The sequence below is a fragment of the Salinivibrio sp. MA351 genome (assembly GCF_001996065.1).
In the GTDB taxonomy this organism is placed as follows: Bacteria; Pseudomonadota; Gammaproteobacteria; order Enterobacterales; family Vibrionaceae; genus Salinivibrio; species Salinivibrio costicola.
On the sequence record NZ_MUFG01000002.1, the window covers coordinates 1 to 57671 of the forward strand.

The window sequence follows — 57671 nt, forward strand, 5'->3', positions numbered from 1 at the left end:
TACATTTATAATGCATTGATTATATTGTATTTATAGTTTCTTGTACTGAGAAAGCGTGAATGCATGATGACAAAACGTGCATGCCATTGCGGTGCTCGAGGCGATAAGCTGGTTATCTATCCAGTATTTCTCCACGCTACCGCCCGCCGGTTTGCGGCATCCAACAGGCCTTAAAAATGTCGATTGTGGCAGTAGCCTATCAAATACCTTGTTAGCTTTTCATGTCCTAATGTCCAAAATGTTAGCGAGCGCTTATTCTGTGGGTCTGGTAAGGGGACGTTGGCTTGAGTCTAGGGGCTTGTATAGGGGCGCCTTAAAAATCAGTCGATGGGGCTTTTTGTTGTTTACGTTGAAAAAATCAGCCAAGCGGTCTTTTTTTACCCAACTTTTCTGTGTATTTCACTAAATTTGTCCAACAAAATGTGATTAAGGTTGGTATAATTTTCACCACATTAACCCTCTGCACGCGCTGTCGGACATTTGTGCTGTGAATATAGACGTCAATAACCTCCTGCTTCAAAACGATATTTTACTCCTTTTTGTGGTGCTCGCGCTCGGCCTGGCCGTCGGAAAGATCAAAATTGGTAGTGTGCAACTCGGTGGATCCATCGGCGTGTTGTTCACCGCAATCATTTTTGGTAATGCCGGGTTTACCTTTTCGCCCGACGCACTCAGCATCGGCTTTATGTTGTTTATCTACTGTGTCGGTATCGAGGCAGGGCCGAACTTTTTTGGCGTGTTTTTCCGTGACGGAAAATCTTACCTATTGCTCGCGCTCACCGTGTTGTTAAGCGCCATTGGGTTGACGTTGTTTTTTCAAGATCAGTTGGGGCTGGATACCAGCATTGCCACTGGCATGATGGCAGGCGCACTCACCGCTACTCCGGTGCTCGTGGGCGCGAAAGATGCGCTTAACTCTGGCTTAACCGGCACCGATGGCGAGCAGCTGGGGATGATGATCGATAACCTCAGTGTCGGCTATGCCATGGCCTACCTTACCGGTTTGGTGAGTTTGATTGTGCTTGCCAAGTTAATGCCTAAGCTGCAACGCCATAACCTGGAGCACTCTGCTCAGCAAATTGCGATTGAGCGCGGGTTAGGCAGTGAGTCACAGCGTAAAGTGTATTTGCCTATTATTCGCGCCTATCGGGTTGGCCCAGAGCTGATTGATTGGATTGATGGCCGCAATCTGCGTGAGCTGGGTATTTATCGCCAAACGGGCTGTTATATCGAGCGGATTCGCCGTAATGGCATTTTGGCTAACCCCGATGGTGATGCCATTTTGCAGCAAGGGGACGAGATTGCCTTAGTAGGCTACCCAGACAGCCATGCGCGCCTCGACCCCAGTTTTAGAAACGGCAAAGAAGTGTTTGATCGTGACTTGCTTGATTTGCGCATCGTCGAAGAAGAAATCGTGGTGAAAAACGACAGTGTGGCGCAAAAGAAGCTGTCCGATCTTAGCTTGTCGGAATATGGCTGCTTTTTAAACCGCGTGGTACGCGCGCAAGTCGAGATGCCGATGGACCAAGGCATTATTCTGAATAAAGGCGATGTGTTGCAAATCAGTGGCGAGAAAAGCCGCGTCAAAGGGCTGGCGGATCGGATTGGTTTTATCTCGATTCATAGCCAGATGTCGGATTTGCTCGCGTTTTGTTGCTTCTTTATTCTGGGGCTTGGGTTGGGGATGATCACCCTCACCTTTGGCCAAGTGACCTTTGGGCTGGGTAATGCCGCCGGCTTGCTGCTGGCAGGGATTAGTCTTGGCTTTTTACGCGCCAACCACCCTACCTTCGGCTATGTGCCACAAGGGGCGCTGAATATGGTCAAAGATTTGGGCTTGATGACCTTTATGGCCGGGATTGGTCTGAGTGCCGGTAGCCGACTATTTGACTACATCGCGGATATGGGCTTTTCGGTGATTTTGGCCAGCATTGTGATTAGCGTGATCCCCGTGATTATTGCTTATCTGGTAGGGGCCTATGTGCTTAAAATGAACCGCGCCTTATTGTTTGGTGCGATTATTGGCGCACGCACCTGTGCCCCGGCGATGGATATGATCAATGAGCACGCGCGCAGTACCATTCCAGCACTGGGCTACGCGGGCACCYATGCGATTGCCAATGTGATCCTGACACTCGCCGGCACCTTAATGATTATTTTGGTGTAAGCCGTCGAAGAGAACGACGTCACGTCAGGCACAATTCAGCCAACAAAACTTATAATCAATGCGTCCAACCATGGGCGCTTTTTTGTTTTAAAGAGGCTTTTATGCAGGTATTGATTATTGAAGATGATTCGATTTTAAGTCATCACCTAAACACTGAGCTCACCGAGCTTGGGCACCATGTTCGCTGTGCCAAGACGGCGAGCGAAGGGCTGTATTTTGCCGATCAATACCCTAACGATATTGCCGTTGTTGATTTGGGCCTACCCGATCAAGATGGGATCAGCTTGATTCGGGATATTCGCGCCAAAGGCTTGCGCCTGCCTATTTTGGTGTTGACCGCACGGGCGAACTGGCAAGACAAAGTCACGGGTCTAGATGCTGGCGCTGATGATTACTTGGTTAAGCCGTTTCAAAAGCCGGAGCTGGTTGCCCGCCTCAATGCCTTGGTGCRCCGAAGTGCTGGCTTTGTCAAACCCACGATTACCGCCGGTGATATTGAGCTCGATTTGTTAGCCAAAGCGGTGACGGTGAACGGCCAGCCACTTGAGTTAACCGCGTTTGAGTATGATTTGTTTGAGTATTTGATGCGTCATAGCCGTGAGGTGATTTCCAAGCAGCGCTTGCTCGATGTGCTTTATCACGATCAAGATGGCGATCCGAACACCATTGAGGTGATGATCAGTCGCCTGCGCAAAAAGCTGCTCCAAAGCGGCCATAGCAACCCGATCTCGACCGTGCGAGGTCAAGGGTATCTTTTTGAAATTCAAGCTGAGTGAATCATGAAACTAGGCCAATTTACCTTGTGTCGTTGTCGACCAAGATTACGCACCCGAGTGCTTGCGACGTCTATCGGTATCATACTGGTTTTTTCTATCGCCCTAGCCGCTTTAATTAATAAGCTCTATCAACAAAGCTCGATGGCCGCTTATTCTCGCGATCTGGCCTCACAAGTTCCCATGGTCATGGCGCAACTGAGTAAAGATGGATTGATTCGCGCCGATGAGCTCACGGCGTGGATCCAATCGCTGGATCCCTCTAGCAGCGACTATATGTCCGTTCTTTGTACGCGAGATAAACATACGCTTTGGACCTCCCGCGATGTTCGCGCCTTTGATATCGACGATATTTGCGCGCTGTTGCCTGATCTGACCAAAAAACCGCAGTACCTGTCTATTGCGGGCTTTAACGTGGTTGCTCAACGGCTGTCTTCCGATAAGCAACCTGGCGACAGTGATAACCGGCTGTTTGTGCTGCGCAACGTGGATATGCAAAAACAACAGTTAGCTGATTTAGAGACAGAGACCTGGTTTTATATCAGTTTGCTGTTTCTTTCGGCCTCTGCCATGGTAATCGCCGCCTGCCATTGGAGTTTTTCTCCGCTACGCCGATTGGCACGAGAGCTGATTGCGATTACCGAATCACGGCAAAAAACCTTGGACGATGATTATCCTGATGAGCTGCAAGATGTTACCCAAGCGCTTAACCGGATGATCACCCAACGCGAGAAGCAAAAAACGCGCTATCGTCACGCGATGGATGATTTGGCTCACAGTTTAAAAACGCGCTTGTCGGCCACCAACGCCTTGTTAGACGACAATCGCTTATCGCGTGAAGCACTGAACAAACGGATCCTAGAGCAAGTCAGCCAAATGGATGACATGGTGCAGTATCAACTAAAACGCGCGTTGGTGGGGCAATGTGGGTTAAAACGCGAAGATAGCCCACTGTCTGCGCCTATCGATAGCTTGGCCGGGATGTTAGATAAAGCGTATCGCGATAAACCGGTTAAAGTGATCCGCGCATTTGATCAACACGCGTCTTTGCCGATACACCACAGTGATTTGATGGAGTTACTCGGTAACTTGTTAGAAAACGCCTATCGATTCAGCCTTGAGCAAGTGAAAGTGCGCGTAGAGGATCAAGGTGAGGTGTTTCAGCTTATCATTGAAGATGACGGCCCTGGGGTGCCGGAGTGCTATCGAGAGAGCATATTTCAACGCGGCGTGCGCGCCGATCAACTGAACCCGGGCACGGGAATTGGCTTGGCCGTGTGCGATGAAATTATCGCTAGTTACGATGGTAATATCCACGTCACGGACTCGGTATTACAAGGCGCGGCATTTGTGTTGACTATTCCTAAGCGCTAAACGACAAAACGCAGCCTTAACGGGGCTGCGTTTTTTGTTGCGCGCTATCGCGCGTTTTTGTCGCTGGTGCGTTGGCGATATGGGTCGTTAGGGCTTAGTCGCCATCAGGATCGGCCAGCAAATCGTCTTTGGCTGCCATCATATATTGATACATCGACCAGTACGTTAGGCCTGCTGCGACATACAAAGCAATATACCCTAACCACTCAATCCAAGGGGCGCCATGCCACAACAGCATGGTCAGTGCGAACATTTGCGAGCCGGTTTTAAATTTACCTACCCAAGACACCGCGACACTGGCACGTTTGCCGATTTCGGCCATCCATTCTCGCAATGCAGAAATAATCACTTCGCGCGCAATCATGGTGGCAGCGGGAATCGTGACCCAAATAGACGCATAGTGCTCGACAATCAACACCATGGCAATCGCCACCATCACTTTATCGGCAACGGGATCGAGAAATGCGCCAAATCGAGTCGATTGTTTTAAACGGCGTGCTAAATAGCCATCTAACCAATCCGTCGCCCCCGCAATGATAAAAATCAGTGCCGCCACAAACGGCGCCCACGCGTAGGGAAGATAATAAGCAACAACAAAGACCGGGATCAGCGCAATGCGCAAAAAGGTCAGAATGGTAGGTATATTTAGACGCATGCTCAGCTTTTTATTTTAGGAGTAACTAGGTTATGGTGCCCCATTGCCGCTAACCTTGCAATGAGGAATGAATTTTCTCTGCCAATGTTGCACTGATGCCTGGCACTTTGGCGATTTCTTCGACACTGGCGTTTTTCAGCTCTTGGAGCCCGCCGAGGTATTTGAGTAGTGCTTGGCGGCGTTTCGGGCCAATCCCGTCGATTTGTGTAAGTACACTCTGTTTGCGTGCTTTGCCTCGCGCGGCGCGGTGTCCGGCAATCGCATGGTCGTGGCTTTCGTCACGAATATGTTGAATCAGGTGCAAGGCTGGCGAGTCGGACGGCAGCGAAAATTCTTCGCCTGAGATCTTAATTAAGGTTTCTAGCCCAGGTCGACGGCTGGTGCCTTTTGCCACACCTAATATCAGCGGGTTAATCGGCCAGTCAGCGATTAGGGGTTCAAGCACTTCCCAGGCGCGGTTAAGCTGCCCTTTGCCGCCGTCAATCACGATAATGTCGGGGATTTTTTCCGGCTCAACTTGCTTACTATACCGACGCGTCAGCACTTGCGCCATCGCCGCATAATCATCACCGCCGGTGATCCCTTCAATATTATAACGGCGGTACTCTTTTTTCAGCGGGCCATCTTGATTGAACACCACACAAGAGGCGACCGTTTTTTCTCCCATGGTGTGGCTAATATCAAAACACTCCATCCGTTTAACCGGCTCCAAGCCCAAGGTTTGTTGTAGCGCCTGATAACGGTGTTGGATGGTCATCCGATGATTGATTTTACTGGTCAAGGCGGTGCGCGCATTGGTGTTGGCCAACTTTAAGAATCGCGCTCTAGCGCCCCTTGGTCGACTTTGTAGCTGGACGTTGCGCCCGGCGATTTCACTCAGGGTCGTCGATAGCCAGCCAAGATCATCGCCAATATCGTCTGAAATCAGAATATGGCTTGGAATGGTGCGCCCTTCTGCTTGCGCCAAATAAAACTGGCTGACAAAGCTTGAAACCACTTCACCTGGCTCGGTCTCGGCAGGCATCTTGGGGAAATGGCTGCGGCTGCCCAGCACTTTGCCTTGGCGCAAAAAGAGCACATGGATACAGGCGACACCATTTTCGACCGCAAAGCCAATTACATCCAGATCATCGTCACTGTCTTGCGAGACAAATTGCTGCTCTTGCACGCGCCGCAACGCTTGAATTTGATCGCGGTACTCGGCGGCCTTTTCAAACTGCAGCTGTTGGCTGGCAGTTTCCATCTTGGCGACCAAGCTGTCGATCACTTCGCGATCTTTGCCTTGTAAAAACATGCGGGCAAAATTAACTTGCTCGGCATACTCTTCATCACTGATCAGCCCAGACACACACGGCCCGGCACAGCGGCCAATTTGATACATTAAACACGGACGGCTGCGGTTGGCATACACCGAGTCTTCACACTGGCGAACAGGAAAGATTTTCTGCAATAAGTGCAGGCTTTTACGCACCGCGTTGGCATCGGGAAACGGGCCAAAATATTCGCCCTTTTTCTTTTTCGCGCCACGATGGATCGCCAGCCGTGGGTGCTCATGGCCACTGAGGTAAATGTACGGGTAGGTTTTATCATCACGCAGCAAGACGTTGTATTTTGGACGATGCTGCTTGATCAGGTTGTGCTCAAGAATTAACGCTTCGGTTTCAGTGTGGGTGACGGTGACTTCCACATCAGCAATGTGACGGACGAGTGCTTTAGTTTTCTCACTCGACACCTGAAGCCGGAAGTAACTGGCTAATCGCTTGCTGAGATCTTTCGCTTTACCCACATAAATGATCTCACCGGTGGCGTTCATCATTCGATAAACGCCTGGCTGGTGAGGCACGGTTTTAAGAAAACTCTTGGCATCAAAGGTGTTTGGCACTGCGCGATCTCGTACTGCTTAACTTCGCTTTAAAGGCTTTCGGTATCTAACATGCCGTGACGAATAGCAAGGTGGGTTAGCTCCACATCACCATTGATATCTAGCTTGCTAAATAAGCGATAGCGATAACTGTTCACCGTCTTTGGGCTGAGGTTTAACTGCTCTGAAATATCGGTCACTTTTTGCCCTTTGGTGATCATTAACATGATCTGCAGTTCGCGCTCTGACAGCTCTTTGAAAGGATTATCAGAAGAGGTAGAAAACTGACTCAGCGCCATTTGCTGGGCAATATCAGGTGAAATGTAGCGTTGGCCACTGTTCACCATGCGGATCGCATTCACTACTTCATCAGCCCCTGCGCCCTTGGTGAGATACCCTGCCGCACCGGCTTGCATCACCTTGGTTGGGAACGGATTTTCAGTGTGAATTGTGAGCACAATAATTTTGGCGTCTGGCGAGTAGCGAAGCAACTTACGTGTGGCCTCTAACCCGCCGATACCTGGCATATTCATGTCCATCAGGACAATATCGGCGTGATTTTGCCGGCACCACTTGAGTGCGGCTTCACCGCTGTCGGCTTCCCCTACCACTTTTATGCCACGAACGTCTTCTAAAAGACGTCGAATCCCTGTGCGAACCAGCTCGTGATCATCTACAAGAAAAACATTGATCAAACTTGTATCTCCACTTGGTTTGGTTCGCCAACATGCTGCGTGAACGCAACGGTTGGACTTGTCTTACGCATCTCTTAAGTTTTACCACGGATGAAAAGGCAACAACAGAGCAGATGTGCCGAATCACAAATATTCATACATTAAGCTGATAAAAAACAACCCAAGTGACGAGATCGTCGCCAATACGGCGACAATCTCACCAGTCTCGCGGCTATAACCCAGGTAGCGTGTTGATGATGTGTCAGTAATTTTCCACACCAGATTGACACGCTTTCCGTGTATCGTTATGCCAGCACATGGTTACAGCGCCAAACATAGGTACTTCATTTCGAGGTATTCATCCAAGCCCCATTGCGATCCTTCGCGTCCTAACCCAGATTGTTTGACCCCTCCGAACGGTGCTACCGCCGTTGAGATCAAACCGGTATTAATCCCCACCATGCCATATTCCAGCGCTTCGGCAACGCGGTGTACACGGCTGATGTCACGGGCATAAAAATACGACGCTAAGCCAAATTCCGTGTCGTTGGCCATGGCGATGGCTTCCGCTTCATCGTCGAAAGCGAACAGCGGTGCGACAGGACCAAAGGTCTCTTCTTTCGCAATCCGCATCGCCGAGGTCGCGTGTTTAATCACCGCCGGTTGGATGAAATTGTCGCCTAAATCGGGGCAGTCACCCCCCAATAAAATCTCACCACCGTGTTGCTGGGCATCGTCCAAGTGCGCTTTCACTTTGTCGATGGCGCCACGATTAATCAACGGACCAATGTCAACGTTGCTGTCAGTACCCTGCCCAACGCGTAATTGGCTCACTGCCTGGGTGAATTTTTCAGCAAATGTGTCATAAATACGCGATTGCACGTAAATACGATTCACGCACACGCATGTTTGTCCCGCGTTACGGAATTTAGCGGCAATCGCCCCTTCTACGGCGGCATTAATATCGGCGTCATCAAAGACGATGAATGGAGCGTTACCGCCAAGCTCCAACGACAGCTTTTTAATGCTTGGTGCACATTTTTCCATTAGCTGCGCGCCAATGTCGGTCGAGCCGGTAAAGGAGAGTTTACGCACACGTTCATCGGCACATAAGGTATCTGCAATCGGACCCGCCGTCCCGGTGATAATGCTTAGCACGCCAGCAGGTACGCCGGCACGCTGCGCTAATTCACCCAACGCCAACGCTGATAAAGGGGTGTCGCTGGCCGGTTTGACCACCATGGTACAACCGGCAGCAAGCGCGGCCGCTGCTTTACGGGTGATCATGGCGGCGGGGAAATTCCAAGGCGTGATGGCTGCTGTCACACCTATGGGCTGCTTGATCACGGAGATGCGTTTATCGGCCTGCTCAGCAGGAATAGTTGCGCCATTCACACGTTTGGCTTCTTCAGCAAACCATTGCAAAAACGACGCGGCGTATTGGATCTCACCGGCAGATTCTTTCAGCGGTTTGCCCTGCTCGGCGGTCATGATCGCGGCTAAGTCCTCGGTATGCTCGAGCATGAGCTCATACCAGCGATAGAGGATCTCAGCTCGAGCTTTGGCGGTAAGTGCTCGCCACTCGGGCAAGGCGGCGTCGGCAGCATCAATCGCGCGACGTGTTTCCTCCGCCCCCATATTGGGCACCATTGCCAAGCACTCACCGTTAGCAGGGTTCGTGACTGAACGTGTGGTTTGATGATTGGCATCAACCCATTGGCCATTGATTAAGGCTTGAGATTTGAGTAGTGCCTGATCGTGAAGCTGCATAATGGCTCCTTTTTTGTGTCAAAAGGCTGGAGAGTTCGCTTGAATCTTGATAGCACCTTGCCAGCTCACCTTTGGCACGGCAAGATAATCACTGAGATTAATCAGCATAAGCCTGTAAACGCCCAATGTCTGCTCAAATAGGCAACAGACGAAGCGAAAATAATAATAAGGCTTATCCTTCCGGCGCAAACACAGCTGGCCCTTCAACAGAAAAAGGATGCTCTATGCGTATTTTTAGTCAGTTCGATAGCGGGAATATTCGCGTTCTGAATGATAGCGACATCAATAATATCCAGCTTGCCATTCATCATGACAATCAATCTGAATATTATCAGTGGTTCCATTTTCGCTTAGAAGCGGACGTGGATCAGGCTCATACACTCCACATTCAACAGCTCGCTGGGTCGGCCTATCCTGAAGGCTGGAAAGATTACCAAGCCGTTGCCTCATATGACCGCGATACCTGGTTCCGCGTGCCAACCGAGTTTGATGGCGACACCTTGACGATTAAGGTCACGCCGCAACATGGTTCGATGTACTTTGCCTACTTCGCGCCTTATAGCTATGAACGCCATTTGGATCTCATTCACCAGGCGCAGACCTATCCACAGTGCCAGCTCGAAACGCTAGGACAAACCTTGGATGGTCGTGATATTAGTTTGTTGAAAATCCGCGCGGATTTAAGCGAGTCTACTCAACCGAAAACGCCCATTTGGCTAATTGCGCGCCAGCATCCCGGCGAAAGCATGGCCGAGTGGTTTATGGAAGGTTTACTCGACCGATTGCTTGACGACACCGATACCACTTCACAGGCATTACTAGAAAAAGCTGATTTTTATGTGGTGCCGAATATGAATCCCGACGGCAGTGTGCGCGGCCACCTACGCACTAATGCGGTGGGCGCAAACTTGAACCGCGAGTGGCAGTCGCCCACCCTTGAACGCAGTCCCGAGGTGTATCATGTTCGTGCCCGTATGGAGCAAACTGGGGTAAAAATGTGTTTGGATATCCACGGTGACGAGGCGATTCCTTATAACTTTTTCGCCGGCTGTGAGGGCATCCCCTCTTATGATGCGCGCATGGCAGACTTGGAAGACAGATTTAAGCGTACGCTGCTTACCGTGACGCCGGAGTTTCAAGACGAGCACGGCTATGAAAAAGATGCACCAGGCAAAGCGAACTTAACCGTTGGCTCAAATTGGATTGGTGAGCGCTTTAAGTGTTTGTCGTACACGGTCGAAATGCCGTTTAAAGATCATAACAATCATCCCGATCCTGACTTTGGCTGGTCACCCGCGCGCAGCCAAGCATTTGGCCGAGACATGCTCAGCGCAATCCTTGGCGTGGTTGATGGCCTTTAACAAGGCTAGCTAGCAAGCGGTAAGGCAAAAGAAAACGAGCCGGTGACACTGTCATCGGCTTTTTCTATTTAAGTGATTGATTATTTCGACTTGGGCTATCACACAAAGGCGCTTACATTAGGGGTAAATCATTCAACGAGGACGCACAATGACAACTCTTACCTCGCGCTGCCCCCACTGCCAAGCAACCAACCGTATTCCTGAAGCGCGCATTAATGACGCACCTAACTGTGGTAAGTGTCAATCGGCACTGCTCGATGGCAAGCCTATCGAAGGCACTACAGATAACTTTGCCGCTTTATTAAATAGCGACAAGCCGGTTGTCGTCGATTTCTGGGCTACCTGGTGCGGCCCCTGTCAAAGCTTTGCACCCGCTTTTGAAGCAGTGGCAGAGCAGGAATCAGGTCGTGCCCGTTTTGTGAAAATTGATACCGAGGCCCAACAAGCCCTCGCGGCGCAATATCGCATTCGTAGCATTCCGACCCTGATGGTGTTTAAAAACGGCGAACGGGTTGATGTCTTAAATGGTGCTTTGCCACAAAATGCGTTCAGCGACTGGGTCAACCAGCACCTTAGCTAATCACGCGCTATCGGTTTATCGCCGTTTTTCCATCGTGTGATTCTGGCGCAGCGCTAGACTTTAAGCGCTGCGCTATACCTTGAGTGCTGCGCCTTGTTTTACCGCGCGGATCGCCACATTGGTATTGATGTCTTTCACCATGGCGAGCGTTTGCAGCTGACGCATAAAGGCTTCGTAGTGCGGCAGATCGCGACTGACTACTTCCAGTAAATAATCATACGTGCCCGATATCACATGGCCGTTAATCACTTCATCCATTCCCACTAGCGCATGCTCAAAGGTAACAATTGCCTCTTCTCGGTGGTTACTCAGGCTAACATTGACAAAAAATGTCATGTTTAGCCCAATCCGCTGACGGTTGAGTGTGACCTGGTATGAGGCAATGATCCCATCAGCCTCAAGCTTTTTAATCCGTCTTGCGCACGGCGAAAACGAGAGCCCAACCGCATCGGCTATCTCGGCAACAGTACGGCGCGCATCATCCTGCAATAACGCAAGAATCGCTTTGTCTTTATTGTCCAAACCGCCTCCTTGATGGTTTTTATTAATTTATAGCCATAAAAAGATGATAATCGCTAATCCTGGCTCAAATCATCCTTTATTTTGCCACCAATCTCTTCTTTGACGCTGTCACACTTAAATAACGAATCGACAAGGAAGTGATTAATGATGCCTGCACCTTCACAACGTTTATTGGGCATGCTTGCCATGGGCTTGACCGTGACCATCTGGGCAAGCTTATTTATTTCATTACGTCAGGCCAGCCAATCGGTATTGACCAGTGGCGATATTGCCTTATTGCGCTTCTTACCCGCCGCGTTGTTATTTGGTTGGTTGAGTCGTCATCGAGTACGCCATATTGTCACTACCCCCAAACGTTATCTGTTTGCGATTGCATTTGGCGCAGGGTTACCGTTTTATCTGCTGGCTGCCACGGGGATGCAGTTTGCGCCTGTGGCTGACGGAGCCTCATTAATACCTGGGATCTTACCGCTGTTTGTTTCCACCATTGCTTGGACTGTTTATGGCGAATCGCTCTCCATGGGACGACGATTAGGCATTAGTCTGATTGTGCTCGGTATTGGCGCATTTTTATGGCACTCCTTGTTCTTTTCACCTTGGCATGTCACCCAAGGCCATCTGATTTTGCTCGCAGCCAGTATCAGTTGGGCCTGGTTTACCATTGGCGTACGCGTGACAGGATTAAGTGCTGCGGAAGCCGGTGCGGTATTAGCGATATCGGCTGTATTATTGCTGCCGGTGGGCGCATTGAGTGGGCTTATTTCGTTTAACCTACTCCAAGCGCCATTCGATGAACTTGGTTATCACATTCTTGCTCAAGGCTTGGGCGTGGGGATTATTGCCAACTACAGCTACGCCTTTGCCATTCGCCGGTTAGGAGCTGAAATGAGTGCCGCGATGGGGGCATTTACGCCTGTGGTGGCCGCGTTAATGGCCATACCGGTTTTCGGTGAAACGGTTAGCATACTCACGCTGGCGGCGATGGCGTTGATCGTGCTTGGCGCTGTGTTAGCCAGTGATGTGATCAAATGGCGTCGTGCACAAACAAAAAGCGACCCGCAGGCCGCTTAAACATGTTATCTATCATTCGCCAGCATGATTTGATGCTGGCTGTGGTCGAGCATGAAAAAGCGCCCGTTATAAGTGATCACCACGACGCAAGGCATCAATGCGTTTTTCTAGCGGCGGGTGCGTCATAAACAACTCGCTCAGTGTTTTCTTGCCGTTGATACCGAACGCCATCATCGATCCTTCTAGCTTTGGCTCTTGGCTCACTTTTAAGCGCTCAAGTGCTGCAATCATTTTCTGCTTGCCCACCAGCTGCGCAGATCCGGCATCGGCACGGAATTCACGATGACGGCTAAACCACATGGTGAGGATGCTGGCCAGAATACCAAAGACGATTTCCAACACGGAAGAGATCAGGAAATACATCATCCAGTTGCCGCCGCCTTCGCCTTCTTCGTCACTATTCATGCCACTGACTGCCCCTGCGATCACACGTGAAATAAAGATCACGAAGGTGTTCACGACGCCTTGCATTAAGGTCATGGTGATCATGTCACCATTAGCGATGTGACTGATTTCATGGGCCAGTACCGCTTCGGCTTCATCGCGGGTCATGTTTTGCATTAACCCGGTCGAGACCGCCACGACAGAATCGTTACGCTTAGCACCGGTGGCAAAGGCGTTGATGTCGGGTGAGTTATAAATCGCGACCGTTGGCATGCCAATCCCAGCACGTTGTGCTTGTTGGCTCACGGTGTTCATTAGCCAGTGCTCGGTTTCGTTACGTGGATGCTCAATCACTTGCGCGCCGACAGAACGAAGCGCCATCGATTTAGACATCAGTAGCGAAATGATCGAACCACCAAAACCGAAGACGGCCGCCAGCACTAGCAGTCCGGACAAGCTCCCCGGCTGCATGCCAGTCACGGCATAAATAATATTTAGCACAATGCTAAATACAATCAGTACCGCAAAGTTGGTAGCAAGAAATAATCCTATGCGTTTCATTATGTCTCTCCGTCGCTTAAACCCAGTGTTCAGCGCTTGCTTGTTGTATTGGTAAAAATTGTATTGGTGAAAGCTGTATTGATGAAAATAGTATGGGCATTCAAGATAAAAACAATCCTTTGATGCATTTTGTTACCAATAAAGTGATGTCGTCATCAAGCTCCGACCAGTTAGTGTGGCACGTTATTCCCATCTAATCTAAACAAAATGTGACCTCTCGCCAAGCTATATATTTGTCTTATTTTTCATTGTTTTAAAAGTAAACAATACAGAAAAAGCCAATAAAAAAGACAAAAAGCCACGACTATAGACTTTGGTCGAGTTGTCTTCGCGCTCGAGTCAGGCTAATTTATACCCAGCTGTTTAAAACTACGACACTCACGAGGCTGTTTCGCAACGCGCAGACACCCTCATCAGACAGTATAAATCACAAACTGTTGCATACGTTATCCTTGCAACGCGTTATCAATGGAGTGAGACCATGGCAGAGCAAGAAAATTACCGCGTCGCGATCGACATCTTAACCTGTCATCTTGGCATGAGCTTCGATGAAGCCTGTTCAGAGCTTGGATTAGCGTCAGATGACGCGTCGGCGGCACGTCAAATGGCAGAGATACAGCAAAGCTTAATGGGCGTGCGAGGCGACCAAAAGTAACGGTCTATCTGCATCAGCTACTGAATAGACAAAGCCAGCATAGCGCTGGCTTTTTTGATCGCTACATTTCCATAAATTGTTTACAACCGCGAAACATCTAAGTGACTCGCGCATTGTGTTGGCGAAGCATCGGCAGCAAACGGCAAGTGCCCGAGACAAGGCGCATCTAAATGGGCGTTTAAATAGCGCACCATCTCGTCACTGTGCTGGGCCTTGGGATCAACCGTGTTTGCGACCCATCCGGCTAATTCAAGCCCGCGGGCACGAATGGCCTCTGCAGTGAGCAAAGCATGGTTTAAACAGCCAAGTTTAATCCCCACCACCATGATCACTGGCAGCTGATGGGTAACTACCCAATCGGCCAGCGTTTCCGTCTCACTCAGTGGCACTTGCCAGCCGCCGGCGCCTTCTACCAATACCGGGCGTGCCTGCTGTTTTAAATGTGCTAACCCATCGCTTAGCATCTGGGTATCAATGGGCGTATTGGCTAACGCGGCCGCCCAATGCGGCGAACATGGCGTTTCTAACAACACTGGGTTGATCGCGGCATACGGCAATGCGATCGCACTGGCGCGCTGCAAAGTGACAGCGTCACTATTTAGTTGGTGATCAGGCGCTAAATCAGCACCAGCGGCGACAGGCTTGTAGCCCACCGCTTGATAGCCTTGCGCGATAAAAGCGTGCAACAGCGCCGCCGTGGTATAGGTTTTCCCTACTTCGGTGTCGGTGCCGGTAATAAAGTAACTGTCATGCATGGTGGTTAATCACTATGTAGCCAATTTGATAGGTCGCCGGTAAGGTGTTGGCGGCGAGCGCAAAACGCTGATACGCCTTCTCCACCGCGCTAAACTGCGCTCTTGTCGCCAGCCCTTGCTGCCCCGCACCTTGCGGGCGATAGGTGGCACCAATACCTTTTAAGCTTTTCATCACCGCATGGGCATTGGCAAAGGTCAGCTGTTCGCTTTCTTGCAACACGGTTGCGTGCATCAGCCCGGCACGTTGGGTCGCCTGTTGTAACTCTGAGAAGGAGATAAAGCGGTTCACTCGTGACGTGCCGCATGCTTGTTGCCACGCGCTGTCGAGTTCACACAAGGATCCGGTAAGCAGTGTCGAAACAAGAATTTTCCCGCCGGGTTTGACGACCCGACTCAGCTCCGCCAACGGCACATGCAAATCGTCACACCATTGCAGCGCTAACGAGCTAAATGCTAGATCGACACTGTTATCAGCCAGCGGCAAATGCTCCGCATCTGCTTGTACGGCTAGCATGGCATCGCCGCAGCGCGCTTTTGCCGTCGCAAGCATGGCGGCGCTGAGATCCAGTCCAATCACTGTCTTGGCATGAGTCATCCACTGCTGAGTGAAATAACCGGTGCCACAGCCGACATCTAAGACGGTACCGAGACGGACAGCCTTTTGCTTTTGCTCTGACTCAGCCAATGCTATTAACCGATGACCGACACGGCGCTGCAGCGTCGCACTGTCGTCATAATGGGGCGCGGCTCGGCCAAACGCTTGAGCAATCGCTTGTTTATCGACGACGGTCATGCTGTCACCCCACACGCTTTGTCGCTCGCTAATACCGGCTTAAGCGACTCAATCAATGCGGTGATATCTGTTTTTTGATGCTGCGCAGACAGGCTGATCCGCAGACGTGCGGTGTTAGCAGGCACAGTCGGTGGCCGAATCGCTGCTACTCGGATATGGGCCTTCATCAGAGCGTGATTCACCTGCTGTAATGCTGCCAAATCGCCGATAATCAGCGGCTTGATCGGGCTAGACGTTGCAAGCAGTTGCGGGAAGGGCTGCTTATCTAAAGAATGAGTACTGAAGGAATGCGGTTCGAAAGCAGAGTCGGTTTCTAACCAGTCCTGGAGGCCTTGCGCTAGCTGTTCAGCATGGGCGCTGAGTATTTCTCGCCGCCAGTGCTCTGTTCGTGCCAGCCTAATCGCATCTTCAATGAGTGCCGCTTGCGTGGGTGGCATAGCCGTCGAGTACACATAATGGCGAGCGAACTGGCGTAAATAGTCAATGATGGTGGAAGAAGCCAGCACTGCCGCCCCCGCCACGCCCAGGGCTTTTCCAAACGTCACGATTAAAATATCCGGCCGCGCGCCACGACTGATGCTGCCCTCGCCTTCTTGCCCTAACACGCCAATCCCATGCGCATCATCCAGCGCCCAGAGCGCCCCCGATTGGTTGGCAATCGCGGCAAGACTCTCGGCTGGCGACACATCACCATCCATGCTAAATACCCCTTCCGAGACAATCAGCGATGCGGAAGGCTGGATTTGCTTTGCGAGCAGTTGGCGAAGATGTGCCATGTCGTTATGACGAAAACGCCGCTGCGTGGCAGGGCTCAATAAACCCGCCTCAATCAAGGAGGCATGGTTGAGCTTGTCTTGAAACAAGGCATCGTCTTTGCCTAACAGCGTAAACAGCAACGCCTGATTGGCGGCAAAACCACTATTAAACAGTATCGCTTGCGGGTAACCCAGCCAGTCACACAGCTGATCACAAAGGGATTGATGCGCTGCGGTAAAACCAGATACTACCGGCGAAGCCGTCGCGCCCACGCCCCAGCGTTCAAAGTGCTGCTGCGCCTTTTTGACCAATCGCGGATCTTGCGCGAGGCCTAAGTAATCATTACCGGCAAAGTTGCGCCATGACTCGGCGACGGCATTGTCACCACTTTGCCGCCACAGGCCTTGTTGCTGGCGTACGGTCAGCTCGTCCTGATAACGACGGGTCAGCGCTGATCTTGTATCAGTCATCGTGCTTAGACACTGGCATCGTAGAACAAATCGCCCTCTTGCGGGCGCGATGCCACTCGCTCGGCCACTTGCTCAAGTAAGTCGTGCTCAGTGACTTGATCGGGCTTTTGGCTGACCGCTTCACGATTAATACCCAGCTTTTTAAATAGCTGCATATCCGCGTCTTCGTCAGGGTTTGGTGTGGTCAACAGCTTGCAGCCATAGAATATCGAGTTGGCGCCAGCCATAAAGCACAAGGTTTGCATTTGCTCGTTCATGTCTTCGCGTCCGGCAGACAGCCGTACCGCCGATTTGGGCATCATGATCCGCGCCACCGCGATAATGCGGACAAAATCGAACGGGTCGACGTCATCGACGTTCTCAAGCGGTGTGCCTTTTACTTTGACCAGCATGTTGATTGGCACGCTTTCTGGGTGAGCAGGCATATTGGCCAACTCCATCAGCAAGCCGGCGCGATCGCGGGTACTTTCGCCCAGTCCGATAATCCCGCCTGAGCAGACTTTCATCCCCGCCTCTCGCACGTTGGATAAGGTATCAAGGCGCTCTTGATAGGTCCGCGTGGTAATGACGTTGCCGTAAAACTCAGGCGACGTATCTAAATTATGGTTGTAGTAATCTAAGCCCGCTTCAGAGAGCGTTTGGGCCTGCTCGTTATCCAACATGCCCAGTGTCATACAGGTTTCTAATCCTAGGCTTTTCACTCCTTGGATCATATCGAGCAGGTATGGCATGTCGCGTTGCTTGGGGTTTTTCCAGGCCGCCCCCATGCAAAAACGCGTCGCACCCGAGGCTTTGGCTTTGTGTGCCGCTTCTAGCACCTGTTCGACTTCCATCAGGCGTTCTTTTTCAACATCGGTGCGATACCGCGCACTTTGCGGACAATATTTGCAATCTTCTGGACACGCGCCAGTTTTGATCGATAACAGCGTGCTGACTTGCACTTGATTGGCAGGATGATATTCACGATGCACTTGCTGCGCGTCAAACAGCAAATCCATAAAGGGTTTATCGAACAATGCTTGCACGTCCTGTGCGGTCCAGTTGTGTCTTATTTCCACGCGGTTTTCCCCGTTGTTGTCGTTTTAATGCTTGGCTAGTCTACCCACAGACGCTAACCTGTCAACACAACGATATCACACTAGTTTACATCTGATTTATTTATGAGCATTAACACCCATTTTGACCGTGAACATATCTGGCATCCCTACACCTCAACGCTCGATCCTTTGCCTTGCTTGCCCGTCTCACACGCAAGCGGCGCGGAACTGCATCTTGAAGATGGCACCGTTCTGATTGATGGCATGTCATCATGGTGGGCAGCCATTCACGGCTATAACCACCCTGCTTTAAACGCCGCAGCGCATCAGCAAATCGATAACATGTCGCATGTGATGTTTGGCGGTCTCACCCACCAGCCCGCGGTATCGCTTTGCGAGCGCTTGGTCGCACATTCACCCGCCCCGCTCACGCAAGTGTTTTTGGCCGATTCTGGCTCTGTGTCAGTAGAAGTGGCACTTAAAATGGCGATGCAATATTGGCAGGGGCGCGGCGAGTCACGCGCACAGTTTTTGACCTTGCGTCATGGCTATCATGGCGACACGTTCGCCGCCATGTCGGTGACGGATCCTGATAATTCGATGCACAAACTCTACAAAGGGTTTCTGCCTCAGCATCATTTTGTGCCCTCCCCACAAAGCCGCTTTGACGGTGAATGGAACCCTAACGACATGCAGCCTATGCGCGACGCACTCGCCACCCATCACGGTCAACTAGCCGCGGTGATCTTAGAGCCCATCGTGCAAGGCGCAGGTGGTATGCGCTTTTATCACCCCGAATACCTGCGTCAAGTGCGCGCCTTGTGCGACGAATTTGATGTGCTGCTGATTGTGGATGAAATTGCCACCGGATTTGGCCGAACAGGGAAACTATTTGCCTGCGACCATGCGGGGATCAGCCCAGATATACTCTGCGTCGGTAAAGCACTGACCGGCGGCTACATGACCTTGGCCGCCACGCTAACCACCCGCCATGTGGCCGATACTGTCTGTGGCGGTGATGCAGGCTGTTTTATGCACGGTCCTACCTTTATGGGTAATCCACTCGCCTGTGCCGTGGCCTGCGCCAGCATTGATACCTTGCTAGAAAGTAACTGGCCGCAGACGGTTGCGCACATCGAGCAACAGCTGAAAACTGGCTTAGCCCCCGCTCGCGCATTGGAATGTGTGGCAGACGTGCGTGTGCTTGGCGCAATTGGCGTGATAGAGCTGACCGACCCGGTAAATCTGGCCGATATCCAGCCCTTAATGACCGCCCAAGGCATTTGGGTTCGCCCGTTCGGCAAACTGGTGTATATGATGCCACCCTATTGCATCCGCGACGACCAACTCCACCAACTCACCCAAGGGATGATCACCGCAATTACGCAGTTTTTTGGTGAGTAGATAGGGCGTCAGTCACGATCGGTGCCAAATTTAACCCCGATGTCGGAGGCGCCGTGCAACGGGCGCGCCACTTACATCGAGTCACGAGGGTCACATCGCACTGGCGCTTTTCCGACCTACGCGTACTTTAACGCCGATGGTGACATTGGCGTCGGTGACACAAGCCCCAAGCACAGTGTTGGGTATGTAAATTGCCAACGGGCGCCTGTCAAGATCTAGTTTAATCTTTGCTCTCGATATCAGATATCGTTGAAAGGGGTTCTTCCTGTTATCCGTTCTTGTACGCACTTCACACTTTAGCCAGTGCTAACCTAACGATGACAACAAATCTATCCAAAAATCTGGTCTGTTCAGTAAAATACATCGCCATGGTTCTTGGCTGGCGGACAATGCGGTGGGATATAAACTCGTTAGACTGACCGAGCTCATGGCGTATGAGTTTGGGCAAGTAGAGGGCGATATTGAGGCGCTGAATGAGCGAGACCTTGGTAATGTAATGCCTGATGGGGTGAGCTTTTCACAATTTAAAGAAAAGCTTGATAGCGGTGAATTTGCACTGTTGACTGATATCCCAGTGCGGCCCGCGATGGTACATGACAGCGTGAATAAGCTCTGGTCCCTCTCGTTAGATACTGAAACGACTCTCTCACCACAAACCCGTTCAGCACTTATGGCCAGAGCTAATCAATCTGGCAGTGTGGCCGGCGGCGCTGGTGGTAGCAGTCACAGTGCGCATGCCGTAACCAATATCGAAGAAACATATGTGCCTGAGCCGGTAAAACCTGACCGCTCAAATGAGCCGCCGCCACTTAAATACGAGTACTGTTTTGAGATTGCTAGCTCGGATAAGGTATTTAGCAAAACGGTGGGGTGCAAGTTTCAATTAGCCAAAACACAACAAGAAGGCAACATAGGTGATTGGCAAACCGCACCCACTGAGCATGGTACCAAGTACACCACATATAGTGCATTTGATGAGCCCAAAAAGCTCGTTGCCAAAATAGCATCAGCGTCAATGGGCATCAGCGTGCCTGAGCCCGTACAAGTCAAGCCGATTGGTTCAGGTATCATCCGAGAAGCCTTTATTCCTGTGACACCTTCTGTTCAACTCGGCGAGCGACTCGGTTTACCGACCGAGGGATATTATTACCACTTCAACCAAAAGCGCCTTGTTCAAGAATATAAGCTGTTAGGCAATGGCAAGTGGCAGTTTTATGCCACGCGTTCTACCCATGAAAAACTCAATCATGACCAAGGCCTTAACAAGCACCAGAGTGCTATTTTGGTTTACTGGAAGTTAGGAGGTAAAGACGTCGAGGACCAACACCTCGTCTATCTTAAAGAAGCGATTACCCGTGACGAGCTCGATAATTTAGATGATGAATGGCTAGCAGAAAACGGCGTAAAGCTATCTATCAGCGATTTACTCGCCGCCCCTAAGCAAGCCGTTGCGAATCGAGACGACTCACCGGCAGATACGAATAGCGATAAAACTCGGGACTCAGCGCAACCATTAACCCATACCGTTAAGTTTGATCCGACTACCCGCCAACGTGAATCATGGCCTGCTATTGCCGAACAATACGGCCTGTCCGCTAAGCAGCTGTTGGACTTGAACCCGCAGTATGACGCTGAACCAATGGCATTGGCGGTAGGTGATTTGCTAACTGTGAAGGAGTCGCAACCACAAAACATTGAAAAGAAATCTATTTATGAGCTACCACCTGAGAGCCCTAAGCCATTTAATCACCCTCTGAACACTTACTATGACTATACAGAGCGCTGTTTAGTTGATACTTCAACAGTTGCTATTAATCATAAAAGATTAGTCCAAAAAGAGGTGACCGTTGTTAATATCAAAAAGGTGTCTGATGTTGCAACTGAATTTGAGCTTGGCTTCACTCAAGTAGAAAAAACGCAGCCTCTCGACGACTATTGGCAAAAGCTTTTTTCCTCAGATACAAGTGACGACACCCAAAAGCTTTTGACGAAATACAATACACATTTGAACAATCCTGTCCGTCAAGGGGAAATTGTAGTTGTACTAACCAAAGAGCCATCCACTGAAGCACAGAGAAGTAAGCTGTCGGCTCTTATTGAAGAAGCAACAGCAGCAAGTACAGAGTTAGCAAAATTAACTGAAGAGCAAGTTTCCACCGTTAATCGTCACTTTGAATTGCTAGATTTTCACGCTGACGAAGCCATGAAAAAAGTAGGCAAAGATGGCTTACCAAGTGATTTATATGCTTATGCTTCTATGGGAGTTGGTGCTGTAGCTGTAGGAGTTGAGCAACATTTAAAAAATATCAATAACATACTTTTGGAAATTAACCACCTATACGTCTCTCAGGTGGCGATGGCGAGCCGTGTTGGTGGTATTAACTATGGTTCTTTTGTCGCTGAGCGATCCTCACTATTTCAAAAACTAGATGGAAGCTTTGCTGCATTATCTCGACGTAGCGTTAAAATCCCTGTCTATACACAAATTAAGCGCAATCTCAAACTATCCACGCGCTCTGTCGTTCATCATGCCGATGAAATTATCGCAAAAGGCTTCGTACCTAATTTAGGTAAACGTATAGCAAATGTCGCAATCGGTATTGGAGCTTCCCGTGGCGTCGGCTATGTCGGGCTGTTGCTTGGAGGCGCAAGTGGCGTGAAGAATATTTATGAAGCCTGTTCCGTCGATGGATCAGGGGAATGTGGCAAAGTCACTACTCGTGAAGTAGCCGGGTTTGTAGGTAGTGTCGGTGGAGGAACTGTTGGTGGCAGTATAGCAGGTGCAGGCACTATGTTGGTACTGGGTATTGTTGGAGTAACGTCTGCACCTATATTAGCAATTGCATCTATCGGTTCTTTTATTGTAGGTGGCTCTGTGGGTGGAATCGCTGGTGCGACTTTAGGCAAGGCTATCGGTGATGGAGTATATTTCTTATATGAGAAAACTATTGAGCTTTCTGAGTATATTGAAGGGGATATAACATGAGTTGGTATGAGATAATTACGATTGTTATAGGAATGGCTTTCGGTGGTTATTTGGTTTTGTGGTCTATCCCTGGAGTAATTATGAGTGCGATGGTTTCATTGGGTAGTATTGAAAGAATTTTATTTATTGACAAGCAATTGGCAAAGAATTTAAGTAAGTATTATGATGATAGAGGGTATATGCGTTGGAAATATCAAATGTCATATGCAATTGGCACTCGACTTTTTGGATACTGGCTTCTTTACCCATTTATAAAGCATAGAGCAACCACCACCTCGAAGAAGTTCAAATTGTTCATGTGGGTTAATTGTATTGGTGTCTGGAGTTTTTTTATCTCACCATGCTTTTCTTTATTAGTAAAATGGCTAGGAGTTATTAGTTGATTCTTAGAGCAATGAAAGGCCATTTATACAATTCACTTTAGACTAGATAATAAATATTAAAGCATCTAATTGATGTTCCATAGAAGATTGGCTTTGATTAACATTTTTGAGGACGCTTATACTACTATTACAGGCATATTTGCTGCATATGTGATCATATGGTCTGTTCCTGCAGTAATTATGAGCGCAATGGTCTCGCTAGGAAGCATTGAAAGAATTGTTTTCATCGATAAGCAGTTAGCCAAGAATCTAGATAAATACTATGATGAAAAAGGCTATATGAGATGGAACTATCAAATGTCCTATTCTATTGGGACTAGATTATTTGGCTACTGGCTAGCCTACCCGTTCATAAGACATCGAGTGACAACTAAATCTAAAAAGTTTAGGTTGTTTATTTGGGTCAACTGCATCGGAATCTGGGGATGGTTTCTTGTTCCTAGCCTATCTCTTATAGAAAAAGCTATGATGTAATAAAGCTAGGATAAACACACACCACCCCGTTGTATATGGGGCGGTATGTTTCTATCTGGGAAAGCGAGCAGTGCGACTTTGTGCGTTACTCGTAGAGGTATCTTTCTTCGGTTTTGTCGAATGAGTAAGCGACCAATTCCCACTCAAAACCGGCTTTGTCATAGAAATACATCCGCTTGCGGTGGGTTTCGTGCGCCATAGAACCATTGGGCTGATACCCTTTTTCAAGTAAGCGTTCGCGGATGGTATCGATGTCATCAATGATCAGGCCAATATGGTTCACGCCTTGAGATTTATAGGTGCTACGTGGCTGTATGCTGGGCTCTGAGCTTGGGTTGGGCTCTTGCAGTGCAAAGTAGCAGTGTTCATTGCCCACATGTACCCAACGATATCCTTTTGGAGACTGGAGTAGTCTGGGGAAACACTTAAATCATGCTGCGGCATAGGTATAGATCCAGTCGTCGTAACAAACACCGCCAATTGCAAAAGCATCAGGATCAATACGGCTAAGTTGAAACCCTACCTTTTCTAGCACGCGCGCCGAAGCAAGGTTACCCGCGGTCACTGTCGCATTGATGGTTCGCGCACCACCACGGTGTATAGCAAAATCGGTGACAGCCTGCAAAGACTCAGTCCCATAACCACGTCCATGATAAGGCGGCAACAGTAAATAGCCGACTTCCGCGACATCCTGCTCAAGCAAAAAGCCGGTGACGCCGATTGGCGTTTGTGTCTCCGTCTCTACGATTACCAAACACAACCAGTGCTTAGCGTCAGGGGACCACGGCGTGAGCCGTTGCTCAAAACGAGTTTCAATCTCATCCAATGGCATAGGGTCAAAACATTGTGCAATGACGGCGTTGTCGGTGTGTAGGCGGTGGAACAACGGCCAGTCCGCTTTGATCATTGGCCGCATGCCCAGGCGTGGAGTTGTCAGCGGAAACAGGCCTTTTTCGAATTGTGACTTTGTCATGATGCCTCACTCGGGGTACTGGCGACGTTAACTTTCGGGGCCGCAAACCCGCGAAAGATATTATGAACGGAGAGCAGCGCAAAGACGCCAACCACCACACCAAGGTGCCATGCTTCGCTAACCCCAAAGCTCAATAGCGCCATACTCATCAACGCGGAAATAATCATCTGTCCACCACCGGAGAGCGCAGCGACGGTGCCGGCTTGGTTAGAGTAAGGCTGCATCACCTGCGACTGGGAGCACGGCAACGCAATCCCGTTGCCAAACACCATAAAAAACTGCCCTATCATCAGCAGCAAGGGATCCATGGGGGTAAACCATAGCCATATCGCTGAGATGAGCTGCATCACCGGAGCCATTAGCAGCATGCGTTTGGTACCTAAACGTGGACGAATACGCGACACCAGCGTGCTGCCCAGTAGTAACCCGCAAGTAGGAATGAGCGCCCACAAGGCATATTGATCCGATGTCATACCGATGCGCTCTTGCATCAAAAATGGCATCAGTGACACCGTGGTGATCACCAAGGTGAAGTTCAACCAGCTGATACTGGCGAAATAAAGAAAATACGGTGTTTTTAGCAGTGCCCCATAACGGCCGAGGATCACTTTTATCTTAGGTAATGGCGATCGCGTATGCATACTCTCTTTAAATAAGAAAAAGAGCACGCACCACACCAAGCTGGTATAAACCATCAATAAAATAAAGATCGCCAACCAGCCTAAGTTATGGTTAACAAAGCCACCAATCACAGGAGCCACAATGGGCGTAAATGAGGCGACCATGATCAGGTATGACATGGCTTGAGGAAGCTGATCCCCCGAATACGAGTCACGGGTAAAGGCTCGCGAGAGGACGGCACAACACCCCGTGCCCATCCCCTGAATACAACGGCCAATCACTAACCCGGTAAAACTGGCGCTAAAGGTAACCATCACGGTTAACCCAACCAGTGAAAGCAAGACACCGGCTAATAGCACGCGACGGCGTCCGAGTGCATCCGAAATGGGGCCATAGATAAATTGTGACGGGCCAAACCCGAGCAGGTAAGCGGAAATAAGCAGTTGGACATCGTCCATGCTGAGATTGAAGTCACGAGCGATCCAAGGTAATGATGGAAAAACCAATCCCATGCTGAATTGCCCGATACTGACCGTTAAGCATGCCAGCAATACGGGCGACCAATTAAATGGACGAGTAGCCGATTGCATCTCAATTCCTATGCGTTCTGTGTGTTAGGCGAGCGAGGAAACTGTGACTCTAGCGAATGCTAAAACCACAAGCTGAGAGGCATGTTAACGCAATAACTCCCTGAATGGTAAACAATGATTGAGAATGTATATCAATGGCCAGCTATCGCTGGCCGGTTTTAAAAACTAGAAAGCCGGTTCGATCGTGCCATCAAAGGTTTTTTGTAGAAACGCACGTGTTGCCTCTGATTGAAATAGCGCCAACAAACGCTGATAGGTCGGATTATCTTTATCCTCTGCCCGCGCTGCCACAACCATCACTGCGAGCGGTGCGTCTTTCGATTCTAAGAAAATACCTTGATCACTTGGATTAAGCCCTGATGACATCACATAGTTCATGGTAATTGCAGCGGCATCGACATCTTGTAGGCTGCGAGGCAGTTGTGCCGCTTCTACTTCGACAAAATCGAACTGCTTGGGGTTAGCGGTAACATCTTGTAGTGTCGCTTGAAAGCCAACGTTATCGGCCAAGGTGATCAGCCCTGCGTCTTGCAGTAATAGCAAGGCGCGCCCGGCGTTGGTCGGATCGTTAGGGATCGCAATTTGTGCGCCTTGGGGTAAATCGTCCACGCGCTGTACTTTGTCTGAGTAAATCCCCATCCGCATAAGGATGGAACGCCCAATCGAGACCAATTCACTATCATGGTTTTGATTAAAGTTATCGAGAAACGGCTGATGTTGGTAACTATTTAAATCAAGACTGCCATCTGCCAGACCGGCATTCGGAGAGATGTAATCCGAAAATTCCACCACTTCGACATGAATTCCTTCTGTTTTAGCCTGTTTCGCAACCGCTTCTACGACTTGCGCATGGGGACCGACAGTCGCACCAATCTTTATCGTTTCTGGCTGATCTGAGCAGCCGCTGATAACCAACGCCAGTAACACTGACGCAATCCAAAATCCTGGTCGCTTTAACGTCATTCCGATTCCCTTAGAAAAGCAGATGTTTAGACGTCCAGAATGCCACAGCTTATAATGATGTCAACCTGATTGTGGTAATGCAGTCTCTGTCTTGATCGTATCCAACCCTGGTCGCGTAGTGGCAGGCATGTTGAATCAATAAGGAGACGTAGATATGACAAAGCTGTTTCCTCTACCCTTGTTCTTACTACCCGGGGGCAGAGCTAAGCTGCGCATTTTTGAACCTCGCTATTTGCGCTTGGTCCGCGAATGCTCGGCGAATCAACAGGGATTCGTACTGGCGATGATGCAAGGTAAACGTTTATATCGATATGGCACACTGGTGGACATTGTCGATTTTGAAACACTACCCGATGGTTTATTAGGCATTACCATTGCAGGTCGTCAACGGGTAAAAATTCAATCGACAGAGCAAGAGGCCGACAAGCTCTGGGTGGGCGAGATACAGGCACTGAATGACTGGCCACATGACGAGTTTATTGACCAGGAAGAAAATGAAGAAAAAATGCGTATCGCCGCAGGACTTAAAAATGTCTTCGCCGCCCACCCGGATCATGCTGAGCAATATGAGGCGCCGTATTTCGAAGACTTAACCTGGAGTTGCCAACGCTGGTTAGAAATTTTGCCGCTTTCTAACGCGCAAAAACAATGGTTTATCGCGCAAGAATCGGCAGAAGAGGCGAAGCAATTTATCAGTCAGCTTCTCGAGCAAGAAGTCGAGTGATCCAATTGTTTTAAGCCTCGTATTGGAAGCGAGATGGACGGCTACGACAGATAGGACTCAACTATGACTGCGCCACAAACCATGTATACTGAGACCACCATTTCCAGACGGGACACGCGTGCCAACATGACTGACGTGACGAAGGAAGAGTTGTCTGAATTATTAGCAAAAGTTGCAGAAGACCGCGACCGCATAGCGTTCGAACGTTTGTTCCGATTTTTTGGCCCTAAGATACGCGCTTATGGTTCAAAGCACTTAAGAGCCGACGGCCAAGCAATGGAGTTAGTACAAGAAACCATGCTAGTGGTATGGCGCAAAGCCCACTTGTATAATTCTGACAAAGGCGCGGCGACGACATGGGTATTCACTATCATGCGTAACTTAAGCTTCGATATGCTCCGTAAGGTGCAATCGAATCGCGAAGACAATTTTAGCGATGATATCTGGCCCATTCTCGAGTCAGGGCAACAGGACAACGAAACAGATTCCGGTGCTCAGTACATGATGGACCAAGAGCTTCTCAGTTTTATTGACGAGTTACCCGCGGTCCAGCAGCAGGTGGTTAGAGGGGTTTATCTCAAGCAATTGACTCATCAAGAGTTGTCAGAACAATTAAATGTGCCATTGGGCACCGTCAAGTCCCGATTGCGTTTAGGTCTAGAAAAGCTTCGCAATCACCTGGAGGTAAAACAATGATTAAGTATCACCCATCGACCGATTTACTGGATGCTTTTGCTGCTGGCAAATTGCCGACTTCGATGGCGATTGCGTTGTCTGCTCATGTTGAACTTTGCCAGGAGTGCCAAGCTTACGTGGCTACTGCAGAAGAAAAGCTTGCATCAGTGGCGTTTGATCAAGAAACAGTCGGCGACGAAGCGTTGATGGTAAATGAGTGGGATCACAATGCTGAAGATGAAATGCTATCCGCCATTTTTGAACAAGCGGCTGCCAACGATGCCGATGCGCTGACGCAATCTGGCGCGGAACAACCTGAAGCGCGCGCAACACAAATTACTGTCGGTGAAAAAACATATGCCTTACCTCGAGCGCTGCAACGATTCGGCGATTCAAATTGGGCATCCTTTGGTAAAGTTCAACGTGCGCGACTTAATCTCGACGAAGGGGCAACGCGAGCCAGTTTTCTTCATATCGATGAAGGCGGTTCAGTGCCTGCGCACACTCATAAGGGCTATGAGTTAACCCTTTTGTTGGACGGTACCTTTGAAGATGAAAGTGGTCAGTATGTGCCAGGTGACTTTATTTTACTCGATAGCCGTCACCATCATACGCCATACACAAAAGAAGGTTGCCTTTGCTATACCATTGCAGATGCCCCTCTCTACTTCACAAAAGGTGTGAGTAAGTTGCTCAATACCGTGGGACATGCGATTTACTAAAAATTTCTGTGCTAGTTGTTATCCTTCGGCGACCGCTATGGTCGCCTTTTTTTATGCTAGATGGCCGCCTAAATCCACGTATTTGCTCGGCTAGACCTAGAATTATCACCATTTATTCTGCAGTGATAACAGAATAATTACACTAAATAAACCTCTCATTAATCATAACTCGCCACTTCAGTCCTACCTAACTAGTTCAAAGTAACAATTTTCCCTTTACATAGGGTGAATTTAACTGGTTTAATTCGTCACTTCTAACGATTCATTAACAGCCATTGATAATAAACACAGTGAAGTGAGAGTCACATGAGTCAAACACAACTCGCCAGTGTCAGTCGAGGTAACTCGCTGGTACTTCAAATACTCATCGGTATTCTTGCCGGTGGTGTTTTAGCCTATCTATCCCCCGAGCTTGCTGGCACAGCCGGATTGCTCGGACAACTTTTTGTCAGCGCATTGAAGGCCGTCGCACCCATTTTGGTTTTCGTTTTAGTGGCAGCGTCCATTGCTAACCAGAAACAAGGCCAACGGGCCAACATGCGCCCCATTATTGGGCTTTATCTTATCGGCACCCTTGCGGCTTCATTGACCGCGGTGACCATGAGTTTTTTGTTCCCGACTACCCTCGAGTTTGCCGCAACGGATGCTAGCATTACGCCGCCAGAGGGCATTAGCCAGGTATTAAGTACGCTACTTTTCAATATCGTTGACAACCCTGTTAACGCGTTGATGAGTGGTAACTATATTGGTATTTTGGCTTGGGCGATTGGCTTAGGTATTGCTCTTCATCATGCGTCGAACGAAACCAAACGTGTCTTCTCGGATGTATCCGAGGGGGTATCGATGATCGTCCGCTTTGTGATCCGGTTTGCGCCTTTGGGTATTTTTGGCTTAGTGGCAAGCACGTTAGCGAAAAGTGGCTTTGATGCTTTGATGGGGTATTTACACCTTTTGGGGGTGCTACTCGGCAGTATGGCAACCATCGCCTTGGTGGTAAATCCGCTGATTGTGTATATCAAAACGCGTCAAAACCCCTATCCCCTTGTTTTTCGCTGCCTGCGTGAGAGCGGTCTCACCGCTTTCTTCACCCGTAGCTCTGCAGCCAACATTCCAGTGAATATGCAGCTATGCCGCCGCCTTGATTTGGATGAAGATACTTATTCTGTCTCTATCCCACTCGGTGCCACCATCAATATGGGAGGCGCGGCGATCACCATTACCGTATTAACCCTGGCTGCTGTTCATACACTCGGTATCCAAGTGGATATCGCCACGGCTGTGCTGTTGAGTGTGGTGGCCGCGGTATCCGCGTGCGGCGCGTCGGGGGTTGCTGGCGGCTCCCTATTGTTGATCCCACTCGCGTGTAATTTGTTTGGTATTCCACAAGAGATTGCCATGCAAGTGGTTGGGATTGGCTTTACTATCGGTGTTTTACAAGACTCTGCCGAAACGGGCCTGAATAGCTCAACCGACGTAGTATTTACCGCGGCGGCATGCTTGGGTGAAGAGCGTAAAAACAGCTAACCAACGCCCTTAGCCAAGATCAAAAAAAAGCAGGTGCATCAACACCTGCTTTTTCTTTAACCGCTTTTTAATTGTCAACCAAGGCAACGATTAGCCCTCCAGCACTTTCATCAGCAAATTGCCATCATACATCGCCTGCTTTACCATCGCCGCCCCAGGCATCGTCGCTTGGGTATAAAAATAGCTTTCTTCCAAGACTAGGTACTTGCTATACAGCGGAATCGTCTGCGTTTTTAAACATTCCATGATCGCAGGATACAACACCGATTTAGCGCGATTGAATTCGCCACCAAATAATATTTTTTCTGGGTTAAATAAATTCACCACAATCGCTATGGCGGTTCCCAAGTGATGCCCCAGCTCGGTGATCACTTGGTGGGCCAAACCATCGCCTGACACCGCTGCATCGCATATAGCCTCTATCGTGAGGGGTTGGTCGCGCAAGCAACTCGGATGCCCTTCATTGAGCAATGTCTCCACCTGCTCATAGATCGCGGACAGGCTTGCGACCGTTTCCAAACAGCCATAATTACCGCAAAAACACCGCTTACCAAAGGGCTTAATTTGAATATGACCTAACTCGCCAACGTTACCGATCCGCCCTTGAAGCACTTTGCCCTCGAGCACAATACCGGCCCCAACGCCGCTGTGAACCGCGACCAGAACGGCGCTGTCTGCTTCTTTCGCGTTACCAAACAACTTTTCCGCTAGTGCCCAAGAACGGGTGTCGTTCCCCACAAATACCGGCAAACCGGTCTCTCGATGTAATACAGGCCCTAGAGGCATATGGTCGACCTCGAAGTGCGGCATTTGAATCACGGTGCCTTGGGCACTATTTACCAAGCCCGGTAGCGAAATCGCAATACTGGTGACACGATCCACCGTTTGTTGGTGACGAGAGAAAAACGCGTTGACATGATCGACCACGGTGGTGAGTAATGCACTTTGCGCCACCACCGTTAATTCATGCCGTTCTTGAATCAAAATTTCACTGCTTAGCGAATGCAGCGCAAGAGTGAGATAACCTCTTCCTAGACGCATGGACAAAAATTGCCAGCCTTCGTTATCCAGCATCAGCCCTACAGCTGGACGCCCGCGCATGCTCGTTTCTTGGATCGGCGCTTCTTTTACAAGGTGAGCGTCCATCAGTTCGCGCACAATTTTGGTGATACTGGCAGGCGCCAGTTGGCTGCGTTTCGAGAGTTCGATCCGCGAAATAGGCTCAAAACGGTCGATTAAGTTATAAATCGTGCCCGCATTTTTGCGCTTAATATGATCGATATGTCCCGGCTGCCCAATAATCATGCCCTTTCCTATTACTACGTGGCTGTGGCGATAAACCCTGACACCGCCTATTTAGGTGAATTTTTTTACTTCGCGAACTAATTGTGAAGCAATTGGCCGCTAGCACGTGACATTTGTCACTTTGTATCTTTGAAATCGCGTACAAACTCACAAAACCTGTCTAAACAGTAACGCTGTTCATCCTCTGATCGCGGGCTAAAAAACAAGATCTCAAACTTATTCGTTGGCATAATGCGGAGCTCATATTCTATCGCTATTAATCACCATGTACCGAGTCAACGAGATATTTGAAACGATCCAGGGCGAAGGCACCTTCACAGGGGTTCCGTCGGTTTTTGTCCGCTTGCAAGGATGTCCAGTAGGATGTGCCTGGTGCGATACTAAGCAAACCTGGGAAACGGATGATAAGGATCAGCAAGATAAGATCTTTATTATTGATAAGTCAGAGGATTCACCGACTTGGTGCTGGCTAGGAGCCGAAGATATCGTCACTGAAATCACGCAACGCTATCACGCTAAGCATATCGTGATTACCGGGGGCGAACCCTGTCTTTATGATTTGGTACCTTTAACGGAAGCCTTGGAAGAGGCTGGATGCCAATGCCAAATTGAAACCAGTGGCACCTATACGGTCTATGCGAGCCAAGCCACCTGGGTAACGGTGTCGCCCAAAATCAATATGCGCGGTAAATTGCCCGTTCTCGCCAGTGCGATGGCGCGAGCCAATGAGATAAAACATCCGGTGGGGACAGAAAAGGACATTACACAATTAGAGACTCTGCTTGAGACCTGCCCAGCCTCTCCTGGTGCAACCATTGCGCTGCAGCCGGTAAGCCAAAAGCCACGTGCAACCAAACTTTGCATCGACACCTGCATTGCGCGCGGCTGGCGTTTATCCGTGCAAACACACAAGTATTTGAATATCGCCTAAGTGACGATGACGAGGACGGTGGCAAGATAAATCGCGCCGTCATGGAGCAAAGCACACGTCGAAAAGCGACAAAAAACGCCGAGTACTGAAGTGACCTCATAAAGCTGGACACTGCTACTCGGCGTTTTTTTATTTCTCTCGACTGCTTCTTATTTACCTCGAGTATTGTTACTCACGTCGAGTTTCGTTACTCACCTCGATAAGTGCAACCTGCGGTACAAGTTTCTTTCACCATGACCTGGCTTAACAGAGGCAGATTCGGTTTTACCTGTTGCCAAATCCAGTGTGCTAGCACTTCACTGGTTGGATTTTCTAGCCCTTCAATGTCATTGAGATAGTAGTGATCCAGGCGCTGATAAATCGGTTTGAAAGCCGCTTTTATTTCGGAAAAGTCGATCACCCACCCCGTATACGGATCAACGTCGCCTTCTACATACAAACGCACCGTAAATGAATGCCCATGTAAACGCCCACATTTATGGCCTTCTGGCACATTCGGTAAATGGTGTGCCGCCTCAAAGGTAAATTCTTTAAACAACTCAGTGGTCATTTTACTTCATTCCAACAACAACAAGAGGCCGCATGCTACTTAAATTCGCTGGCCGACTCAAACGCATTCATCCGACCACACCCGTTAGTCTGTGCGGCCAGAATGCCTCGCAATACGGGTTTCCATCTCATTATTGGGACGATTTACGTCGATGAAATCACACATTTTATATGAGGATACCGCCACAAGTGCGCTCTCGGTTTAACATAGCCGCTACAGGCTAGAACTGATAACTCTATAAATTAATAACAAATGGTTGACTCATGCGTATGACCCTTGCGAGCAAAATTCTTCTTGCTCTTTTTCTTGTTTTCGCTCTTGTGCTCGCCACCTCGCTGGCCTATCAGTCGCATCAACAAAAAGCCTTGATGACATCGATTGTCAGCGAGCAAACCTTAGATAAAGCGTCCAACTACTTTGATAGCCTTAATATGCTGATGCTCACCGGCACCATCAGCCAGCGTAATACGTTGCGAGAGAAAATGCTGTCACACAAAGGCATCGACGACGCTCGCGTGATCCGTGGAGAGGCAATAACCCGCTTTTTTGGCCCAGGAAACCCTGAGCAATCTGCCCAGGATGCCATTGACCAACGCGCCCTCAAAGGTGAAACCATTGTCGAAACCTTTGATGCTGATGCGGGAAAAGGATTGGTGGTCGCCCTGCCGATGAAAGCGAGCAGCGATTATCGCGGTACCAATTGTCTGCAATGCCACGTAGCAGAGGAAGGCACCGTACTCGGTGTTATCCGGCTCGAGTATGATCTTGAGCCTTTGTATAGCACTATCGATAGAGAAATGTTAATTACCGCTGGGATCATGGGCAGCATCGCTGTGATTGGATTTTTAATCTCACTCACTGTGATTCGCCGCTGGGTAGTCTCCCCGCTTAAGCGCGTCTCTGCCTTTATGAAACGCACCAGCCATGACAAAAATCTTTCCGAGCGCCTCAATAATACCCGTGACGACGAGATTGGTGAACTGTGCAATAGTTGCGACCAGTTGCTTGATAACTTTTCTACCAGCCTGCAACAAGTTCAGCGCACCTCAGAAACCCTGTCTGCTGAGGCCATGAACCTGATCCGTGTCTCAAGCCATACCGATCAATTAGCTGATAGCCAACGTCACGAAACCAATGACATGTCTTCAGCCATCGATGATGTGCAACAGCATCAACACGACATTCAAAATCGTACTCAAGAAGCGGCGCAATTGAGTGAATCTGCCGCAGGCAGTGCCAATCAGGGCAGTGATCTGGCGAATGTCGCGGCCAATGATATTCGTAAGTTGGTGGCTGATATTGGCCAAGTACGCACACAAATATTGGATGTTAACCAACAAAGCCAGCAAGTAACGACGATCCTCAGCGTGATCCGGGAAATTGCCGAGCAAACTAACTTATTGGCGTTGAATGCCGCCATTGAAGCCGCTCGAGCCGGAGAGCAAGGCCGAGGGTTTGCGGTGGTTGCCGACGAAGTACGCAACCTTGCCAGTCGTAGCCATGATGCCACTGGTGAAATCCAAACCATCATTGAAAACTTGTGTGCAGGCAGTGAAGCCTCTGCGCAAGCGGTTGAAGCGACCAGTGAAAGTGCTAATCAACGTGCAGAAACCGTGATGGAACTTTCTACCGCTTTGGGTAATATCGCCGACCAAGTTAGAACGGTCAATGACAACGCCAATGACATCAGCAAACAAAGTGATCACCAGGCGCAAATGACCGATGCCTTGCTCGCTCAAGTGGGTCGTATTCAAAGTCACGCCAACGATACCGCAACCAATGCTAATGAGGTAAAAGCGATTAGTGCAAATCTCGAGCAGCTGGTTGAACAACTTGAAGGGTTAATTGGCCAATTTCAGCTCTCAGACACGCTCAAACCTTGAAGCTATACAGGATACAGGTAAACTTGCTAGTCTAACTTGCAAAATCACTGATGCGGTCACACCCCGTTGGCCGCATTACCTAAACGGAGATAGAAGCGAATTATGACATACGCGCCTGTAGTAGACGTCCTGCGCGGCAAGGCGGCAGTCGACACTGAAGTGACTGTGCGTGGATGGGTCCGGTCACGCCGAGATTCCAAAGCCGGTATTTCTTTTCTTGCCATTTATGATGGTTCTTGTTTTGACCCTATTCAGGCCGTGGTCCCTAATGAGCTGGATAATTATCAGCAAGACGTTCTGCGCCTGACCGCAGGCTGCTCCGTTGAGGTCACGGGTAAGGTTGTTGAATCGCCCGGAAAAGGTCAAGCCTATGAGCTTCAGGCAACGGCAGTGAAGGTCGTTGGCTGGGTTGACGATCCAGACACGTATCCAATGGCGAAAACGCGCCATTCGATTGAGTACTTGCGTGAAGTGGCGCATCTCCGCCCACGTTCAAACGTAATTGGTGCCGTTGCACGTGTACGTCATACGCTCTCACAAGCCATTCATCGCTTTTTCCATGAGCAAGGCTATTACTGGATGTCTGCACCGCTGATCACAGCGTCGGATTGTGAAGGTGCGGGGGAAATGTTCCGGGTGTCTACCCTAGACATGGCCAATGTGCCAAAAACCGAACAAGGCGAAGTCGATTACGATCAAGACTTTTTTGGCAAAGAAGCGTTCTTGACCGTATCGGGTCAGTTAAATGCCGAAACTTACGCCTGTGCACTCAGTAAAGTGTATACGTTTGGTCCCACCTTCCGTGCAGAAAACTCCAATACTAGCCGTCACTTGGCTGAGTTCTGGATGGTTGAGCCAGAAGTGGCGTTTGCCGATCTTGATGACTCTGCTGAGCTTGCAGAAGCCATGTTAAAATATGTTTTCAAGGCCGTGTTGGATGAGCGCAAAGATGACATGCAATTCTTTGAACAGCGGATCAATAAAGATGTTCTGACTCGTTTGGAGAAATTCGTCAACGCCGACTTTGCGCAAGTGGATTACACCGATGCGGTCACTATTTTGCAAAACAGCGGCCAAACTTTTGAATTCCCCGTTGAGTGGGGCATTGATTTAGCCTCTGAGCATGAGCGTTACCTGGCAGAAGAGCACTTTAATGCACCGGTTGTGGTAAAAAACTACCCGAAAGACATTAAAGCATTCTATATGCGTATGAACGATGACGGTAAGACCGTTGCTGCGATGGACGTACTCGCACCAGGTATCGGCGAAATCATCGGCGGCTCTCAGCGTGAAGAGCGCCTAGATGTGCTCGACCAACGCCTTGAAGAAATGGGTCTAGAAAAAGAAGATTTCTGGTGGTACCGCGATCTTCGCCGTTATGGCACTGTCCCTCACTCTGGTTTCGGTCTGGGCTTCGAACGTCTGGTTTCATACGTGACGGGAATGAGCAACATTCGTGACGTGATCCCATTCCCTCGCTCACCACGCAATGCCAGTTTCTAAATAGATACACTTATCCAAAGGCTGCAGGTTGCAGCCTTTTATTTGCATTTAGCTTTCATTCATCATAACCATGGACGACACCAATGTTTGAGAAAATCTCTGCGGCACCTGCTGATCCTATCCTAGGGCTAACTGAAGAATTTAAAGCGGATCCACGTGAAGATAAGATTAACCTCGGGGTCGGGGTCTATAAAAACGAGCACGGCGAAACGCCCGTTTTAACCTCAGTAAAAAAAGCCGAGGCACTACTACTCGATAAAGAAACCACCAAATCTTATTTGAGCATTCCAGGCACCGCCGAATATGGCCTTGCCGTTCAGCAATTACTTTTTGGTGAGCATGCGGATGTCATTAAAGACAAACGCGCACAAACCGCACATTCTCCCGGCGGCACCGGCGCCCTTCGCTTAGCAGGTGAATTTATTAAACGCCACCTGGGCGATGTCACCATTTGGATCAGTAACCCAACTTGGGCTAACCATAAAGGCGTGTTTACCGCGGCAGGTTTAACTCTCGCAGAATACAGCTATTACGATCCGGCCAAAAATGACAAAGATTTTTCAGCGATGGTCGCTGATCTCGAGAAAGCGGCAGCGGGCGATGTCGTGCTACTCCACGGCTGCTGTCATAACCCAACCGGTATCGATCCGACCGAGCAAGAATGGCAAACTTTAGCAGATCTCTGCCAACGTAAAGGCTTACTGCCTATGTTTGACTTTGCATATCAAGGCTTTGCCAAAGGCGTAGAAGAAGACGCAGTCGGTCTGCGTATTTTCGCTAACGTCTGCCCAGAGCTGCTGATCGCAAGCTCATTCTCGAAAAACTTTGGCTTATATAACGAACGCGTTGGTGCCTTTACACTGGTCGGGCGTCAAGAGCAAGAAGCGGTCACCGCCTTTAGCCAAGTTAAAAGTATCGCCCGAGTGATTTACTCTAACCCACCTGCCCATGGCGCAGCGGTGGTGACGACGATTCTTAATGACCCAACGCTCAAGGCGGAATGGTTACAAGAATTGGCCACGATGCGAGACCGCATTAAAGCCATGCGCACGGAATTTGTCAAAACACTCAAAGCGCAAGGCGTCTCACGTGATTTTAGCTTTATTGAGCAACAAAACGGTATGTTCTCGTTCTCAGGGCTGAATAAGGATCAAGTGAATGCATTAAAGGCTGATCATGGTGTCTACATTGTCGGTTCCGGTCGGCTTAATGTTGCGGGTATGACGCACACTAATATGGTGCCACTTTGCACTGCGATCGCAAAGGTTTTAGACTAAGCGTCGCTGTCTTAAAAATGAAACAAAGGGCCGCTAGGCCCTTTTTTTGTTGGCGGCATTTATATTTAAACAATTTATTAACAAAACAATTAATAACAAGCCCAGAGCCGCTACACTAAAACCAACCAGGTTTTTTATGAACTGTGACCAAAAAGATAAACCCTATGAGTAATAATGAAGTTGTATTTGGTGACGATGAACGCCTCGTCTCGACCACTGATAAGCGCGGCGTCATTACTTATTGTAATCCGGAATTCATTCGTATTGCGGGTTATGAAGACAATGAGCTGACGGGGGCACCCCATAATATTATTCGTCATGCCGATATGCCGAAAGCGGCGTTCGCGGATATGTGGCGTAACCTTAAGGCCAATCAACCGTGGCGGGGAATTGTCAAAAACCGCTGTAAAAACGGTGATTATTATTGGGTCGATGCGTATGTTACGCCGATTTATGATCGGGGCCAAGTCATGGGCTATCAGTCCGTACGTGTTAAGCCTGATCCCGCCGTGAAGCATCGCGCGGCACAGGTTTACCAAAAGCTCTGTGCGGCAGAAAAAGCAGGGAAATCGCTTAAACACTTTTCGATTGCAGACCTGCCCACAGGCGTAAAACGGGGTTTAATGGCAATCGGTTTAGCCGCCGCGCCCATTTCCCTGATCTTTGATCGCGTGATTTCCGGATGGGATATTGCCGGCGCCATTGCGATGCCATTGATACTGGGGACGATTTTTCGCGATGAGCTTTTTACCCTGCCTACGCTTAGCCGCCGCTTTCAAACGGACTACGACAGTATTAGTCGCTATATTTATTCAGGCACGGGTCTAAGTTCGGTCGTTGATTATAAAGTTAAGCTACTTAATGCCCGAATTCGCACCATTCTGGGTCGTATGCTCGATGCTTCCCTGTCGTTGAACCAGTTTTCGGACGAATTAAGCGCCTTGTCGAAACGCGTCTCCGATGCGATTAACAAGCAAAGCGATCAGATTTCGTCGATTGCTAGCAATATTGACCATGCCTCGGAATCGGCGAATAAGGTATCTGACAATGCGCAACAAAGCGTTGAACTGCTTCAGTCTGTGCAGCAGCAGAGCCAAGAAACTGAATCCTGGTTACAACAGACCGGGGAACAATTAAAAGCGCTTTCCCAGCAATCTGAACACTCGCTCACGGCAACCCAACAGCTATCGGCTACCGCTGAACGCGTGACCGAATCGATGAGTGAAATCAGTGGCATTGCTGAGCAAACCAATTTGCTCGCGTTAAACGCGGCCATTGAAGCAGCACGAGCCGGTGAGCAGGGTCGCGGGTTCGCCGTTGTCGCCGATGAAGTGCGTGCACTTTCCAGCCGCACTCAAAGTGCAACCGAACAAATTCAAGCGTCAATACAAGAGATGCACAACACGATTGCACATTGGCAAACTCAGATCCATGAAAGCCATGAACAAACACAGCAGTGTGTTGATACCACGTCTAACAGTATTTCAAGCTTACATGCTGTTGCGACGGCCATCGAAGATGTGGTGGGAAGAACGAATGAGACGCATCATTCCGCGCAAGCGCAACTAGAGACATTTACTGACATTAGTCGCGACATACATAGCATTGAGTCCGTTTCTCAGCAGAACCTCAATGAAGTAAATGATGTCTCAGAGGCAAGCAGCCAACTTCGCGATAAAGTACGCCAGTTCCATGACATCGCTAGGCAGTTCGAATAATCGCGGAGCACTTCACATACTAGCTAAGCAGCGCGGATAAAAGCCAAGCAGTACAAATAAAAGCTTAAGCAGTGCGAATAAAAGCGCCATCTGGCGCTTTTATTATTGGATACCGTGCAAGAACTCAGCGCGTGTCGCTGCATTTTTCTTAAACTGGCCCCCTAAGGCCGTTGTGGTCGTTTCACTGTTCGCGTCCATCACCCCGCGTGATTTGACGCAATAGTGTGTCGCTTCGATACGTACCGCGACATTGTCAGTCTCTAGCAGCGTCTGTAACGCGACTAAAATTTGACGAGTCAACCGCTCCTGGACCTGCGGACGCTGGGCAAAAAATCGTACAATGCGATTAATCTTAGACAAGCCAACCACTTTATTGTCGGGCAGATACGCCACAGTCGCACGACCGTCAATGGTTACAAGGTGATGCTCACAGGTGCTAGTCACAGAAATATCTTTTACCCGAACCATCTCATCACATCCCATTTTATTATCAATCATGGTTACTTTGGGAAACTGTGAGTAATCGAGTCCGGAAAAAATCTCATCGACATACATTTTGGCAATACGCGCTGGTGTTTCTGCCAAACTATCATCGGTAAGATCCAAGTCGATCGACTGCAGAATTTCACGCATGTGAAACTCGATTTTTTCTTTTCGTTCTTCAGAAGACATCTTTGATGCTGTTGTCATTGGGGTTTCGATCCCACGCGCGAGCAGAGCTTCCTGAACTTTTTTTGCAGCATCGCTTAATGCCATGATGGATTCCTTTTTAGGTATGCCTTAAGCCGTTCTTTTACTTACACACTGTAGTCGCTATCAGATCAGTGTTGTCATTAAATAGAAGCATAACGTTAATATACCAAAAATACACCTCGCGGAGACTGTGGATTTATCCGCTGGCGTCGGATTGCCTAATCTCGGCAGTTCATTTTTGTCAAGCATCGTGAACATCCATTCGATTTACCTTAGGCCAGATGCAAACTTGCTTAAGATCACACCCCTTTCTCTATCTCAAACACCATCATATCAATGAAATCAAACTGTCATTTTTGTTTGATATCGTTTGCAGATTGTATCGTATCGTTGACGCATTCGAATCACAGTCGAAAGTTGATATCCAAATCGGCCGCAGCACTCTCCTGCTTAGCAATTATGCTGGCAAAAGACACCTCCCTAGTGAGGTTATTTCAATAATAATAAACACGCGATGGTATATCTTGTCCCCTCTACCGGGGACTTTTTTTATCCCCCACCAAAAAAGACATTGCCTTGACATAAAGCCAATTTTTTATTGGCATATTTGTTATTAAGTTAACTACGCTTGAATTAACACCCACCGTTAGTGACTAAGGAGTCATTATGAAGAGACACGTATTGATGGCGGTCATGCTTGCTGCTGGCGTCACCGCCTGTAGCAGTAGCAATGATGCGAACAATGCTAAAAACGAGGTCACAACCTCTGGCGTTGCTCAGCAATGGCAACTCACCATGATTGATCAACAGGCTATCAGTGCGGAAGGATCCCCAACGTTAAACGTCAATAAGGATATGGAAGTCAACGGCTATACCGGCTGTAACCGTTACTTTGGTAAGGCGGAACTCGACAATAATCGCTTCAAGATTGATCGTATGGCCAGTACGAGAATGGCTTGCGCGGAAAACTCAATGGCGTTAGAACAAACCATGAGCCAAGTGTTGGGTCAATGGAGCGACGCTAGCGTGCGCAATAACACATTGTTACTCAGTAATGATACGCACACCTTAGTCTTTACCCCAGTTAACTCATCCAAGGCGACAGATGATCCGTTACTTAAGAGCCCAGCGGTAAATTCACGCTTCAACAAGGGCGAGAAATATTAACTCTATATCTCAAAGATCGATTCCTGATCTTAAAGACCGGCTCGTGAACGTAAAAGCCGATGAGTTATCCTAGAGAGCGGTACTTGTTACCGCTCGCTTTTTCACGACACCACCATCCAATGCCAACCTTTATCGACATCAGCCTTCGCTCGCGTCAAGCCTATTTCGCCATAAGCGCATAGTCTTGAAGCCGTCATTTCTTTTTGCTTAGTCACGGTGACGCCGCCTACAAACACAGCAACCCGACTCTCCGGTTCGTCCTCAAAAGGTATCTGAAGCCGTTTAACCGCGGTGACGCATTCTTCACCTAATCGCGAGGCACCCTCAGTGCGAGGCAATATTGCAATAAATTGACTTCCCGTGTAACGACAGACGAGATCGCCTGGTCGTTTAAGCATCTCATCAATGGCTTGTGCCACTTGGCGGATCAACTGATCACCCGCAACCCGACCGTATTGGCTGTTGTAATTAGATAGGTGCTGGATTTCGACCAGCATTAAGCTCAGGGGTGTTTCATCACGGACCGCACGCTGGATTTCGCGCTCTAATGCTTGTTCAAATTGGGTTCGGTTATATAACCCCGTCAACCCATCACATTTGGTCATTGATTCTAATCGGCTATTCGCATCTTTGAGCGCATGTGTTTTTTGCTCGACTTGGACTTGAACACTGTACGCCCGTGCCTGCAGGCGATAGAGCAGATAACAAATCACAAAAAAGATGCCACTACCGATCAAAAACGTCCACATTGGCACCCAGCTTTGTCTTTGTTGCATGTAACTGACTGTGGGATAGCCCACCAACTCCCACTCTCGTCCGGCAAATAAAATGGCTTCAGCGGGCTGTTGTGCCAGCGAATCCTTCATTTGTGCCAGTTCAACACGATGGGTATGCAACACTTGGCGATGATTAGGATCGGTGGTATCAATTAGGGTGTAATTGATACCGTCATTGATCACGGTTTTTATCGCAAGATTGACCAGGGTTTCTACATCGATCACTGCCACTAAAAATCCACGCAAATCCTGGGTATCATCCCCTGCTAGTTGTTCGGGATCGACGAGAATCGGCATAATGAGCAAAAAGCCACGTACATCACCATACGCCCGTTCAATGGTCGTAGCAGGCGTAGCCACTGGTACACCAGTATTAAAGCTGGTTTTAAGTGCCTGGCGTGTGATGGATGTTGAGCCCAAATCATAACCCATCACAGCGTCTGATTGATTGTTACCTGAGGTAAATCTAAGGGGAAAATACATATCACGGCGAGAGGCGGTTACTAACTGGCTCTGATCGTTGAGTTCAACAATATTGAAGCTTGTTCGATCAGGCTGAGCCGCTGTCATACCTTGTGTGTAATGCCGGCGTTGATGATGCATGACAATATCGGCCCAGTCGATCGATTTGAAACTAGGATGACGCTTTAATACCCCAGAGGTTAGAGGCTGAAAATTGCGAGCGTTTAAGCGATGCCCAGCATCGAAGTGATTCTTAACCGCATAAAGCAGTTCAAGACCCAGGTTGACCTCGCGCGCCAGCGCCATTGCCGCATTATTAACATCCTTGTGCAGCTCTTTACGAATGGCTTCTTGCTCTTTTTGATAGAGTAGATGCGCCGTGAATGCCGCAAACCCTACGCCAATAAGCGCCGTTATGATGATGATACTCCATGCACGCCGAGGCATTATTACTATCCTTACCCTATATTACCTACGCAATAAATATGTTAGCTGCGCGATAAACATGTTACCTACGCGATAAACGAGGGGGCGTTATAACCCACTTATCTTGTAAGCGTAGTGGGCAAGACTATAAACGATCAATTTTTTAACACTATCTTGGCATGCAGGCTACATTTACCCCATGACAACTGAGTTGAGACAAGTAACGGCTGCAAACATAAACAAGACACCTGCATTTATACGCCACAATGTGGGCTTAATTCGCTTTATTAAGTGCCAAATTTGCGCAGCGAGAGCCAACAAGCCAAACCCAGCCCCGGCAACAAACGCATTAATCTGGCTAGGTGCGATATCTGAATGACTTAACGCCGCCACGCTTGCGACAAACACCATCAGTCCCATAAACGCCATCACACTTGCCAGTGGTAATAACGTGTCAAAAGCCTGCAAACGTGAACGCGCACGCACTAATAGACCATGCCCCAAGCTTGCACCAAGTAACACCAGCTGTAATACCCCGGCGACAACCAGTAGCCCACCCTCAGCCATCAGTATGGTAATCCATGTAACAACGCCCAATAAATTTGCGACATACAACAAAGGAATGGGACCTGACCGACGTGTTTTGCCCGTTTTTGATCGAAACGCAAATATCCCTAACGTTAAGAAGGGTAAGATGGCGAAAAAACTAGATGGAACCAAGATCAACCAAGCAAAAGTCGGCACCCAAAAAGCATGATGAAAACGCCCTCGCTGGCCGGGGCAAATATCGCCCTTCAAAAGGGCTAACGACAACACGAGTTGTGCCCCCAAAACAGCAGACACGATCGCGGGAACAAGTAACATGTACATAACAAAAATTACCTTACATAAAGCATTAAAAAAGAGTCAACTATTGAACTGATTACATTAAAAAGCGCCATCGATCACATTGAATGCACGAAATAGACTCAAAACCGCCAATAAACTGGCATGTTTGTACACTTATACCAACCTTTATGACAGATAAAAACAACATGACCGCACGACGCGATAATAACAAAGTGGCGCGAGCAGCGGGAACCTTTGCACAAGCGGAAAGGACAATGGGTGCAATGATGAGTGAGACCTTAGGGCACATTATTTATAAGCTCCAAATATCATTTTTTGAACTTTGGAGTGCAAAAAAACACGCCAACAGTTTTAATAACACACGTAGTACCTATCTGCGCAGTCGCTTATGTGTACTGTGTTACGTATGGGCTGGGCTCACGATTGCTTGGTCTGTCGCTGATTTTCTATTCCTATCGGACACTACCGCCGCCGCCCAACTCTCATTGCAACGCTTGCTATTAGGTGGGGTGCTGATAACGATTGGTTATGCAGTGAGTCGAGCTAACAATCTAAAATCGGCTAAACTCGGTCTCGTCGCGATGGTGATTGCCACCAACGCCTTTTATTTCTCTGCCAGCCACACCCTTCATTTCCCTACGGAGAACACCGCGTTTTCCTATAGCTACACGCTATTGCCGATCATTCAGATAGTCATGCTCACTATCTTTCCGCTCACCATGCGCGAAAGTTTATCGTTAATGACAATTACTTTAGCTTGCCATCTCTGGGTGGATTCGTTCGGTGGCACCATGACCAGTCCCGACAATATTGCCTCATACTGGTTACAGACAGTGATTGCCTTCATGGTGGTCTGGTCACAGCTTTCGCAATTACATATGATTTTGCGCCTTTATCGCCAGGCGACACTCGATCCGCTCACTGGGATCTATAATCGCCGAATGCTGCTTCAACTGGCAATGCGCGCACTCGCCGTGAGCGAGGAACGACATTCTCCCTTTTCTGTGTTGTTGCTTGATTTGGATAAATTTAAACGCATTAATGACAAATGGGGCCATTACGCTGGCGACGTTGTTTTACAGTCGTTTACACGTACAGTGCAAGAGCGACTAAGAAAATCTGACATCTTTGGTCGTTTTGGTGGCGAAGAGTTTATCGTATTCTTACCTAAATGCAGTGGTGAGGTCACGGCACAAATCGCTAACCGATTACTCGAAGAAGTCGAAAGTATGGATGTGCCAATTGATGAAAGCCGAACGCCGCTCAAGGTGACCGCGTCGATTGGTATCTCCACCTTTCAACCCGGTGACACACTCTCATCTTTGATTGAACGAGCGGACAGTGCGCTTTACCAAGCCAAAGCCGAAGGACGAAATTGTGTCCGTGCCTACCAACCGGGTCATCAAACCAGTGTTGATGCACGACATTCAGTGAGCCGCGACAACATTGATATGCCGACCGAAGCATCACTTTAAATCAGCCGCACGGTGAGTCGACGGCGTTCATGCCATAAGCCCATCGTACGGCAAGCTCATGGCTCAGTATGATATGAGGCCGTGCTCATGGGGCCGCCGTTTGCTGGTGTATTTTGCGAGCGCGGCTTCGACTCACCACCCGGGATAACCCAAACACCAAACCTAATAAAACCAGTCCCAACGCTAATGCGGCGATGACCACACCGAACCATGCATAATGCTGCCAAGCCGCGATGAGATAAAAGCCGCCAAGACTGCCACCGACATAATAATGTACCAAATACAAAGCCGTTGCGGTTGCTTTGCCTTGTGCAGCTTGGCGGCTCACCCACCCATAAGCTAAAGAGTGAGTGAAAAAAGCCCCACCGCTAACCACCAACAACCCAATAACTATCCAAGGTATATCATGACTTAATGTCACTAATACGCCTAGCATCGCCACCAAGGTGCCAAAGGCCATGCCTCTGATTGCACCATATTTGAGCACCCACCGGCCACTGAGCCGTGATGTCACCGTACCGGCGAGATAACAAACAAATACCGATGACACCAAGCTTACTGGTAACTGATAAGGAGGCGCTACAAGTCGAAAGGCGGTGACCGAAAATAAGTTAACAAACAATGCAAAATTCACCCCACCAATAAGCATGGCTATCCACAAACTTGGCGTACGTAAATGCGACAAGACCCCACGTGAATGGGTGAGCAACGATGTTCTACCTGGGGAGAAATAGCGTTGACGAGGCAGCAATTTTGTCACGATCATCACTCCCGCCAGTGTGAAGGCCGCCATGGCGAGGACCGCACCATGCCAGCCCCACCAATCGGTCATTATACCACCAGCAACGCGACCAGAAATGCCACCCAGTGAATTAGCACTGATGTAACTGCCCACGGCGATCGCTAGCGCCTTGGGAGAAAACTCTTCGGCCATGTAAGCGACCGCCACCGCCGCAAATCCACCAAGAGACAAGCCCATCAACGCACGCAGCAGAACAATCATCCAAAATGATGAGGTACTCGCCATCGCAAGCCCAACAAGCGGCAGCATCCATAAGCTGGTCAGCATCACAGGCCGACGCCCAATACGTTCAGAGAGTACCGCCCAAGGCACCAAGGAAAAAGATAATCCTAGCGTTGCCGCCGCAAGCAACCAGTTCGCACGCGTTTCACTGATCCCATCACTGGCCGCAAACACAGGCAACATCGGTTGGAACAAGTAAAGGTTACAAAAAATCAGAAAAGAGCCGAACGCAAGTGCAAATGCCGTCAGCCGATAACGTGATGAGCCAAGCTCAATCATGACAACCTCACCGTTTAGTCAGATGACCCTATACTAGCAACGGCAATGTGCGTAATAAAATAGATTCACATTAAGTTAGTTTCATTGTCAGCTATTAGTGCGTCACAATGCCGAACATCACATATTGCCCCTATACTCTATGCAGGAATATCGCTAAAATCGCCGGCCAATTAATCGCCCGCTTTGGCGCATGACTGCAAATCATTTGCTCACACGCGCGGCAGACCAAGAGACAAAGACGTGACACCGACTGCTATATACGACTATACCCCCTACTGGGCCGCTTGCTTCGGGCCTGCGCCTTTTTTGCCAACCAGCCGAGAAGAGATGGATATTCTTGGTTGGGACAGCTGTGACATCATCATTGTCACGGGCGATGCCTATGTCGATCACCCCAGTTTTGGTATGGCCGTGATTGGACGCACCTTAGAAGCACAAGGCTTTCGAGTCGGAATCATTTCGCAACCCAATTGGCACACTAAAGAAGACTTTATGGCACTCGGTGAGCCTAACCTGTTTTTTGGTGTCACCGCGGGTAACATGGACTCGATGATCAATCGCTACACAGCGGATCGTAAACTGCGCCATGATGATGCCTACACCCCGAATAATGAGGGGGGTAAAAGACCTGATCGTGCTGTCTTGGTGTATTCTCAACGTTGTCGAGAAGCTTACAAACAGACACCCATCGTGCTTGGAGGCATTGAAGCAAGTTTACGCCGCCTGGCTCACTACGATTATTGGTCAGACAAAGTTCGTCGCTCTGTGTTGTGTGATGCAAAAGCCGATATCTTATTATTTGGTAACGCGGAACGTGCATTGATTGACGTTGCACACCGCTTGTCACGCGGAGATTCATTGGCCAATATGACGCGTATCGCGGGCACAGCCGTAATGATGAAGTCACCGCCTGAGGGAATGGCAGAAGTAGACTCAACCCGCATCGATAAGCCGGGTAAAGCAATGACGATGCCTAACCCTTATGCCACTGAGACCCAGTGCGAGACCAGCAAAAAAACGGAACCTGACGCGGCGAAACCGATTAGTATTCGTCCTTCTCGCCACGATGCCAAGAACACCTTTGTTCGCTTACCCTCGTTTGAAAAACTCAAAAACGACCGGATTTTATATGCGCATGCCAGTCGAGTGATGCATTTAGAGGCGAATCCCTACTCTGCGCGTGCGCTCGCGCAACAGCATGGTGACCAACTGCTTTGGATTAATCCCCCTCCGGTGCCGTTGACCACAGAAGAAATGGATTACGTTTTTGGCTTACCTTACGCCCGCGTGCCGCATCCGCAATACGGCSAAGCTAAGATCCCGGCTTACGATATGATTAAAACGTCGGTGAATATCATGCGCGGCTGTTTTGGTGGCTGTTCGTTCTGTTCAATTACCGAGCATGAAGGCCGGATTATTCAAAATCGCTCGCAAGCGTCGATCATTGAAGAGCTTAATGATATCCGCGATAAAGTGCCCGGCTTTACAGGCACCATTTCAGATTTAGGTGGACCGACAGCCAACATGTATCGCTTAGGCTGTGCCGATCCGAAAGCTGAGCGAAACTGTCGTCGCCCGTCCTGCGTTTTCCCAAAAATTTGTGACAAGCTCAATACCGATCACCGTCATACCATCGATCTCTATCGTAAAGCCCGTCAAGTCGAAGGGATTAAGAAGGTGCTGATCGCATCAGGCGTGCGTTACGACCTCGCGATCGAATCTCCAGAATATGTCAAAGAGCTGGTCACGCATCATGTCGGTGGATACCTCAAAATCGCGCCCGAGCACACTGAGAAAAACACCCTCGATCTGATGATGAAGCCTGGCATGGGGGCGTACGATCGATTTAAAGCCTTGTTTGAGAAATACAGTAAAGAAGCGGGGAAAAAGCAGTATTTAATTCCCTACTTTATTGCCGCTCATCCTGGCTGTACCGACGAGGATATGGTGCATCTGGCGTGCTGGCTGAAAGAGAATGACTTTGAGTGCGACCAAGTGCAAAACTTTTACCCATCGCCAATGTGTAACGCCACAGCGATGTATCACTCAGAGACCAATCCACTCAAAAAGGTACGTTATAAAAAACGCGAAGCACTGACCGTCGCCAAAGGAGAGCGCCAACGTCGCTTACATAAAGCCTTATTGCGTTATCACGATCCGGCGAACTGGCCACTGATCCGTGAGGCGTTGGTCTCGATGGGTAAAAAACATTTAATTGGTAACGGCCCGAAATGCTTAGTCCCCACAGAAGATAGCGTAGCGACAACAGGTCGCCAGCGTCGCTCAGGGCGTCACGGCACTCAGCGCTTTGCCACTAAGCATCCAAAGCAGCCCGATATCCGCCAGCCTAACAGGCACAAACCGAAGACACATAAACAAGCGGGTTCCAACGCTAAGCGTCGAGATAAACGGACTTAAGATTTGTAGTCAAACGTCACTATACGGCTCAAGGCTCAAGGACAAAAGACAAAGAACAGAAAATAGAAAGCAAAACGCCCCAACAATGGGGCGTTTACGATAACGTGTCGGCGTTAGGCCAATATAAGCGATGGTGATTACGGCCTTGGCTAACGGATAAGCTCCATAATGATGACGCCCAATGCCAGCACGCATGCAATGGCCCCAATGACCCAAGCAATTTTTTTCTGCGTGCTCTCTTCCAAGTATTGCGCAGCGGTAATACCGAGTAAAACTAGCAAGATAATAACAACTGTTTTAAGCATTTGTTTGCCTTAGCTTTTAGCTCTTTATTTTACTGTACGCGAAATAACCACAGGTGCAATCCTTTAATTTATACGTTGCCAGAGCACGCAAGATCAGTGCGCGTATGCGCAAGTCGCAATAATACCTGCAGTGGATGCAACAGCGGTGTCTCACTAAATCGCTTCACTTGGCTACGGCACGAATACCCAGTTGCGACAACCCGCTCTTTGGGTAAGTCAGCCAGTTTAGGTGACCAACTTAAATCATAGATGGCTTCTGAGGTATCGCGCTTATCGGCTTCATGGCCATAGGTACCCGCCATGCCACAGCATCCTACAGAAACGGGTTTAAGCTCTGCGCCAAAATGGGCGAATAAATCAACCCACTGTTGCTCTGCATAAGGTAACTGCGTTTTTTCTGTGCAATGACCAAATAAGTACCAAGGCTCGGACGTATGCTCAGCCTTTGCTGGTAGGCTAGGCACCACATTCGTTAACCACTCATGGCTCAGTAGGACGTTAAAATCACCACGATAACGGCCCAGCGCCTCTTGATATTCATCGCGGTAACACAGCACTAAAGCAGGATCGACACCCACCATCGGAATATTCAGCGCCGCTAGCTGATTTAAAAAACCAGCAGTATTACGCGCGGTTTGGGCAAAACGTCGTAGAAAACCTTTTACGTGTTGTGCTTTACCGTTGGGCTTAAAGGGAATCAGCATCGGCACTTTTCCCAGTCGACGGACCAACTTGATCAAGTCGTGAATCAGTGGCGCTTCATAAAAACTGGTAAACGGGTCTTGCACGATCAACACATAGTTTTCACGCTCTTGCGTGGACAAGGCTTGTAGCCACTCGAGATCAAATTTGAGGGCATGATCGCCTGCCAATGCCTGGGCCAATGTCGGCACCGATAAAGCGGGTGTATCGGTGTAACCAATGAGTTTGGCTGTTAAGCCTTGTGCCCACTGGGGTTGGGTTGCGGCATTGACTAACCTAGGCGCTTTAGCCATTAATGGCAGCAAGCTTTCAATATTTGCGACCAGATGATCTTTAATCGGACGCGGATAACGGCTGTAGTACAACTGCATAAACCGGGAACGAAAGCTGGGGACATCGACTTTAATCGGACACTGACTGGCGCACGCTTTACACGCCAGGCAGCCACTCATCGCTTCCATGACCTCATGGCTAAAGTCATCCGCCTCTTTTTGGCGGGTAAAGTAACGCCCGAATTTCGCCATCATTTCACGGACTGAGGGAGATTGCGTCATGAGTGCTTGCTCGACATCCAACGGATCAACGCCCTGCTCCGCGAGCAAACGTAACCACTCGCGCACAATCCCTGCCCGGCCTTTAGGTGAGTGTCGACGGTCATAACTGACTTTCATCGACGGACACATGGGTGACGACGTATCATAGTTAAAGCACAACCCGTTGCCATTGCATTCCATCGCGCCTTTAAAGCTATCTCTAACCTCAACCGGGATCTGGCGGTCATAAAAACCACGCTTGGTATCATCGACCTGCACCAAAGCATCGTCGCTGTGAATCGGGGTACAAATCTTTCCAGGATTCATCCGGTTTTGCGGATCAAAGGCCGCTTTTACCCGACGCAATTGCCTGAACAGAGTCTCACCAAAAAAGGCAGGACCGTACTCAGAGCGATAGCCTTTACCATGTTCGCCCCACATCAATCCGCCGTATTTCGCCACCAGTGCTACGACCTGATCAGAAATGGTTTTCATCACCCGCTCTTGTTCGGGATCGCACAAGTCAAGCGCGGGGCGCACATGCAATACCCCTGCATCGACATGGCCAAACATGCCATAGTGCAGATGATGGCTATCGAGTAATGCGCGGAACTCACTGATAAAGTCCGCCAAGTTTTCTGGTGGCACACAGGTGTCTTCGGTGAAGGCTACAGGTTTGGCCTTGCCTTTCGTCGCGCCCAGTAATCCAACCGATTTTTTGCGCATGGCATAGATTTTATTAATCGACGCCAGATCACGGCAGATCTGATAACCAATCACGCCTTTTTGCTGTTTCGCTATCAAGCGATCGAGTTGCTCACACAGGGTCGTAATTTGTGCCTCAATGTCGTCGGCATCATTGCCAGCAAACTCGACCATATTAATGCCGTGCATGACCTTACCCGGCACATCCTCCAGCAGATCACTGACGGTATGCCACACAATATCATTACGCGCTAAATCAAGGACTTTAGCATCAATGGTTTCAACTGAAAGCGCCTTGGCTTCTACCATCATGGGCGCATTACGCAACGCTGAATCGAAGCTGTCATATTTGATGTTCACCAAGGTGCGTACACTTGGAATGGGCGTAATATTGAGCTTGGCTTCGGCGATGAAGGCTAAAGACCCCTCGGCGCCACAGAGCACACGGCCAATATCGAATTCCGTTACTGTTTGATCGTAAACATGTTTAAGATCATACCCAGTCAAAAATCGGTTGAGTGGCGGAAAGGTGTCAGTGATCAGATCACGATGTTCGCGACATACGGACGACACGGTTTCCAGAGCACGTCCGGTTAAATCACCTCGCGCCATCGCTTGCTTGAGCGGCTCCGGCTTAAGCGGTTGGGTATCCAACACACTGCCATCAATCAATACAGCTTTTAAGCCCAGCACATGATCCGACGTTTTGCCGTAACGTAACGACCCCTGCCCCGATGCATCGGTATTGATCATCCCACCGATCGTGGCGCGATTACTGGTCGATAAATCCGGCGAGAAAAAGTAGCCATACGGACGCAATACATCATTGAGCTGATCTTTAATCACCCCAGCTTGAACACGCACCCACCCTTGTTCAGGATTGACCTCTAAAACCTGGTTCATATGACGGGAGATATCCACCACCACATGTTGGGTCAGTGACTGACCATTTGTTCCTGTGCCGCCGCCGCGTGGCGAAAACTTAATGTCACTGAAAGGAGGGGCTTGAACGGTCTCACCAATGATGCGCAGATCATCAACCGACGACGGGAAAAGAACGGCTTGAGGCAGTGCTTGGTACACACTGTTATCCGTCGCTACCGCCAGACGGCTTGCGTAGGTCGATTCGATATCGCCCTGAAAACCCGCGTCTTGCAAAGCGGTAAGAAAATCAACGACGGCGGACGACAAGCCCGCCTGTGGGTGTATTGCCGGTATCATTGCGGTTCCTGTGCGAGTATCACCATGCCTGGTGCAATTTTAGTTATGCGCCTACTTTACCTTAACTCTTGGCACAGCCAAAGCGATCACAGGGTAAATCCTTCGCGAGTCAATCCTTAAACCCTTATCACCATTCCCGCCAACCGAGCCTGGTGCTTGACCATCTCGCAAGCTCTGGGCTCGCAATCAAAACCCAAGGCCCTAAACTCCACGCTGCCATGGAGACAACGATCAAGACAATCCAACTCATTCCCGTCACCTGCACCACGCCCCAAGCAGCCAGAAGCAGCCCAGCGACCCCCAAGAAAATCCAGGCCAAGGTCAATAGTTTTCCCATCATGCTCGCGGCCGGTTTATGACTGGGGAAAAGCTTGTGCCAGACCTGGCCGGTATATATCCCAGCGCTTAATGCGGCTAAGTAGAGCAGATCGGGTAACTTTAATGCTAACGCCAATAATGCTAGCAACGCACAGACCAATAGCCACAGCCGACCGGTGGTCAGTAGCGGTCGATCTTTCCCTATGGTCACTGCATCTATTTTCACGGTTGCCCAGGCTAGGCTGCTTCCCACTAAGGCGCCAATCACCACATCACTAGCAAAGTGAACGCCCAAATACATGCGGTTGAGCCCCATCAAAATCATCACCGCCAAAGCAAGCACTAACGACCCATATGCCTGTCCATGCGTATCACGACGCTTTAGGTACCAGGCGGTGACAACGGCTGCCGCTAATAAGGTGTGACCGCTTGGCACCGTAAAGCCACTTGCCTTACCGATTTGCAAGTCAGGCCATAGGTAAAACGGTCTTGGCATCGCAAATCCTGTTTTTAACGTGATAGAGACAGTCGCCGCACTGATCAAAAGAAAAAGCAGCGACAGCGCCGATTTATGGCCACGAAAAATAAGAAATAGTGGTACCAAGGCAACGTAAAATGCAATTTCTCCTAAAATGTTGATCAGTCTGAATAAGCGTTTAGTCATCGCGCTCGCGACATCGCCCAAGTGCGCGACCGCCGTTTGTAGGCCAGAGACGAGGCCATACTGACTTACGTAAAAGGCAGGCGCTAGGGCACTAAAATCCGCTAAAGCAGCGACATCACTGCTAGGCGTTTTTGCCGCCAGAGACCATAGCAACTCACCGCGATCTTTAAATCGATAGCGATAGTCGCCTGCCTGTGCAGGCGGTATTAACAAAGCTTTATCGATTTCAGATCCAAAGTGCAGCGCCTGCCAAACCGGCAACACGCCTGTGCCATTGGCGTTCGAGACAACCGGTAGCGGCGTTTGGCTTTGGCAAGCAAACAATACCCCACGTTTATCTTTGTGAGCGACCTTCCCCACATTGACGCGAAGAGCCGTTTCTTCAAACACTTCACGCGCCAGGGCTCGGGTCGGTGATTCAGTCAAATTCACTCGTCCACCGGGTAAACCATATCGCCCGGTGACTCTATCTTTTATCAACAGTAGTCGCCCAGCAGGATCGGTAATCACACAGGCGACCCCTGCGATCCCTTGCTCCGTTGAAAACGTATCGTCACCTTGTGCTAAGGCATAACTCGACACCCACCAACTAAATACTGACAATAGTACAGCGATACTCCGTTTCATTCGGCGGCTCCTGAATGCACCTGTCCTGATAAAAGATAAGGAAAAAGAATGACACAGCCAGACCCTCTCAGCCCCTATTATTACCATCATAACTTTCAAAGCTTGATCGGTTTAGTGTCTGAACGTGACTGGGATCTGCTCACAGGCAAAGAACGGGCTTGGCTTACCTGCTTTCAACAGCTTAGCTTCAAAGCCCAATGTTTGCTGGTCCGTTTATTGATGCGCCGCCATGATTACTTCTTAGCCGACAAACTGATCTATCCCGAGCTCGGAGACACCAGGCCACTGCTCCACAACTTGGCCGATAACGGATTTGTCAGCATCACCGATACTGCTCCCGCTGACGTCTTATTTAACCTACTGAGTAAGGCGCAATTGATCGATGCGTTTCCAGCGGTGGCCTTAGCGAAAAGTGCGAGTAAGACACAGTGGCAAACAGCGATCACTGACACCTATGACGATCCGCTCATCAGTCCCTACGCGCTAGTCGTTTGCCACCAACCGGACCTACTCCCCGTCTTGTTGTTATTGTATTTTGGTAATTCACGCCAAGATTTGAGCCAATTTGTCGTCGCCGAGCTCGGTATTCAGCAATTTGAATTGTATCCTGTTAGTCAGTCTGAGCGTTTATTTCAACACCGCCAACACATTGATGATTGGCTTCACTTGTCTGCGCTTACCGACACGGTTTGGCAAGCAAAAAAAGCCAAGCGCCCAGCGTTGATTCTTGCGCTACAATCGCACCTTCCTCAGCCGTTTGAGTGGCCGCCACTTGAGCGCAAACGGCAACGCTTAGTTAATCGTATTGCACGTGAGTTTGAGCGCCACGATGACTTCCCTTGTGCCACATTGCTTTACCAAACCACCACGCAACCACCAAGCCGGGAGCGACAAGCTCGCATGTTGATTAAACAAGGTTATATTGATGACGCATCACGCATCATTGCGGCCATGCTCGACGCGCCTCACGATGAAGAGGAATATGACGTCGCCTGTCGTATCGCCAAACAAAAGCCCCTCCGAGAGCATGCCCGTTTGGTGCCGACAAACTCAGTCAATCCTGCCATTGTGGATAGTGAGACATTGACACTCCCCCTTGAACATCGGGTGGAATGGGACGTTGCGGCGTATTATCGATGCCAAGGCTGGCAAGTATGGTATAGCGAAAACAGTTTGCTGAATGCGCTGTTCGGGCTCTTTTTTTGGGACATTCTGTTTTTACCCATCAGTGGCGCCTTTGTGAATCCATTTCAACGTGGCCCGCGCGACCTGTATAGCGACGACTTTGTCACCAAAAGACAGCCCCAAATTCATGCGCGCTTGGCAAACATTAATCAAGCACGCGATTGGATAGCACGACACTATCAACAAAAACAGGGGCTCAGTAATGATTGGGTCAACTGGTCTGTGATTGAATGGCCGCTGCTTGACGCCGCCTTACACGCCCTCAGCGACACACAGCTAAGCGCGTGTTTTAAGCGTATTTTGTTCGATCGACGCCATAATCGACGCGGTCACCCCGATTTGTTTATGTGTCGAGGCGATGCCTACCAATGGGTGGAAGTGAAAGGCCCAGGAGATGTGTTGCAGCCTCATCAAAGCCGCTGGCTTCAGTTTTTTCACCAGAATGGCATTTGTGCCAAAGTGGTCTATGTCACTTCAGCTACGTCAAACAGCTAGTCAGGTCTAATCGTCAATAGAAACGATCAATGTATGTGACGTTGTCACTTAGCGTCTTCAGTATGAGGATTAAAGATGTAGTGCGAGCCATCGTAAACAAGTCGTTTAATCAAGGCTTCACAGTGTTTAAGGCCACCGCGGTCAAACGATACGCCGTAGCGTTGCATTCCCCATTTTTGCTGACGGTTTTCCACTTGCCCGCTTAATACAAAGCAATCGTCGCTATCGGGCGCTTGGATTTGTATCGCGATTTGATGGTGCTTTTCAAAAACGGGCGCAATAGCATCAAAACTAAACCCACAGCCACCTGCAGAAATATCGGTAAGATTGACCGACAAACGACGACTACCTAGAGGAACTTCACCTTTCACATTTAATTCATAACGATTATCTTTGCGCTGTTGAATCAATTTGGCTTGCTGTGGTAGCTCAACCACCACCAAATTAACGGGCGCTTTGAGTACGGTGGAAATTTTGGATGCAAACCGTACTTTCGCGCCTTCACCCTCATCAGAAACGGCATCCACGGCGAGGCGATAACCTTCAATAAAAAATTGATTAACCTGATTGAGGTTTTCCGTGGGCAGAGAAAAGAACAACCGTTTTTCGCCATCAAAACCGATAAAGGTACAGTCAGAGCGATATGTTTGCCCCACCGGGGTTTTAATTTGTACCTGGGTGGTCGTTCCGTGTTTCATGAATGCCACGGCTCGCAGACCAATGACGGTGTCTTCTCTTACGGTTCTATATTTTTTGGCCTTAAGCTGAGGCAAAGACTGCATCATTCTAAATTCTTGCGGTTAAGAGAACAAAGGTAACGGCAAATTCAATCCCCGTTACCACTTGGAAGCCATGACGCGCACGTAATGCGTTATTGGCGCGTCAAGCTGTTGACACGTCAAGCTGTCAACACATCAAACTATTACACGTTAACGATAACAGCCGTTGGCTACAGCAGGTACATAACAAACTGCATTAAAGGTACCGTATTGCCGCTCGAACCAACCACTTGATTGCCTTCAATCCGGGCGGTAAGCGTGGTTATTTTTTCCGACTGCGTGACGAACCCCGCACTGGATAAGTTACTGACTTTTTCTCGCCATGGCGAGCGTGAAAGCAACACGTTTGGTACCGCCACATCCAGATTGCCAGACAACTGACTCACCAGCTGATTCAGGCCAAACTCACCCGTGGCGTCGCCACCGCTTAGCTCAAGGCGCATATCAACGCTAACGTCCCCTTCTGGAAGCGTCAGGCTTGCCGGCGACAAATTAACCGATAATCCCGACTGCAACAAATCCACAACGGCTTGTTCCATCGCAGACGCACTTCCCGGCGCCGGGCCCTCTTGCCACTGTGACGATAGCAATGCGATCTGAGACATAGCCGTATAATCAAGGTGGTTAGCATCTAACGCGACCACCAAGTTGCGCCAACGGGTTTGATCTGGCAACGTTATCTCACCAACGGTGAGTTGATTGGTATTATTCAGCGACCGCGCTGACGCCGATTCAACCAGCTCATTGCCAATTTCAAGCTCAACCTGAGCAAGCTGGACCGATTGACCATTGCCGTTATCTAGCTGCGCTTGCTCAATCGAGAGCGACTGATTACCAATCCATAATCCCTCTTGCAGATAACCTTGGCCGCTCCCTGTGATGGTATCAACTTTCAACTGTTGGCCATTATCATCATTAAAGGCGAGAGCAGGCAGTGAGAAGGTTGCTTTACCGCGTCCTTTGCGGTCAATCTCGCCTTTAACACTCAGCTCACTTGCGGTTAGATTGCTGTTTGACTCCGAAAGCGAGAAAGGCGCCACCGTCAGATGATAGTCAGAGGCGCCGGTCAGTAGCGTATCAAGATCTAAGCGAACCGGTGTCGGATTACCTGGCCATATCTTTTGAGTAATTTGTTGTAGCTCT

48 protein-coding genes and 1 pseudogene (1 of these 49 running past the window's edge) are annotated in these 57671 nt (G+C 49.3%); 24 read left to right on the top strand and 25 right to left on the bottom strand.

What is annotated here, in order from left to right:
* Nucleotides 1–487: 487 nt before the first annotated feature.
* The 3 genes from BZG78_RS01375 (at nt 488) to BZG78_RS01385 (ending at nt 4314) form a co-directional block, all read left to right on the top strand.
* Nucleotides 488–2167, top strand: a complete 1680-nt coding sequence (locus BZG78_RS01375; RefSeq protein ID WP_077660170.1) for an aspartate:alanine antiporter — start codon at nt 488–490, stop codon at nt 2165–2167.
* Nucleotides 2168–2268: 101 nt separating this feature from the next.
* Nucleotides 2269–2943: a response regulator gene (locus tag BZG78_RS01380; RefSeq protein ID WP_077660171.1), complete on the top strand. Its 675-nt coding sequence runs from the start codon at nt 2269–2271 to the stop codon at nt 2941–2943.
* A 3-nt stretch (nt 2944–2946) separates the two neighbouring features.
* Nucleotides 2947–4314, top strand: coding sequence for an ATP-binding protein (locus BZG78_RS01385; RefSeq protein ID WP_077660172.1), 1368 nt, complete (start codon nt 2947–2949; stop codon nt 4312–4314).
* A 94-nt stretch (nt 4315–4408) separates the two neighbouring features.
* Here BZG78_RS01385 and pgsA read toward each other — a convergent pair whose 3' ends face one another.
* The 4 genes from pgsA to BZG78_RS01405 all read right to left on the bottom strand — a co-directional run bounded on the left by pgsA (nt 4409) and on the right by BZG78_RS01405 (nt 9274).
* A complete protein-coding gene (pgsA, locus tag BZG78_RS01390) occupies nt 4409–4969 on the bottom strand; it encodes a CDP-diacylglycerol--glycerol-3-phosphate 3-phosphatidyltransferase (protein ID WP_077461317.1) in 561 nt (186 codons plus the stop codon).
* Nucleotides 4970–5018: 49 nt separating this feature from the next.
* Nucleotides 5019–6851 carry an excinuclease ABC subunit UvrC gene (gene uvrC, locus BZG78_RS01395; RefSeq protein WP_077461316.1) on the bottom strand — a complete coding sequence of 611 codons (1833 nt, stop codon included), beginning with the start codon at nt 6849–6851 and terminating at the stop codon, nt 5019–5021.
* A 29-nt stretch (nt 6852–6880) separates the two neighbouring features.
* On the bottom strand, nt 6881–7525 hold the full coding sequence (gene uvrY, locus BZG78_RS01400) for a UvrY/SirA/GacA family response regulator transcription factor (protein ID WP_077461315.1): 645 nt from the start codon (nt 7523–7525) through the stop codon (nt 6881–6883).
* 300 nt (nt 7526–7825) lie between these two features.
* Entirely contained in the window at nt 7826–9274 is a 1449-nt protein-coding gene (locus tag BZG78_RS01405) for an NAD-dependent succinate-semialdehyde dehydrogenase (protein ID WP_077660173.1), read from the bottom strand.
* A gap of 224 nt (nt 9275–9498) precedes the next feature.
* Here BZG78_RS01405 and BZG78_RS01410 point away from each other — a divergent pair, with 224 nt between their 5' ends.
* A complete protein-coding gene (locus BZG78_RS01410; protein WP_077660174.1) occupies nt 9499–10635 on the top strand; it encodes a M14-type cytosolic carboxypeptidase in 1137 nt (378 codons plus the stop codon).
* A 148-nt stretch (nt 10636–10783) separates the two neighbouring features.
* Nucleotides 10784–11215, top strand: a complete 432-nt coding sequence (trxC, locus tag BZG78_RS01415; RefSeq protein ID WP_021024404.1) for a thioredoxin TrxC — start codon at nt 10784–10786, stop codon at nt 11213–11215.
* A gap of 72 nt (nt 11216–11287) precedes the next feature.
* Here the strand turns inward: trxC and BZG78_RS01420 are convergent, their stop codons facing one another.
* The gene (locus BZG78_RS01420; protein WP_077660175.1) at nt 11288–11737 is read right to left on the bottom strand and encodes an Lrp/AsnC family transcriptional regulator; all 450 of its coding nucleotides are present in this window, start codon (nt 11735–11737) and stop codon (nt 11288–11290) included.
* A 144-nt stretch (nt 11738–11881) separates the two neighbouring features.
* Here BZG78_RS01420 and BZG78_RS01425 point away from each other — a divergent pair, with 144 nt between their 5' ends.
* A complete protein-coding gene (locus BZG78_RS01425; protein WP_077660176.1) occupies nt 11882–12808 on the top strand; it encodes a DMT family transporter in 927 nt (308 codons plus the stop codon).
* Nucleotides 12809–12874: 66 nt separating this feature from the next.
* Here BZG78_RS01425 and htpX read toward each other — a convergent pair whose 3' ends face one another.
* A complete protein-coding gene (gene htpX / locus BZG78_RS01430; RefSeq protein ID WP_025673171.1) occupies nt 12875–13753 on the bottom strand; it encodes a protease HtpX in 879 nt (292 codons plus the stop codon).
* Between the two features lie 481 nt (nt 13754–14234).
* Between htpX and BZG78_RS15455 the strand changes: the two genes are divergently transcribed.
* A complete protein-coding gene (locus BZG78_RS15455; RefSeq protein WP_021024399.1) occupies nt 14235–14408 on the top strand; it encodes a hypothetical protein in 174 nt (57 codons plus the stop codon).
* Nucleotides 14409–14488: 80 nt separating this feature from the next.
* Here the strand turns inward: BZG78_RS15455 and bioD are convergent, their stop codons facing one another.
* Genes bioD through bioB form a run of 4 tightly spaced genes read right to left on the bottom strand, consistent with a single transcriptional unit; the run spans nt 14489 to nt 18240 of the window.
* Entirely contained in the window at nt 14489–15163 is a 675-nt protein-coding gene (gene bioD, locus BZG78_RS01435; RefSeq protein WP_077660177.1) for a dethiobiotin synthase, read from the bottom strand.
* Complete coding sequence (gene bioC / locus BZG78_RS01440; RefSeq protein ID WP_077660178.1) at nt 15156–15956, bottom strand: malonyl-ACP O-methyltransferase BioC; 801 nt, start codon at nt 15954–15956, stop codon at nt 15156–15158. Before bioC ends, bioD begins: the two co-directional genes overlap by 8 nt.
* Nucleotides 15953–17182 (bottom strand): 8-amino-7-oxononanoate synthase, encoded by a 1230-nt coding sequence (locus tag BZG78_RS01445; RefSeq protein ID WP_077660179.1) that lies wholly within the window; start codon nt 17180–17182, stop codon nt 15953–15955. The genes bioC and BZG78_RS01445 overlap by 4 nt, the downstream gene beginning before the upstream one ends.
* A 5-nt stretch (nt 17183–17187) precedes the next feature.
* Complete coding sequence (gene bioB, locus BZG78_RS01450) at nt 17188–18240, bottom strand: biotin synthase BioB (RefSeq protein WP_021024395.1); 1053 nt, start codon at nt 18238–18240, stop codon at nt 17188–17190.
* A 108-nt stretch (nt 18241–18348) separates the two neighbouring features.
* Between bioB and bioA the strand changes: the two genes are divergently transcribed.
* From bioA to BZG78_RS15550, 4 genes are all read left to right on the top strand, one after another.
* Complete coding sequence (gene bioA / locus BZG78_RS01455; protein ID WP_198533632.1) at nt 18349–19623, top strand: adenosylmethionine--8-amino-7-oxononanoate transaminase; 1275 nt, start codon at nt 18349–18351, stop codon at nt 19621–19623.
* Nucleotides 19624–20050: 427 nt separating this feature from the next.
* Nucleotides 20051–22609 carry a LysM peptidoglycan-binding domain-containing protein gene (locus BZG78_RS01460; RefSeq protein WP_077660181.1) on the top strand — a complete coding sequence of 853 codons (2559 nt, stop codon included), beginning with the start codon at nt 20051–20053 and terminating at the stop codon, nt 22607–22609.
* Nucleotides 22606–22992 carry a hypothetical protein gene (locus BZG78_RS01465; protein WP_077660182.1) on the top strand — a complete coding sequence of 129 codons (387 nt, stop codon included), beginning with the start codon at nt 22606–22608 and terminating at the stop codon, nt 22990–22992. Before BZG78_RS01460 ends, BZG78_RS01465 begins: the two co-directional genes overlap by 4 nt.
* 72 nt (nt 22993–23064) lie before the next feature.
* Nucleotides 23065–23466 (top strand): hypothetical protein, encoded by a 402-nt coding sequence (locus BZG78_RS15550; RefSeq protein ID WP_077660183.1) that lies wholly within the window; start codon nt 23065–23067, stop codon nt 23464–23466.
* An 85-nt stretch (nt 23467–23551) separates the two neighbouring features.
* Here BZG78_RS15550 and BZG78_RS01475 read toward each other — a convergent pair.
* From BZG78_RS01475 to BZG78_RS01490, 4 genes and pseudogenes are all read right to left on the bottom strand, one after another.
* Nucleotides 23552–23851, bottom strand: a pseudogene (locus BZG78_RS01475) (VOC family protein); the annotation flags it as partial.
* Between the two features lie 45 nt (nt 23852–23896).
* Complete coding sequence (locus BZG78_RS01480; protein ID WP_077660185.1) at nt 23897–24439, bottom strand: GNAT family N-acetyltransferase; 543 nt, start codon at nt 24437–24439, stop codon at nt 23897–23899.
* Nucleotides 24436–25650, bottom strand: coding sequence for a multidrug effflux MFS transporter (locus BZG78_RS01485; protein WP_077660186.1), 1215 nt, complete (start codon nt 25648–25650; stop codon nt 24436–24438). Before BZG78_RS01485 ends, BZG78_RS01480 begins: the two co-directional genes overlap by 4 nt.
* Nucleotides 25651–25815: 165 nt before the next feature.
* A complete protein-coding gene (locus BZG78_RS01490; RefSeq protein ID WP_077660187.1) occupies nt 25816–26613 on the bottom strand; it encodes a MetQ/NlpA family ABC transporter substrate-binding protein in 798 nt (265 codons plus the stop codon).
* Nucleotides 26614–26767: 154 nt separating this feature from the next.
* Here BZG78_RS01490 and BZG78_RS01495 point away from each other — a divergent pair, with 154 nt between their 5' ends.
* From BZG78_RS01495 to sstT, 4 genes are all read left to right on the top strand, one after another.
* Nucleotides 26768–27337 carry an LON peptidase substrate-binding domain-containing protein gene (locus BZG78_RS01495; protein WP_021022797.1) on the top strand — a complete coding sequence of 190 codons (570 nt, stop codon included), beginning with the start codon at nt 26768–26770 and terminating at the stop codon, nt 27335–27337.
* A 126-nt stretch (nt 27338–27463) separates the two neighbouring features.
* Nucleotides 27464–28033: a sigma-70 family RNA polymerase sigma factor gene (locus BZG78_RS01500; RefSeq protein ID WP_101494590.1), complete on the top strand. Its 570-nt coding sequence runs from the start codon at nt 27464–27466 to the stop codon at nt 28031–28033.
* Nucleotides 28030–28734, top strand: a complete 705-nt coding sequence (locus BZG78_RS01505; protein ID WP_077461302.1) for a ChrR family anti-sigma-E factor — start codon at nt 28030–28032, stop codon at nt 28732–28734. Before BZG78_RS01500 ends, BZG78_RS01505 begins: the two co-directional genes overlap by 4 nt.
* Before the next feature lie 306 nt (nt 28735–29040).
* A complete protein-coding gene (gene sstT, locus BZG78_RS01510) occupies nt 29041–30258 on the top strand; it encodes a serine/threonine transporter SstT (protein WP_028569616.1) in 1218 nt (405 codons plus the stop codon).
* 90 nt (nt 30259–30348) lie between these two features.
* Here the strand turns inward: sstT and BZG78_RS01515 are convergent, their stop codons facing one another.
* A complete protein-coding gene (locus BZG78_RS01515; RefSeq protein WP_077660188.1) occupies nt 30349–31563 on the bottom strand; it encodes an ROK family transcriptional regulator in 1215 nt (404 codons plus the stop codon).
* Between the two features lie 265 nt (nt 31564–31828).
* Here BZG78_RS01515 and queE point away from each other — a divergent pair, with 265 nt between their 5' ends.
* Nucleotides 31829–32494, top strand: a complete 666-nt coding sequence (queE, locus tag BZG78_RS01520) for a 7-carboxy-7-deazaguanine synthase QueE (RefSeq protein ID WP_077646847.1) — start codon at nt 31829–31831, stop codon at nt 32492–32494.
* 187 nt (nt 32495–32681) lie between these two features.
* On the opposite strand, the gene queD is transcribed toward queE, so the two are convergent.
* Entirely contained in the window at nt 32682–33044 is a 363-nt protein-coding gene (gene queD, locus BZG78_RS01525) for a 6-carboxytetrahydropterin synthase QueD (RefSeq protein ID WP_077660189.1), read from the bottom strand.
* Between the two features lie 263 nt (nt 33045–33307).
* On the opposite strand from queD, the gene BZG78_RS01530 reads away from it, so the two are divergent.
* The 4 genes from BZG78_RS01530 to BZG78_RS01545 all read left to right on the top strand — a co-directional run bounded on the left by BZG78_RS01530 (nt 33308) and on the right by BZG78_RS01545 (nt 39425).
* A complete protein-coding gene (locus tag BZG78_RS01530) occupies nt 33308–34927 on the top strand; it encodes a methyl-accepting chemotaxis protein (protein ID WP_077660190.1) in 1620 nt (539 codons plus the stop codon).
* Between the two features lie 102 nt (nt 34928–35029).
* Nucleotides 35030–36430, top strand: coding sequence for an asparagine--tRNA ligase (gene asnS, locus BZG78_RS01535; RefSeq protein WP_021022790.1), 1401 nt, complete (start codon nt 35030–35032; stop codon nt 36428–36430).
* 83 nt (nt 36431–36513) lie between these two features.
* Nucleotides 36514–37707 carry an amino acid aminotransferase gene (locus BZG78_RS01540; protein WP_021022789.1) on the top strand — a complete coding sequence of 398 codons (1194 nt, stop codon included), beginning with the start codon at nt 36514–36516 and terminating at the stop codon, nt 37705–37707.
* Nucleotides 37708–37871: 164 nt separating this feature from the next.
* Nucleotides 37872–39425 carry a PAS domain-containing methyl-accepting chemotaxis protein gene (locus BZG78_RS01545; protein WP_021022788.1) on the top strand — a complete coding sequence of 518 codons (1554 nt, stop codon included), beginning with the start codon at nt 37872–37874 and terminating at the stop codon, nt 39423–39425.
* Nucleotides 39426–39527: 102 nt separating this feature from the next.
* Here the strand turns inward: BZG78_RS01545 and folE are convergent, their stop codons facing one another.
* Nucleotides 39528–40184: a GTP cyclohydrolase I FolE gene (folE, locus tag BZG78_RS01550; protein ID WP_033379171.1), complete on the bottom strand. Its 657-nt coding sequence runs from the start codon at nt 40182–40184 to the stop codon at nt 39528–39530.
* 600 nt (nt 40185–40784) lie between these two features.
* On the opposite strand from folE, the gene BZG78_RS01555 reads away from it, so the two are divergent.
* Nucleotides 40785–41285 (top strand): META domain-containing protein, encoded by a 501-nt coding sequence (locus BZG78_RS01555; RefSeq protein ID WP_077461296.1) that lies wholly within the window; start codon nt 40785–40787, stop codon nt 41283–41285.
* A 101-nt stretch (nt 41286–41386) separates the two neighbouring features.
* On the opposite strand, the gene BZG78_RS01560 is transcribed toward BZG78_RS01555, so the two are convergent.
* Nucleotides 41387–42970: a diguanylate cyclase gene (locus BZG78_RS01560; RefSeq protein WP_077660191.1), complete on the bottom strand. Its 1584-nt coding sequence runs from the start codon at nt 42968–42970 to the stop codon at nt 41387–41389.
* A 171-nt stretch (nt 42971–43141) separates the two neighbouring features.
* The gene (locus BZG78_RS01565; protein WP_077660192.1) at nt 43142–43819 is read right to left on the bottom strand and encodes a hypothetical protein; all 678 of its coding nucleotides are present in this window, start codon (nt 43817–43819) and stop codon (nt 43142–43144) included.
* Between the two features lie 146 nt (nt 43820–43965).
* On the opposite strand from BZG78_RS01565, the gene BZG78_RS01570 reads away from it, so the two are divergent.
* Entirely contained in the window at nt 43966–45273 is a 1308-nt protein-coding gene (locus tag BZG78_RS01570) for a GGDEF domain-containing protein (RefSeq protein WP_158011775.1), read from the top strand.
* Nucleotides 45274–45358: 85 nt separating this feature from the next.
* On the opposite strand, the gene BZG78_RS01575 is transcribed toward BZG78_RS01570, so the two are convergent.
* Nucleotides 45359–46576, bottom strand: a complete 1218-nt coding sequence (locus BZG78_RS01575; RefSeq protein ID WP_077461293.1) for an MFS transporter — start codon at nt 46574–46576, stop codon at nt 45359–45361.
* Between the two features lie 240 nt (nt 46577–46816).
* On the opposite strand from BZG78_RS01575, the gene BZG78_RS01580 reads away from it, so the two are divergent.
* The gene (locus BZG78_RS01580; RefSeq protein ID WP_077660193.1) at nt 46817–48994 is read left to right on the top strand and encodes a YgiQ family radical SAM protein; all 2178 of its coding nucleotides are present in this window, start codon (nt 46817–46819) and stop codon (nt 48992–48994) included.
* Between the two features lie 149 nt (nt 48995–49143).
* On the opposite strand, the gene BZG78_RS15375 is transcribed toward BZG78_RS01580, so the two are convergent.
* The 3 genes from BZG78_RS15375 to BZG78_RS15365 all read right to left on the bottom strand — a co-directional run bounded on the left by BZG78_RS15375 (nt 49144) and on the right by BZG78_RS15365 (nt 54069).
* Entirely contained in the window at nt 49144–49299 is a 156-nt protein-coding gene (locus tag BZG78_RS15375; RefSeq protein ID WP_158011776.1) for a hypothetical protein, read from the bottom strand.
* Nucleotides 49300–49367: 68 nt separating this feature from the next.
* Nucleotides 49368–52460, bottom strand: a complete 3093-nt coding sequence (locus BZG78_RS01585; protein WP_077660194.1) for an FAD-binding and (Fe-S)-binding domain-containing protein — start codon at nt 52458–52460, stop codon at nt 49368–49370.
* 127 nt (nt 52461–52587) lie between these two features.
* Complete coding sequence (locus BZG78_RS15365; protein WP_199877149.1) at nt 52588–54069, bottom strand: phosphatase PAP2 family protein; 1482 nt, start codon at nt 54067–54069, stop codon at nt 52588–52590.
* A gap of 48 nt (nt 54070–54117) precedes the next feature.
* Between BZG78_RS15365 and BZG78_RS01600 the strand changes: the two genes are divergently transcribed.
* Nucleotides 54118–55749, top strand: a complete 1632-nt coding sequence (locus BZG78_RS01600) for a VRR-NUC domain-containing protein (RefSeq protein ID WP_077660195.1) — start codon at nt 54118–54120, stop codon at nt 55747–55749.
* A gap of 44 nt (nt 55750–55793) precedes the next feature.
* Here BZG78_RS01600 and BZG78_RS01605 read toward each other — a convergent pair whose 3' ends face one another.
* Nucleotides 55794–56534, bottom strand: coding sequence for a PilZ domain-containing protein (locus BZG78_RS01605; RefSeq protein WP_021022776.1), 741 nt, complete (start codon nt 56532–56534; stop codon nt 55794–55796).
* A 164-nt stretch (nt 56535–56698) separates the two neighbouring features.
* Nucleotides 56699–57671: the 3' portion of a DUF945 family protein gene (locus BZG78_RS01610; protein ID WP_077660196.1), read on the bottom strand. It continues 314 nt past the right edge of the window; the window shows 973 of its 1287 coding nt (coding positions 315–1287); the start codon falls outside the window, past its right edge — the gene reads right to left on this strand; the stop codon is at nt 56699–56701.

What these genes read in the sequence shown, in the direction of transcription:
- BZG78_RS01575 (WP_077461293.1), bottom strand. Translation starts at nt 46,576, where the DNA reads ATGATTGAGCTTGGCTCATCACGTTATCGGCTGACGGCATTTGCACTT.
- BZG78_RS01555 (WP_077461296.1), top strand. Translation starts at nt 40,785, where the DNA reads ATGAAGAGACACGTATTGATGGCGGTCATGCTTGCTGCTGGCGTCACC.
- BZG78_RS01385 (WP_077660172.1), top strand. Translation starts at nt 2,947, where the DNA reads ATGAAACTAGGCCAATTTACCTTGTGTCGTTGTCGACCAAGATTACGC.
- BZG78_RS01410 (WP_077660174.1), top strand. Translation starts at nt 9,499, where the DNA reads ATGCGTATTTTTAGTCAGTTCGATAGCGGGAATATTCGCGTTCTGAAT.
- queE (WP_077646847.1), top strand. Translation starts at nt 31,829, where the DNA reads ATGTACCGAGTCAACGAGATATTTGAAACGATCCAGGGCGAAGGCACC.
- BZG78_RS01505 (WP_077461302.1), top strand. Translation starts at nt 28,030, where the DNA reads ATGATTAAGTATCACCCATCGACCGATTTACTGGATGCTTTTGCTGCT.
- pgsA (WP_077461317.1), bottom strand. Translation starts at nt 4,969, where the DNA reads ATGCGTCTAAATATACCTACCATTCTGACCTTTTTGCGCATTGCGCTG.
- BZG78_RS01445 (WP_077660179.1), bottom strand. Translation starts at nt 17,182, where the DNA reads ATGACTGATACAAGATCAGCGCTGACCCGTCGTTATCAGGACGAGCTG.
- BZG78_RS01560 (WP_077660191.1), bottom strand. Translation starts at nt 42,970, where the DNA reads ATGCCTCGGCGTGCATGGAGTATCATCATCATAACGGCGCTTATTGGC.
- BZG78_RS01540 (WP_021022789.1), top strand. Translation starts at nt 36,514, where the DNA reads ATGTTTGAGAAAATCTCTGCGGCACCTGCTGATCCTATCCTAGGGCTA.
- BZG78_RS01405 (WP_077660173.1), bottom strand. Translation starts at nt 9,274, where the DNA reads ATGCAGCTTCACGATCAGGCACTACTCAAATCTCAAGCCTTAATCAAT.
- BZG78_RS01585 (WP_077660194.1), bottom strand. Translation starts at nt 52,460, where the DNA reads ATGATACCGGCAATACACCCACAGGCGGGCTTGTCGTCCGCCGTCGTT.
- BZG78_RS01515 (WP_077660188.1), bottom strand. Translation starts at nt 31,563, where the DNA reads ATGATTATTGGGCAGCCGGGACATATCGATCATATTAAGCGCAAAAAT.
- BZG78_RS15365 (WP_199877149.1), bottom strand. Translation starts at nt 54,069, where the DNA reads ATGAAACGGAGTATCGCTGTACTATTGTCAGTATTTAGTTGGTGGGTG.
- BZG78_RS01495 (WP_021022797.1), top strand. Translation starts at nt 26,768, where the DNA reads ATGACAAAGCTGTTTCCTCTACCCTTGTTCTTACTACCCGGGGGCAGA.
- BZG78_RS15550 (WP_077660183.1), top strand. Translation starts at nt 23,065, where the DNA reads ATGTTCCATAGAAGATTGGCTTTGATTAACATTTTTGAGGACGCTTAT.
- queD (WP_077660189.1), bottom strand. Translation starts at nt 33,044, where the DNA reads ATGACCACTGAGTTGTTTAAAGAATTTACCTTTGAGGCGGCACACCAT.
- BZG78_RS01500 (WP_101494590.1), top strand. Translation starts at nt 27,464, where the DNA reads ATGACTGACGTGACGAAGGAAGAGTTGTCTGAATTATTAGCAAAAGTT.
- BZG78_RS01530 (WP_077660190.1), top strand. Translation starts at nt 33,308, where the DNA reads ATGCGTATGACCCTTGCGAGCAAAATTCTTCTTGCTCTTTTTCTTGTT.
- BZG78_RS01605 (WP_021022776.1), bottom strand. Translation starts at nt 56,534, where the DNA reads ATGATGCAGTCTTTGCCTCAGCTTAAGGCCAAAAAATATAGAACCGTA.
- BZG78_RS01485 (WP_077660186.1), bottom strand. Translation starts at nt 25,650, where the DNA reads ATGCAATCGGCTACTCGTCCATTTAATTGGTCGCCCGTATTGCTGGCA.
- BZG78_RS01465 (WP_077660182.1), top strand. Translation starts at nt 22,606, where the DNA reads ATGAGTTGGTATGAGATAATTACGATTGTTATAGGAATGGCTTTCGGT.
- BZG78_RS01480 (WP_077660185.1), bottom strand. Translation starts at nt 24,439, where the DNA reads ATGACAAAGTCACAATTCGAAAAAGGCCTGTTTCCGCTGACAACTCCA.
- BZG78_RS15455 (WP_021024399.1), top strand. Translation starts at nt 14,235, where the DNA reads ATGGCAGAGCAAGAAAATTACCGCGTCGCGATCGACATCTTAACCTGT.
- BZG78_RS01570 (WP_158011775.1), top strand. Translation starts at nt 43,966, where the DNA reads ATGACAGATAAAAACAACATGACCGCACGACGCGATAATAACAAAGTG.
- BZG78_RS01425 (WP_077660176.1), top strand. Translation starts at nt 11,882, where the DNA reads ATGATGCCTGCACCTTCACAACGTTTATTGGGCATGCTTGCCATGGGC.
- bioC (WP_077660178.1), bottom strand. Translation starts at nt 15,956, where the DNA reads ATGACCGTCGTCGATAAACAAGCGATTGCTCAAGCGTTTGGCCGAGCC.
- BZG78_RS01600 (WP_077660195.1), top strand. Translation starts at nt 54,118, where the DNA reads ATGACACAGCCAGACCCTCTCAGCCCCTATTATTACCATCATAACTTT.
- BZG78_RS01490 (WP_077660187.1), bottom strand. Translation starts at nt 26,613, where the DNA reads ATGACGTTAAAGCGACCAGGATTTTGGATTGCGTCAGTGTTACTGGCG.
- bioD (WP_077660177.1), bottom strand. Translation starts at nt 15,163, where the DNA reads ATGCATGACAGTTACTTTATTACCGGCACCGACACCGAAGTAGGGAAA.
- BZG78_RS01545 (WP_021022788.1), top strand. Translation starts at nt 37,872, where the DNA reads ATGAGTAATAATGAAGTTGTATTTGGTGACGATGAACGCCTCGTCTCG.
- sstT (WP_028569616.1), top strand. Translation starts at nt 29,041, where the DNA reads ATGAGTCAAACACAACTCGCCAGTGTCAGTCGAGGTAACTCGCTGGTA.
- asnS (WP_021022790.1), top strand. Translation starts at nt 35,030, where the DNA reads ATGACATACGCGCCTGTAGTAGACGTCCTGCGCGGCAAGGCGGCAGTC.
- trxC (WP_021024404.1), top strand. Translation starts at nt 10,784, where the DNA reads ATGACAACTCTTACCTCGCGCTGCCCCCACTGCCAAGCAACCAACCGT.
- BZG78_RS01460 (WP_077660181.1), top strand. Translation starts at nt 20,051, where the DNA reads ATGGCGTATGAGTTTGGGCAAGTAGAGGGCGATATTGAGGCGCTGAAT.
- BZG78_RS15375 (WP_158011776.1), bottom strand. Translation starts at nt 49,299, where the DNA reads ATGCTTAAAACAGTTGTTATTATCTTGCTAGTTTTACTCGGTATTACC.
- BZG78_RS01565 (WP_077660192.1), bottom strand. Translation starts at nt 43,819, where the DNA reads ATGTACATGTTACTTGTTCCCGCGATCGTGTCTGCTGTTTTGGGGGCA.
- htpX (WP_025673171.1), bottom strand. Translation starts at nt 13,753, where the DNA reads ATGAAACGCATAGGATTATTTCTTGCTACCAACTTTGCGGTACTGATT.